At 67.4% G+C, this 55,589-nt stretch carries 54 protein-coding genes (1 of these 54 running past the window's edge); 29 read left to right on the top strand and 25 right to left on the bottom strand.

Features of this window, described 5'->3' with window-relative positions; translation table 11 throughout:
- Nucleotides 1-540: the 5' portion of an MBL fold metallo-hydrolase gene (locus DDE23_RS19785; protein ID WP_107754208.1), read on the bottom strand. 342 nt of this gene lie to the left of the window's left edge; 540 of the gene's 882 nt are visible here — the first part of the coding sequence; its start codon is at nt 538-540; its stop codon lies off the left edge, out of view.
- Between the two features lie 188 nt (nt 541-728).
- Here DDE23_RS19785 and DDE23_RS19780 point away from each other — a divergent pair, with 188 nt between their 5' ends.
- From DDE23_RS19780 to DDE23_RS19740, 9 genes are read left to right on the top strand one after another with little or no spacing between them, the layout of a single operon-like run.
- Complete coding sequence (locus tag DDE23_RS19780) at nt 729-1,928, top strand: acyl-CoA dehydrogenase family protein (RefSeq protein WP_238150064.1); 1,200 nt, start codon at nt 729-731, stop codon at nt 1,926-1,928.
- A complete protein-coding gene (locus DDE23_RS19775; RefSeq protein WP_107754207.1) occupies nt 1,928-2,701 on the top strand; it encodes an enoyl-CoA hydratase/isomerase family protein in 774 nt (257 codons plus the stop codon). Before DDE23_RS19780 ends, DDE23_RS19775 begins: the two co-directional genes overlap by 1 nt.
- Nucleotides 2,702-2,703: 2 nt before the next feature.
- Nucleotides 2,704-3,897, top strand: coding sequence for a CaiB/BaiF CoA transferase family protein (locus DDE23_RS19770; protein WP_107754205.1), 1,194 nt, complete (start codon nt 2,704-2,706; stop codon nt 3,895-3,897).
- Nucleotides 3,897-5,021 carry a thiolase family protein gene (locus DDE23_RS19765; RefSeq protein WP_107754203.1) on the top strand — a complete coding sequence of 375 codons (1,125 nt, stop codon included), beginning with the start codon at nt 3,897-3,899 and terminating at the stop codon, nt 5,019-5,021. The genes DDE23_RS19770 and DDE23_RS19765 overlap by 1 nt, the downstream gene beginning before the upstream one ends.
- Nucleotides 5,022-5,034: 13 nt before the next feature.
- Entirely contained in the window at nt 5,035-5,460 is a 426-nt protein-coding gene (locus DDE23_RS19760; protein WP_107754202.1) for a Zn-ribbon domain-containing OB-fold protein, read from the top strand.
- Nucleotides 5,457-6,410, top strand: a complete 954-nt coding sequence (gene kce, locus DDE23_RS19755; RefSeq protein ID WP_107754200.1) for a 3,5-dioxohexanoate:acetyl-CoA acetone transferase — start codon at nt 5,457-5,459, stop codon at nt 6,408-6,410. Before DDE23_RS19760 ends, kce begins: the two co-directional genes overlap by 4 nt.
- Nucleotides 6,407-7,189, top strand: a complete 783-nt coding sequence (locus DDE23_RS19750) for an SDR family NAD(P)-dependent oxidoreductase (RefSeq protein ID WP_107754198.1) — start codon at nt 6,407-6,409, stop codon at nt 7,187-7,189. Before kce ends, DDE23_RS19750 begins: the two co-directional genes overlap by 4 nt.
- Before the next feature lie 15 nt (nt 7,190-7,204).
- Entirely contained in the window at nt 7,205-8,077 is an 873-nt protein-coding gene (locus DDE23_RS19745; RefSeq protein WP_107754196.1) for an SMP-30/gluconolactonase/LRE family protein, read from the top strand.
- A 16-nt stretch (nt 8,078-8,093) separates the two neighbouring features.
- Nucleotides 8,094-9,524: an NAD-dependent succinate-semialdehyde dehydrogenase gene (locus tag DDE23_RS19740; RefSeq protein ID WP_157958090.1), complete on the top strand. Its 1,431-nt coding sequence runs from the start codon at nt 8,094-8,096 to the stop codon at nt 9,522-9,524.
- Between the two features lie 10 nt (nt 9,525-9,534).
- Here DDE23_RS19740 and DDE23_RS19735 read toward each other — a convergent pair whose 3' ends face one another.
- Nucleotides 9,535-10,401: a LysR family transcriptional regulator gene (locus DDE23_RS19735; RefSeq protein WP_170121892.1), complete on the bottom strand. Its 867-nt coding sequence runs from the start codon at nt 10,399-10,401 to the stop codon at nt 9,535-9,537.
- Between the two features lie 54 nt (nt 10,402-10,455).
- On the opposite strand from DDE23_RS19735, the gene DDE23_RS19730 reads away from it, so the two are divergent.
- From DDE23_RS19730 to DDE23_RS19690, 8 genes are all read left to right on the top strand, one after another.
- Nucleotides 10,456-11,460: an MBL fold metallo-hydrolase gene (locus tag DDE23_RS19730; RefSeq protein ID WP_192883743.1), complete on the top strand. Its 1,005-nt coding sequence runs from the start codon at nt 10,456-10,458 to the stop codon at nt 11,458-11,460.
- 693 nt (nt 11,461-12,153) lie between these two features.
- Nucleotides 12,154-12,657, top strand: a complete 504-nt coding sequence (locus DDE23_RS19720) for an RNA polymerase sigma factor (RefSeq protein WP_107754188.1) — start codon at nt 12,154-12,156, stop codon at nt 12,655-12,657.
- A gap of 2 nt (nt 12,658-12,659) precedes the next feature.
- Nucleotides 12,660-13,595, top strand: coding sequence for a FecR family protein (locus tag DDE23_RS19715; RefSeq protein WP_170121891.1), 936 nt, complete (start codon nt 12,660-12,662; stop codon nt 13,593-13,595).
- A gap of 132 nt (nt 13,596-13,727) precedes the next feature.
- Nucleotides 13,728-16,175: a TonB-dependent receptor gene (locus tag DDE23_RS19710; RefSeq protein WP_107754184.1), complete on the top strand. Its 2,448-nt coding sequence runs from the start codon at nt 13,728-13,730 to the stop codon at nt 16,173-16,175.
- A gap of 11 nt (nt 16,176-16,186) precedes the next feature.
- A complete protein-coding gene (locus DDE23_RS19705; protein ID WP_202863295.1) occupies nt 16,187-17,113 on the top strand; it encodes an ABC transporter substrate-binding protein in 927 nt (308 codons plus the stop codon).
- Nucleotides 17,110-18,102, top strand: a complete 993-nt coding sequence (locus DDE23_RS19700; RefSeq protein ID WP_107754180.1) for a FecCD family ABC transporter permease — start codon at nt 17,110-17,112, stop codon at nt 18,100-18,102. Before DDE23_RS19705 ends, DDE23_RS19700 begins: the two co-directional genes overlap by 4 nt.
- Nucleotides 18,099-19,079: a FecCD family ABC transporter permease gene (locus DDE23_RS19695; protein WP_107754179.1), complete on the top strand. Its 981-nt coding sequence runs from the start codon at nt 18,099-18,101 to the stop codon at nt 19,077-19,079. The genes DDE23_RS19700 and DDE23_RS19695 overlap by 4 nt, the downstream gene beginning before the upstream one ends.
- Nucleotides 19,069-19,860, top strand: a complete 792-nt coding sequence (locus DDE23_RS19690; protein ID WP_107754177.1) for an ABC transporter ATP-binding protein — start codon at nt 19,069-19,071, stop codon at nt 19,858-19,860. Before DDE23_RS19695 ends, DDE23_RS19690 begins: the two co-directional genes overlap by 11 nt.
- Before the next feature lie 13 nt (nt 19,861-19,873).
- On the opposite strand, the gene DDE23_RS19685 is transcribed toward DDE23_RS19690, so the two are convergent.
- On the bottom strand, nt 19,874-20,908 hold the full coding sequence (locus tag DDE23_RS19685) for a siderophore-interacting protein (protein WP_170121890.1): 1,035 nt from the start codon (nt 20,906-20,908) through the stop codon (nt 19,874-19,876).
- A gap of 184 nt (nt 20,909-21,092) precedes the next feature.
- On the opposite strand from DDE23_RS19685, the gene DDE23_RS19680 reads away from it, so the two are divergent.
- The 3 genes from DDE23_RS19680 (at nt 21,093) to DDE23_RS19670 (ending at nt 23,752) form a co-directional block, all read left to right on the top strand.
- Nucleotides 21,093-22,793, top strand: a complete 1,701-nt coding sequence (locus tag DDE23_RS19680) for an ABC transporter ATP-binding protein (RefSeq protein WP_107754173.1) — start codon at nt 21,093-21,095, stop codon at nt 22,791-22,793.
- Between the two features lie 103 nt (nt 22,794-22,896).
- Complete coding sequence (locus tag DDE23_RS19675) at nt 22,897-23,217, top strand: hypothetical protein (protein ID WP_107754171.1); 321 nt, start codon at nt 22,897-22,899, stop codon at nt 23,215-23,217.
- Nucleotides 23,218-23,296: 79 nt separating this feature from the next.
- Nucleotides 23,297-23,752, top strand: a complete 456-nt coding sequence (locus tag DDE23_RS19670; RefSeq protein WP_107754169.1) for a DoxX family protein — start codon at nt 23,297-23,299, stop codon at nt 23,750-23,752.
- 94 nt (nt 23,753-23,846) lie between these two features.
- Here DDE23_RS19670 and DDE23_RS19665 read toward each other — a convergent pair whose 3' ends face one another.
- The 14 genes from DDE23_RS19665 to DDE23_RS19600 form a co-directional block, all read right to left on the bottom strand.
- On the bottom strand, nt 23,847-24,665 hold the full coding sequence (locus tag DDE23_RS19665) for an MBL fold metallo-hydrolase (RefSeq protein WP_107754166.1): 819 nt from the start codon (nt 24,663-24,665) through the stop codon (nt 23,847-23,849).
- 62 nt (nt 24,666-24,727) lie between these two features.
- Nucleotides 24,728-25,837, bottom strand: coding sequence for a type 2 periplasmic-binding domain-containing protein (locus DDE23_RS19660; protein ID WP_107754164.1), 1,110 nt, complete (start codon nt 25,835-25,837; stop codon nt 24,728-24,730).
- Nucleotides 25,838-25,971: 134 nt separating this feature from the next.
- Complete coding sequence (locus tag DDE23_RS19655; RefSeq protein WP_107754162.1) at nt 25,972-27,279, bottom strand: TRAP transporter large permease; 1,308 nt, start codon at nt 27,277-27,279, stop codon at nt 25,972-25,974.
- A gap of 45 nt (nt 27,280-27,324) precedes the next feature.
- Complete coding sequence (locus tag DDE23_RS19650) at nt 27,325-27,846, bottom strand: TRAP transporter small permease (RefSeq protein ID WP_157958088.1); 522 nt, start codon at nt 27,844-27,846, stop codon at nt 27,325-27,327.
- A gap of 26 nt (nt 27,847-27,872) precedes the next feature.
- On the bottom strand, nt 27,873-28,628 hold the full coding sequence (locus DDE23_RS19645; protein ID WP_107754158.1) for an SDR family NAD(P)-dependent oxidoreductase: 756 nt from the start codon (nt 28,626-28,628) through the stop codon (nt 27,873-27,875).
- Between the two features lie 3 nt (nt 28,629-28,631).
- On the bottom strand, nt 28,632-30,092 hold the full coding sequence (locus DDE23_RS19640; protein ID WP_107754156.1) for an aldehyde dehydrogenase family protein: 1,461 nt from the start codon (nt 30,090-30,092) through the stop codon (nt 28,632-28,634).
- Nucleotides 30,093-30,099: 7 nt separating this feature from the next.
- A complete protein-coding gene (locus DDE23_RS19635; protein WP_107754154.1) occupies nt 30,100-31,548 on the bottom strand; it encodes an aldehyde dehydrogenase family protein in 1,449 nt (482 codons plus the stop codon).
- A 13-nt stretch (nt 31,549-31,561) separates the two neighbouring features.
- Nucleotides 31,562-32,530 (bottom strand): aldo/keto reductase, encoded by a 969-nt coding sequence (locus DDE23_RS19630; RefSeq protein ID WP_107754152.1) that lies wholly within the window; start codon nt 32,528-32,530, stop codon nt 31,562-31,564.
- An 80-nt stretch (nt 32,531-32,610) separates the two neighbouring features.
- On the bottom strand, nt 32,611-33,342 hold the full coding sequence (locus tag DDE23_RS19625; RefSeq protein ID WP_192883742.1) for a GntR family transcriptional regulator: 732 nt from the start codon (nt 33,340-33,342) through the stop codon (nt 32,611-32,613).
- 60 nt (nt 33,343-33,402) lie between these two features.
- Nucleotides 33,403-34,005: a carboxymuconolactone decarboxylase family protein gene (locus tag DDE23_RS19620; RefSeq protein ID WP_157958087.1), complete on the bottom strand. Its 603-nt coding sequence runs from the start codon at nt 34,003-34,005 to the stop codon at nt 33,403-33,405.
- 20 nt (nt 34,006-34,025) lie between these two features.
- Nucleotides 34,026-35,204 (bottom strand): CaiB/BaiF CoA transferase family protein, encoded by a 1,179-nt coding sequence (locus DDE23_RS19615; RefSeq protein WP_107754148.1) that lies wholly within the window; start codon nt 35,202-35,204, stop codon nt 34,026-34,028.
- A gap of 3 nt (nt 35,205-35,207) precedes the next feature.
- Nucleotides 35,208-35,864: a glutathione S-transferase family protein gene (locus DDE23_RS19610; protein ID WP_107754146.1), complete on the bottom strand. Its 657-nt coding sequence runs from the start codon at nt 35,862-35,864 to the stop codon at nt 35,208-35,210.
- Nucleotides 35,865-35,940: 76 nt separating this feature from the next.
- Nucleotides 35,941-36,702, bottom strand: coding sequence for an alpha/beta fold hydrolase (locus tag DDE23_RS19605; RefSeq protein ID WP_107754144.1), 762 nt, complete (start codon nt 36,700-36,702; stop codon nt 35,941-35,943).
- A 1-nt stretch (nt 36,703) separates the two neighbouring features.
- Complete coding sequence (locus DDE23_RS19600) at nt 36,704-37,465, bottom strand: enoyl-CoA hydratase/isomerase family protein (protein WP_107754142.1); 762 nt, start codon at nt 37,463-37,465, stop codon at nt 36,704-36,706.
- A gap of 104 nt (nt 37,466-37,569) precedes the next feature.
- On the opposite strand from DDE23_RS19600, the gene DDE23_RS19595 reads away from it, so the two are divergent.
- Nucleotides 37,570-38,367, top strand: coding sequence for an alpha/beta fold hydrolase (locus DDE23_RS19595; RefSeq protein WP_157958086.1), 798 nt, complete (start codon nt 37,570-37,572; stop codon nt 38,365-38,367).
- Here the strand turns inward: DDE23_RS19595 and DDE23_RS19590 are convergent.
- Together DDE23_RS19590 and DDE23_RS19585 are read right to left on the bottom strand one after the other, a co-directional pair.
- The gene (locus tag DDE23_RS19590) at nt 38,364-38,966 is read right to left on the bottom strand and encodes a glutathione S-transferase family protein (RefSeq protein ID WP_107754139.1); all 603 of its coding nucleotides are present in this window, start codon (nt 38,964-38,966) and stop codon (nt 38,364-38,366) included. The genes DDE23_RS19595 and DDE23_RS19590 overlap by 4 nt on opposite strands.
- Entirely contained in the window at nt 38,963-40,063 is a 1,101-nt protein-coding gene (locus tag DDE23_RS19585) for an NAD(P)-dependent alcohol dehydrogenase (protein ID WP_107754137.1), read from the bottom strand. The genes DDE23_RS19590 and DDE23_RS19585 overlap by 4 nt, the downstream gene beginning before the upstream one ends.
- A 516-nt stretch (nt 40,064-40,579) precedes the next feature.
- On the opposite strand from DDE23_RS19585, the gene DDE23_RS19580 reads away from it, so the two are divergent.
- The 4 genes from DDE23_RS19580 (at nt 40,580) to repC (ending at nt 45,429) form a co-directional block, all read left to right on the top strand.
- Nucleotides 40,580-41,464 carry a recombinase family protein gene (locus DDE23_RS19580; protein WP_107754135.1) on the top strand — a complete coding sequence of 295 codons (885 nt, stop codon included), beginning with the start codon at nt 40,580-40,582 and terminating at the stop codon, nt 41,462-41,464.
- Between the two features lie 510 nt (nt 41,465-41,974).
- Nucleotides 41,975-43,168: a plasmid partitioning protein RepA gene (repA, locus tag DDE23_RS19575; protein ID WP_107754133.1), complete on the top strand. Its 1,194-nt coding sequence runs from the start codon at nt 41,975-41,977 to the stop codon at nt 43,166-43,168.
- On the top strand, nt 43,168-44,163 hold the full coding sequence (repB, locus tag DDE23_RS19570) for a plasmid partitioning protein RepB (RefSeq protein WP_107754131.1): 996 nt from the start codon (nt 43,168-43,170) through the stop codon (nt 44,161-44,163). Before repA ends, repB begins: the two co-directional genes overlap by 1 nt.
- A 189-nt stretch (nt 44,164-44,352) precedes the next feature.
- Nucleotides 44,353-45,429: a plasmid replication protein RepC gene (repC, locus tag DDE23_RS19565; RefSeq protein WP_107754302.1), complete on the top strand. Its 1,077-nt coding sequence runs from the start codon at nt 44,353-44,355 to the stop codon at nt 45,427-45,429.
- A 298-nt stretch (nt 45,430-45,727) separates the two neighbouring features.
- Here repC and DDE23_RS19560 read toward each other — a convergent pair whose 3' ends face one another.
- Nucleotides 45,728-46,870, bottom strand: a complete 1,143-nt coding sequence (locus DDE23_RS19560) for a Fic family protein (protein WP_107754129.1) — start codon at nt 46,868-46,870, stop codon at nt 45,728-45,730.
- Nucleotides 46,871-47,018: 148 nt separating this feature from the next.
- On the bottom strand, nt 47,019-47,909 hold the full coding sequence (locus DDE23_RS19555; protein WP_107754127.1) for a LysR family transcriptional regulator: 891 nt from the start codon (nt 47,907-47,909) through the stop codon (nt 47,019-47,021).
- Nucleotides 47,910-47,990: 81 nt separating this feature from the next.
- Between DDE23_RS19555 and DDE23_RS19550 the strand changes: the two genes are divergently transcribed.
- The gene (locus DDE23_RS19550) at nt 47,991-48,785 is read left to right on the top strand and encodes a phytanoyl-CoA dioxygenase family protein (protein WP_107754125.1); all 795 of its coding nucleotides are present in this window, start codon (nt 47,991-47,993) and stop codon (nt 48,783-48,785) included.
- 2 nt (nt 48,786-48,787) lie between these two features.
- Here DDE23_RS19550 and DDE23_RS19545 read toward each other — a convergent pair whose 3' ends face one another.
- On the bottom strand, nt 48,788-49,537 hold the full coding sequence (locus tag DDE23_RS19545) for a sulfite exporter TauE/SafE family protein (protein WP_107754123.1): 750 nt from the start codon (nt 49,535-49,537) through the stop codon (nt 48,788-48,790).
- Nucleotides 49,538-49,621: 84 nt separating this feature from the next.
- Between DDE23_RS19545 and DDE23_RS19540 the strand changes: the two genes are divergently transcribed.
- Nucleotides 49,622-50,302: a FadR/GntR family transcriptional regulator gene (locus tag DDE23_RS19540; RefSeq protein ID WP_238150063.1), complete on the top strand. Its 681-nt coding sequence runs from the start codon at nt 49,622-49,624 to the stop codon at nt 50,300-50,302.
- A 119-nt stretch (nt 50,303-50,421) separates the two neighbouring features.
- Here DDE23_RS19540 and rnk read toward each other — a convergent pair whose 3' ends face one another.
- Entirely contained in the window at nt 50,422-51,237 is an 816-nt protein-coding gene (gene rnk, locus DDE23_RS25830; protein ID WP_337589838.1) for a nucleoside diphosphate kinase regulator, read from the bottom strand.
- Between the two features lie 516 nt (nt 51,238-51,753).
- On the opposite strand from rnk, the gene gdhA reads away from it, so the two are divergent.
- Together gdhA and DDE23_RS19525 are read left to right on the top strand one after the other, a co-directional pair.
- Nucleotides 51,754-53,109 carry an NADP-specific glutamate dehydrogenase gene (gdhA, locus tag DDE23_RS19530; protein WP_107754121.1) on the top strand — a complete coding sequence of 452 codons (1,356 nt, stop codon included), beginning with the start codon at nt 51,754-51,756 and terminating at the stop codon, nt 53,107-53,109.
- Nucleotides 53,110-53,112: 3 nt separating this feature from the next.
- Nucleotides 53,113-54,315, top strand: coding sequence for an HPP family protein (locus DDE23_RS19525; RefSeq protein WP_238150062.1), 1,203 nt, complete (start codon nt 53,113-53,115; stop codon nt 54,313-54,315).
- 67 nt (nt 54,316-54,382) lie between these two features.
- Here the strand turns inward: DDE23_RS19525 and DDE23_RS19520 are convergent, their stop codons facing one another.
- Complete coding sequence (locus tag DDE23_RS19520) at nt 54,383-54,979, bottom strand: pentapeptide repeat-containing protein (RefSeq protein ID WP_107754119.1); 597 nt, start codon at nt 54,977-54,979, stop codon at nt 54,383-54,385.
- Entirely contained in the window at nt 54,976-55,422 is a 447-nt protein-coding gene (locus DDE23_RS19515) for a flavodoxin domain-containing protein (RefSeq protein WP_107754117.1), read from the bottom strand. Before DDE23_RS19515 ends, DDE23_RS19520 begins: the two co-directional genes overlap by 4 nt.
- Nucleotides 55,423-55,589 lie beyond the last annotated feature (167 nt).

Here is a 55,589-nt window from a genome sequence, read left to right as displayed (position 1 = left end):
GTCGAAGCACCGCAGCCGGGGGTAATGCTGAGGCACGGTGCGCGCGCGCAGCAGCCAGGGGCGGTTGCGGTCGGTGCTGCGCTGCATCGCCAGATCGCCCATGAAATAGTCGAACTCGGCCTGATGCAGCACGATCTCGGCGTTCGGAAACACCGCTCCGCCCTCGTCGAGCAGACCGCCGATGTGGTCGGCATGCATGTGGGTGATGAGGATCGCGTCGATCGTCTCGGGCTCGATCCCCGCCTGCTTCAGGTTGAACAGCAAGTAGCCCGAGGTCGGCCCGAAGAGCGGTCCGCAGCCGGCATCGACCATCACCCGGCGTTTCCCGTCATCGACGACATAGACCACCGTCCCCATGCGGAAGGGCCCCCGGGGCAGGAAGGCTGCGTCGGTCAGTTCACCCAACAGCGCCGCCCCGCCGGAAAAGAACGCCGGATCGGCTTCGAGATGACCGTCCGAGAGGATCGTCACCATGAAACCGCCGATGCGTCGGCGATAGATCGCGGGCGTCTGTCGCAGCGTCAGTAAATGATCGACCATTTATTTCCCTCCCAACCCTGATGCTTTCCTCATGTTTATAGTGACATTACCGAGGGCCTGGCAAGGGTATTGAGGAAAATCTCGACCCATACAATAAAAGGTTTGATGTTTTGATGCTGCTGATGTCTACTGCTCCTGCACGCCGAGTCGCGAGCAGTGATCCGGCGACGGCAAGGGAGGGAAACGACGTGTCCTACGATGGCGAGGAAATCGGGCTGCTGGGTTGGCAGATGCCCGAAGAGCTGCGCGCGATGCGCGACATGCTGCGCAAGTTCATGACCGGCCAGGTGCGCCCGGCTGAAGAGGCGCTGCCCAGCGATTCCTACGAGTTCCCGAAGGATGTCCTCGAAGGGCTGCGCAGGCAGGCGCGGGAGCTGGGGATCTGGTGCGTGCAATCGCCCGTCGAACACGGCGGCGCGGGGCTCGGCCTGCTGGGTCAGGTCGTGGTCGCCGAAGAGGCCGCGAAATGCCGCATGGGCGCCTATGTTCCGGCTGGCGGCGCCTTCGGCTTCGATCCGCCGAACGTGATCTTCAAGGGGAGCGCGGACCAGATCGCGCGCTATGCGGTCCCCTGCATCGCTAGGGGCGACAAGACCTTCGTGGCGATCTCGGAACCCAGCGGCGGGTCGGATCCGGCCCGGGCGATCCGCACGCGCGCGGTCCGCGATGGCGACCATTACGTGCTCAACGGCACCAAGGTCTGGATCACCGGTGCGGGCCAGGCGACATGGGGCGTCGTGTTCGCCCGAACGGGCGATCCGCAGGCGCGCGGCGGGATCACGAGCTTCATCGTCGACATCGGCACGCCGGGCCTGACGCTGGAACCCATCGATGTGATCCGTTCCTATTCCCCCTACCAGCTGACCTTCGAAGACTGCCGCATTCCGGTGGCGAACCGGCTGGGCGAGGAAGGCCAGGGTTTCGCGCTGGCCGAGGATTGGCTGGTCCACCAGCGCGTGCCCTATGCCGCAACCTGCATCGGAACCGCGCAGGCGGCGCTGGACATCGCGCTCGACTGGGCGCGTGATCGCGAGACCTTCGGCAAGAAGCTGGCCGAGCATCAGGCGATCCAATGGATGCTGGCCGACAGCGAGGTCGATCTCAGGGCGGCGCGGCTGCTGGTCTACCAGGCTGCCTGGCGCGCTGAGCGGGGCGCGAACATCAAGCTGGAGGCATCGGTCGCCAAGCTCTTCGCCAGCGAGGCGGCGAACCGGGTCGTGGATCGCTGCGTGCAGATCCTGGGCGGGATGGGCGTGGCCAAGGAACTCCCGCTGGAACGCTGGTTCCGCGAGACGCGGATCAAGCGGATCGGCGAGGGCCCCTCCGAGGTGCACCGCATGGTGATCGCCCGCGACCTGATCCGCAACGGCAGCCGCGAGGTCGATTGATGTCGATCGACCTCGTCCGCGATGGCCCGGTGGCCCGGATCACCATCAACCGCCCCGAGAAAATGAACGCGCTCGATGCGGCGCATTACGCGGCGCTGACCGAGGCCTGGATAGCCGTTCGCGATGACGATGCGGTCCGGGCCGTGGTGATCTCCGGCGCCGGGGACCGGGCCTTCTGCGCAGGCGCGGACCTGAGGGATTTCGTCGCCGCCGGCCCGCCCTTGTCCGACCTCTGGAACCCGCAGAACGGCATGCTGCTGAACCGCGGGATCGAGCTTTACAAGCCGGTCGTGGCGGCGATCAACGGCTATTGCCTGGGTGGGGGCATGACCCTGATGATGGCGACGGACATCCGGCTGGCCTCGACCGAGGCAAGCTTTGCAGTGACCGAGGTCCGGCGGGGCGTGATCGCGGCCAACGGCGGAACCCAGCGGATCCTCAAGCAATTGCCCCATGCCATCGGCATGGAGCTGCTGCTCACCGGGCGCCGCATGGAGGCCGAGGAGGCTTTGCGCTGGGGGTTGATCAATCGGATCGTGCCCCGCGATCGGCTGGAAGCCGCCGCGCTCGCCCTGGCCCAGGAACTTGCAGACAACGCACCGTTGGCTGTCCGCGCCTCGAAGGAGCTGGCCTTGCGCAGCCACGACATGGATCTTCAAAGCGGCCTGCGCGCCGAGCAGATGGCAAACAGGCTCTTGCAGACGACCGGCGACGTCGAGGAGGGCGCCCGCGCCTTCGCCCAGAAGCGCGCCCCCAGATTTGAAGGAAGATAGGGATGAACACCGGACCCTTGTATGGCGTGACGATCATCGATGTCGGCCAGATCTATAACGGACCCTATTGCACCTTCCTGCTGGCGATGGCGGGGGCGCGGGTAATCAAGATCGAACCCCCGCGCGGCGATCCGCTGCGGCGGCGTACCGTGGTCGGCGGCGCCGCCCTGCCCTTCGCGATGCTCAATTCGAACAAGGACATGGTCTCGCTGAACCTGAAGACCGAACAGGGCCGGGATCTTTTCCGCGCGATGGTGAAGCGCGCCGATGCGGTGGTCGAAAACTACGCGCCCGGCACGATGGACAAGCTTGGCGTGGGCTATGAGGATCTGAAGGCGATCAAGCCCGACATCGTCTATGCCGCCGGGTCGGGCTATGGCCGTTCCGGCCCCAAGGCGAAATACCCCGCGATGGACCTGACGGTGCAGGCCATGACGGGGGTGATGAGCACGACGGGATTCCCCGACCGGCCACCGGTCAAGGCCGGACCCGCCATTGCCGATTTCTTCGGCGGCGTCCACCTCTACGCCGGTCTCGTGACCGCGCTCTACGACCGGGCGGTGACAGGCCGCGGTCGTCTGGTCGAGGTGGCGATGATGGAGGCGCTCTATCCCTCGCTCAGCTCGTCCCTGGGGCTCTATTACGGCAGCCATGGCGACATTCCGCCCCGGACCGGCAACCGCCATGCCGGCCTCGCCGAAGCTCCCTACAACGTCTATCCGACCAGCGACGGCCATATCGCGATCATCTGCGTTTCCGACCAGCACTGGATCCAGCTGACCGAGGCGATGCAGAGACCGGACCTGGCCGAGGATCCGGCGCTGGCGACCCTGAAGCAGCGGGTGGAGCGCATGGATGACGTCGATGCGCTGGTCGCGGACTTCACCCGCCAACATGCCAAGCAGCCGCTCTTCGACCTCCTGTCCGAGCACCGGGTCCCCTGCGCGCCGGTCCGGACGCTGGACGAAGTCATCAACGACGATCATCTGCACGCGCGCGGCGCCCTGGAGTGGATCGACCACCCGATGTATGGCCGCGTCGCCCTGCCCCGATCCGCCCTTCGGTTTCACGGGCAGGACACTGTGGACCTGCGCCCGTCCGGGGAATTGGGCCGCGACAACGCGGCGGTGTTCCAGGAGTGGCTGGGCCTCTCGCCCGAGGCCTATGCCCGGATGCGCGACGAAGGCGTGATCTGATGCGCGGCGAGGTCGTCATCGCGGGGATCGGACAGACCGCCTTCGGCAAGTTGCCGGGTCGCTCGACCTATTCGCTGAACGCCGAGGCGGTGCGCCATGCGCTGGCCGATGCGGGCATCGCCAAAGACCGGGTTGACGGCTTGTTCGTCAAGTTCCCGACCTCGCGGTTCGAATTCATGTACGGCCAGAAACTGGCCGAGCATCTGGGAATCGTGCCGCGGATCGGGGGGGTCTGGGATCAGGGAGGGGCCGCCAACGCCTCGCTGGTCGGCTACGCGGCGATGGCGATTGCCGCCGGACAATGCGAGGTCGCGGTGGTGACCTTTGCCGACAATCCGAAATCGGGAACGCGGCAGGCCTATGACAAGGCCTGGGGCAATGACGAGATCTTCGGCTGGTTCGGCATCCCCGCCGGTTATGCGATGATCGCACAGCGTCACATGGGCCAGTTTGGAACGACCCCGGAACAATTGGGGGCGATCTCGGTCGTCTGCCGGGCGAATGGCGCCACCAATCCGCGCGCGCAGCTGCGCAAGCCGCTGACTTTGGACGCCTATATGGACAGTCCGATGGTGGTTGAGCCCCTGCGCCGCGACGATTGCTGCCTGGTCTCGGACGGCGGTGCGGCGGTGGTGCTGACCAGCGCCGGCTTCGCCCGGCGCGAGGGGATTTCGGCGCCCGTCCCCATTCTCGGGTTCGGCCAGGGACAGACATCGTGGGAAGTCGCGCTGCGCCCCGATCTGACCACCACGGCGGCGAAGGCCTCGGCGCAGACGGCCTTTGCCATGGCTGGCCTGACCCCGCGCGAGATCGACGTGGCCCAGATCTATGATTGCTTCACGATCACGGCGCTGATGTCGCTGGAGGATTATGGCTTCTGCCCGCGCGGACAGGGGGGTGCCTTCTGTGCCTCCGGCGCGATCGCGCTGGACGGCGATCTGCCGATCAACACCGCAGGCGGGCTCTTGTCCGAGACGGGGATGCCGGGGCTGCAACTGATCCTCGAAGGGGTGCGCCAGATGCGCGGGACGGCCGCCAACCAGATCTCAGGCGCGCGGACCTGCGCCATCTCGAACCAGGGCGGGGTGATGCATACCCATTCGACCCTGATCCTCGGACAATGAAGGAGCCTGCAGGATGAGCCCGGCCGCGTTTCCCCGCCCCGACATCGATGATCTGAGCGCACCCTATTGGGAGGCGCTCGGCAAGGGCCATCTGCTCTATCAGCGCTGCTTGTCCTGCGGCACGGCCTGGCTGCCGGCCCGCAGCCAATGCCCCGGCTGCCTCGGCCCCGATATCGGCTGGGTTCCGGCCTCAGGGGGCGCCAAGCTGATCAGCTGGGTGGTCTATCACCGCGCCTTCAACCCGGCTTTCGAGGACCGGGTGCCCTACAACGTTGCCGTGGTCGAGCTGGACGAGGGGCCGCGGCTGATCTCGAACGTGGTGGGACTCGATCCCGAGCAGGAGATCTGTGCGCAATTGCACCTCGACCAGCCGCTGAGGCTGGCGATCCGCCATGAACAGGGTGTGGCGATCCCGGCTTTCCTGAGGGCCCCCGAATGAGCACCAGCGACAAGATCATCATCACCTGTGCGATAACGGGCTCGATTCACACGCCGTCCATGTCGCCCCATCTTCCTGTCACGCCCGAGGAAATCGTCGCCTCGGCCCTCGGCGCCGCCGAGGCGGGAGCGTCGGTGCTGCACCTGCATGCGCGCGATCCGCAGACAGGCCGCCCCGATCAGAGCGCCGAGGCCTTCGCCCCGATCCTTGCGGCCTTGTCGCAGCGAACCGATGCCGTGCTGAACCTGACGACCGGCGGCGCGCCGACGATGAGCGTGGCCGAGAGGATCAAGCCGGTGATCATGTTCGAGCCGGAGCTGGCCTCGATGAACATGGGCAGCATGAATTTCGGGCTTTACCCGATGCTCGACCGCTATTCCGAGTTCCGGCACGACTGGGAACGCGACTATCTCGAGGGAAGTCGTGCGAACATCTTCCGCAATTCCCTGGCCGATATCGAACAGGCGATGGCCGCTTGCGGCGCGGGGGGAACCCGGTTCGAGTTCGAATGCTATGACATCGGCCATCTCTACACCTTGGCCCATTTCGTCGGTCGCGGCCTCGTGACGCCGCCGTTCTTCGTGCAAAGCGTCTTCGGCCTGCTGGGGGGCATCGGCAATCATCCGGAAGACATCGCCCATATGCGCCGGACCGCCGACCGCCTGTTCGGCGCGGATTACCGCTGGTCCGTCCTGGGCGCGGGCCGACACCAGATGCGCGTGGCTGCAACGGGCCTGTCCCTGGGCGGAAACATCCGCGTCGGGCTTGAAGACAATCTCTGGGCAGGAAAGGGGCGCCTCTCGGTCTCGAACCGGGAGCAGGTCGAAACGGCGCGCGCCCTGGTCGAAGGGATGGGTCTGTCCGTCGCCACGCCCGACGAGACGCGCGAGATCCTCGGGCTCAAGGGCCGCGAGAACACCCGCTTTTCAGCCACGAGGAGGATGGCATGACCAACCTGTCGCAAAAGCCCGTCGCGATGATTACGGGCGGCAGCCAGGGGATCGGACGCGAGACCGCCAGAACCCTGGCCGCCCGCGGCTATGCCCTGGCCGTGGCCGCGCTGGATACGCCGCATCTGTCCGACGCCGTGGCCGAGCTGGCGACGCTGACCGATGTGCTGGCGATTCCTGCCGATCTGGCCGATGCCGCTGCCGCACCCGACCTGGTCGGGCAGGTCGTGGCGCGGTTCGGGCGCCTCGATGCGCTGATAAACTGCGCCGGGGCGACCCGCCGCGGCACCCTGCTGGACTTGGGCGATGCCGACTGGCAGCACGGCTTTGCCGTCAAGTTCTTCGGCACGGTCGCCCTGACCCGCGCCGCCTGGCCTCACCTCGCGGAAGCGAAAGGATCGGCGATCACCATTGCCGGCGCGCTGGCGCATTCCCCTTCGGAAAGCTCGCTGATCGGCGGGACGATCTGCGCCGCGCTGCTGAATTTCAACAAGGCGCTGGCCGAGACAGGCCGCCGCGACGGGGTGCGGGTCAACGCGATCAACCCGGGCTGGATCGACACCGGACGTCTGGACAGCCTGCTGCAACAGCGGGCCCGCGACGCCGGCCACGGTGACCTGGACCGAGCGGGACGCGAGATGATCGCCGATCTGAAGATCACCCGCTTTGGCCAGCCCGGCGATGTCGCCGGCCTGATCGCCTTTCTGCTCTCCGAGGCGGGCAGCTTCATCCATGGTGCCGCGATCGATATCGACGGCGGCATGACCAAGGGCCTGTGAGGGAAAGCAGCTGTCATGTTCGAACTGAGCGCGTCGGATTTCACCTTTACCGGCAACGGGTTGAGCCGCCCCGAATGCATCGTCGCCGAACGGGACGGCGCGCTCTGGGTGTCGGACAACCGGGGCGCCATCACCTCCATCGCCGCGGATGGCCGGCAGCGGCTGATCGGACGGATGGGTGGCAAACCCAACGGCATGACCATGTCCGAGGATGGCAGCTTCCTCATGGCGAATATCGCGCTGCGCCGCTTCTACAAGGTCGGTCGGGACGGCTCGGAACAGGTTTTCCTCGACAGGGTGGAGGGCGCTCCCGTGGGTGCGGCCAATTTCGTCGAGCGGGATCCGACGGGGCGGCTCTGGCTTTCGGTCTCGTCGAGGCTCTCCAATCATCTTCTGGCGTTGGAGAGCGACGTCCCCGACGGCTATGTCATCGTGATGGATCACAAGGGGCCACGGATCGTCACGGACGGGCTGCTCTTCACCAACGAGGTGCGTCTGGATGCCGCGATGGACTGGCTCTACATCGCGGAAACCCGGGGCGGCAGGGTGTCGCGCGCGCGGCTGCGCCCCGATGGCAGTCTGGGCCCGCGCGAGGTCTTCGGGCCGGACCCGATCTTCGACGGTGCCCTGATCGACGGGATCCGCTTCGATGCCGCCGGAAACCTCTGGGTGACCGAGATCACGCGCAATCGTCTCTATGCGATCGCCCCGGACGGAACCGCCCATCTGGTGTTCGAAGACCCGGACGGCGCCATTCTCGACCATCCCTCGAGCCTGACGTTCTGCGGGCCCGATCTGCGGACCGTTCATGTCGGCGGACTGGGTCAGACCCGGCTGGCGACTTTTCAGGCGCCCGTCGCGGGCCTGCCACCCGCCCATTGGCAATGAGCAAGGGTTCGGAACCATGGTGAACCGTCATGTCGGATTCGTGAACGGGGAATGGCAGGGCGGTCTTGCGGAATGGGTGGCTTCTGTCGATCCGGCCAGCGGCGAAGAGCTCGGCTCGATCGCCCTCACCCCGCCGGAAGCCGTTGCCGGTATCCTAGATTGCGCCGAAAGGGGTTTCGCCCATTGGCGGCATGTCTCGCCTGCCGAGCGTGGCGAGATCCTGCGCCGCGCCGCTGCGATCTTGCGGCGCGATGCCGAAGCCCATGCCCGCGCCATCGTCTGCGAGCAGGGCAAGCCGCTGGCCGAGGCCCGCCTGGAGGTGTCGGTCTCGGCCGAGATGATGGAATGGTCCGCCGCCGAGGGGCAACGGCAATACGGGCGGCTGATCCCGCCGCGCGATCCGAGGTTTCACCAGTATGTGCAGCGCGAGCCGGTCGGAATCTGCCTGCTGATCCCGTCCTGGAACGTGCCGCTGATGTTCGTCGCCCGCAAATTCAGCGAGGCCCTCGCAGCGGGCTGCTCGGCGGTGCTGATCGGCAGCAAGCAGGTTCCTTCGGCCGCGACGGCGGTGATCACGGCCTTGGCCGAAGCCGGTTTGCCGCCGGGAGTGGCCAACCTGGTGTTCGGCTCGAATGCCCTGCTCAGCACCGCTTTTCTGGAGTCCGGGCGCATCGCCAAGCTGTCGTTCACCGGCAGCACCGATGTGGGCAGACACTTGTCCCGGATCGCCGCGGACAAGGTGGTAAAGGCAACCTTGGAGCTTGGCGGGCACGCCCCGACGATCATCGACCGCGATGTCGATATCGAGGCCACCGCAGCCACGCTTACAGCCAGCAAGTTCCGCAATTGCGGTCAGGTCTGCAATTCGCCGACCCGCATTTTCGTGCATGCCGATATCTACGACCGCTTCGCTTCGGCCTTCAGCCAGCGGGCCGCCGCCCTGCGGCTCGGTCACGGATTGGCGGCCGGGACCCAGATGGGCCCCCTGGCCTCGGCCCGCCAGCTGCGGCGCATCGAGGCGATGAGCGAGGATGCACGCGCCCGGGGGGGACGCGTGCTGACCGGCGGTGTGGCCCGGAAGGGTCCCGGGAATTTCTTTGCGCCGACCGTGGTTGACCAATTGCCTGCGGATGCCGCAATCCTGAACGACGAACCCTTCGGGCCGATTGCCGCCCTGATCCGCTTCGACGATCTGGACACGGCGATCGCCCGGGCCAACGCCCTGCCCTACGGGCTTGCCGCCTATTGCTATACCCGGTCGATCCGCACCCAGCATCGCGTCGCCAACGGTCTGCGGGCGGGCATGATCGGCATCAACACGCCGCAGATTTCCTTGCCCGAAACGCCCTTCGGCGGCGTCGGGCAAAGCGGCAATGGCTCGGAAGGCGGAAGCGAGGGTGTCGCAGGCTACCTGACCACCAAATACGTGTCACAATTCGTGGCCTAGGAACGGGTCCTCACCCCAGGGTCGGGGCGGCTCGCACCATGTCCACGAAGGCGCGGACGCGGGCGGTGTTGCGCAGATCGCGGTGGTAGAGCACCCAGATGCCCTTGTCCGACGTCGCCGTGAAACCCGCGAGCCGCTCTAGCCCCGGTTCGGCATCGCCGATGAGCACGGGCAGTTCCACCACGCCCATGCCCTGCAGCGCGGCCCCGATCGCGGTGACCTTGTTGTCGCAATGACAAACCTGTCTTCCGGCCGGAAAGAACCGACCCTGCCAGGTTGCGCGCGCCACGTCGTCTTCCTGCGCGATCCATTCCAGATCCTGCGCCTCTAGGGCGCTGGCGGCATCAAGCCCGCGACGCTCCAGCAGCGCGGGCGCGGCGTAGAGCCCGGATACCGCATCGCAGATCCTGTAGCCGTGCAGGGTGTCCATCGGCGCAGCCGTCACCCTGATGGCGACATCGGCCTCGCGGTTGATGAGGTTGGCGATTTCGTCGGCACCCTGGAGGTGCAACGTGATCCCGGGATAGCGCGCGGCGACCTGCGCCGCGATGGGCATCAGGACGTAGCGCAGCAGGACCAACGGGGCGGTGACGCGCAGCGGACCCTCCAGACGCCGGTCCTGCGCCAGGGTCAACCGCGCGATCCGCTTGGCACCGGCTTCTACCTCTTCGGCAGCCGGAATCAGCGAGGCCGCCTCGGCGGTCGGGACGAAACCCGTCCGGCGCCGGTCGAAAAGCCTCGTATCCAGCGCAGCTTCGAGCGCCGAGATGCGGCGCGATACCGTCGTGTCATTCACGCGCAGCAGCTGAGCGGCGGCGGCAATGCTGCCTTCGCGCACGACGGCCAGAAAATACCGATAGTCATCCCAGTCTTCCATGCTGCAATTATGCAGCTTAAATCCGATATTTACAAACTTTATTGCAGGTTCTGAGTGGCGCATACGGGAAACGAACTCACGATAGGGGAGATTTTCTCGATGACCTTCAATCGACGCGCCTTTCTTCAGGGATCGGGTGCCGCCCTGTCCGGCACGGCGCTGGCCAGCGGCGTCCCGAGCATGGGGTTTGCCCAATCCCCGGGCCGGACAATGGTCATGAACGACAGCAAGACCTGGATGATCGGTGACATCCGGTGCACGGCGCTGTTTGACGGCATTGTCCAGGTCGATGCCGCGATCTTTGACACGGCAGAGCCCGAGGCGTTCGCCATGCTGATGGAGCAGACCCATCAGCCCCAAGGCAAGATCAACCTTGACGTCAATGCCTATCTGCTTGAAATCGGCACGCAAAAGCTGCTGATCGACACCGGCACCCGGGATCTTTACGGTCCGACACTGGGCAGGCTGCCCGACCAGCTGGCGGCAATCGGCGTCTCGGCCGACCACATCGACAAGGTCGTGCTCACCCATATGCACAACGACCACACCGGCGGCCTGACCAGCGCGACAGGTTCGGCCGTCTTCACCAATGCCGAATTGATCGTGCCCGCCGCCGAATGGGATTTCTGGACGAACGAGGCGATCTACGCCAACGCCTCCGACGGGTTCAGGTTCTCTTTCACCGGTGCCCGCGCGGCTGCGGCCGCCTATGCCGGGAAGGTACGGGTGTTCGGCGCAAGGGACGAGGTTCTGCCCGGATTGTCGCCGATCTCGTTGCCCGGCCATTCGATCGGGCATACCGGGTATCGCCTCTCTGCGGGGAGCGATCAGATGGTCATCTGGGGCGATTGCGTGGTTTCTCCGCAGGTGCAGTTCGACCATCCCGAATGGGCCAGCACCTTTGACGCCGACGCCGCATCGTCCATCGCCTCGCGCCGGCGGATCTTCGACGAAACCGCCACCGACATGATCCTCGTGGCCGGGATGCATTTGCCGTTTCCCGGGGTCGGATACCTGTCTCGACGCGGCGGCCGGTTCCGTTTCGACCCGGCCATCTAGACCGCGCACCCAAGCCGACGTATCCCGGGTCGCGCCAACTCGACCCGGGTTTCAGCCCCTGTGGATCGGCCCGAGGGCGCCCTTTCCCCATTCAGCCCAGGAGCCATCATAAAGCGCCGCCTCGAGGCCTATCCGCTCGAGCCCCAAGGCAAGAACACAGGCCGTCATGCCCGATCCGCAGGTGACGACGGGGCGGGCACTGACCGGACCGAAGTGATCACGCAGCGCATCGGGGCCGAGGAAGCGACCGTCCGCGCCGGTCAGAGCGCTGAAGGGATGGCAGATGCCCACCGACCGGACCGCGCGGCGGCCGCGATCCCGGCCTTGCCCGCTCAGGCGCCAGATGCGCGGCCGTCGTGCGCCGTTCTGCGTGGAACCCGTCCATTCTGCTGCTGCAAGGCGCGCACGGGCGGATTTCCGGATTGACCTCGGGCGGCTCCGGCCTATGACTCGGGTTAGCCAGTGGAAACCAGCGACACACACCCCGTTGCCGGATTTGCCCCGATGCTTCTTTCCTCGATGAACGTGTCCGCAGCGGACATCCCCACAGGTGGCGCCCCGCTTGCCGCGCCGATCCCGCTGGCCCGGGTCTGATCCGGTGCTCGCAGCCTTCGCCTTGCCCTCCGCGCCTGATCCCTGGCTGTCGCGTCATCGCCGCGGAATGGGGCGTCGCCGGGAAACGGGAGCCAGGACATGAACTGGGATCTCAACCGCCTCTTCCGGCTGCATGCGCGCGAGATCACCGGCGCGCTGCGCCTGCGCGGCGCCAGCCGCGACCTTGCCGAGGACCTGATGCAGGACGCGTTCCTGCGCGTTCTCAGCGCCCCGCCGCGCCGGGCCGAGGGGCGCGACAACCCGCGCGGCTATCTGTTCCGCATCGCCCGCAACCTGCTGATCGACCGGGTGCGGCGCGAAGGGCGTCTGCCGGTGATCGGGCTCGACCTGACCGACCTCGGGCAACTGCCGGACACGGCACCCGATCCCGAGGCCGCGCTCTATCAGCAGGAGCGACTGGACCGCATCGCCGCCGCGCTGGCCGAGATGCCCGAACGGACCCGGCACGCCTTTGCGCTGCACCGGCTGCAGGGGGCGACGATGGCCGAGGTGGCGGCAGAGATGGGGATATCGACCAGCCGGGCCTGGGGGTTGATCCACGAGGCCTACCGCCATCTGCGCGCCTGCCTGCACGAGGGATGACGATGCCTGCACCCACCGACCGCAGCGACCCTGCCGACCGCGCCTTCGACCAGGCCATCGGCTTTGTCATCCGCCTGCAGGCCGATCCGCTGGACCCTGATCTGCTGGCGGCGTTGTCGGCCTGGCGCCAGGCCGACCCGCTGCATGAGCTGGCATGGCGCGAGGCGGCAGAGATTCACGGCATGTCGGGCCGCGCCCTCAACGCCCGGCGCGGCGGAACCTCGCGCCGGGGGTTCCTGCTCGGGGGGCTGACGCTTGGCGGGGCGGCCGTCGCCGGGCTGGGGCCCGGTCTGGTGCGGATGGCGCGGGCCGATCACCGCACCGGCACCGGGCAGATCGCCGATTTCACCCTGCCGCAGGGGGCCGGCCTGACCCTCGGCCCGAAAAGCGCCGTGGCCATCGACGACCATCCGGGACTGCCGGGGATCCGGCTGCTGGACGGGATGGCCATCTGCACCGTGACCGGCCGCGACGAGGCGCCGTTCCGCCTCAGGGCCGGGACCCTCGACGTGACCGCCCGCGGCCCGGCTGTTCTGGGATGCAGCCTCTCGGGCGGTGTCGCGCGGCTGACGGTCGAGGCGGGCCGGGTCGAGACGCCGCAGGACCCTGGCCGCCGGATGCTGGGCGCCGGGGATCTGTTGCGCGACGGCGGGGACGGCATCGAGCTGCGCCGCGGTGCGCTGGGGGCAGGAGACGGCATCGCCTGGCGCGAGCGACGCCTGGTGGTGGATGACGAGGCGGTGGCGGCCGTCGTCTCGGAGATCGCGCGCTGGATCCCGGGGCAGGTGATCCTGGCCGACCCCTGGCTGGGATCGGCGCGGGTCGGCGGCGTCTTCGACCTTTCCCGCCCGCTATCGGCGGTCAGCGCGGCGGTCCTGCCGCACGGGGGCCAGGTGCGCGAAATCGCCCCCTTTCTGACGCTCGTCACCCGCTTCTGAAAAAAGATCGCCCGGCGGGTGAAAATCCGCGTCGCCCATTCGTATGCCTCTCAGGGACAGCCAAGCGTGCGCGCAGAAGACGGCCAGAAGGCCGCAGCCATCCTCCAGACCGGACATCGGAGACACGCGATCATGAGCCTTATCCCCTTCCCTGCGCCCTCGGCGAGGGCCGCCCTCGTGGCCCTCGGCCTTGGCAGCACGGCGCTGGTGCCCCTGTGGGCGCTGCCCGGCATCGCCCAGGCGCAGAGCCTGGCCCGCAGCATCCAGATCCCTGCGGGCCCCCTGGGCCCGGCGCTGACCTCGCTCGGGCGCCAGGCGGGTGTGCAGCTTTCCTTCGCCCCGACGGCGACGGCGGGCCGCATGACCGCGGGCTTCTCGGGCATGGCATCGGTCGAAGCCGCGCTGGCCGCGGTTCTGGCCGGAACCGGGCTCAGCTATCAGATCGGCCCCGACAACGTCATCGTGGTCACAGCGCCCCTCGGCGAGGAGATCGCGGCGGCGACCGGCGGCCTTTACCTGGGCTCGGTGGTGATCTACGGCGACCGCAGCGCGGCGACACTGGAAGACAGCCGCGCCAGCGTCGCGATCGTCTCGGGCCAGCCGGTCGACGCCCCGGCGGTGCAGACCCGGACCCAGAGCTTCGCCCGCATGGCCAATGTGCAGGCAGGGGACTGGACAACCTCGGGCTTCGTCATCCGCGGCGTCAATTCCGAGGGGTTCGTGCCGGGCGCTGCCGGGGCGCCACTGGCCTCGTTCTACCTCGACGGGGTGCAACAGACCACCGAAGGGACGCGGCTGGGCCAGCGCGGGATGTTCGATGTCGAGCAGGTGGAAGTCTACCGCGGACCGCAATCCACCATGTCGGGCCGCGCGGCGCTGGCCGGCGCGCTCTACATGCGCAGCGTGCGGCCCGATTTCACTCGCTCGGGCGCCGTGCAGGTGACGGTGGGCACGAACGGACGCCGCCAGATCGGCGTCGCCTTCGGCAACCGGCTGAGCGAGAGCCTCGCCTACCGCATCAGCGCCGAATATTCCGAGGTCCAGAGCGACCTCGACTTCAGCTCGTATCAGCACCTGGCGCGCTACGACGATTTCGTCACCGGCGATTACAGCACCGTTCGCGGCCAGATCCTGTGGCAACCCTTCGACAATGAGGGCACCGAGGTGCTGGTCACGCTGTCGCGCTCGACCGACAGCCCGACCTCGAACGACATTGCCGGGCCCGGCTGGTCCAGCACGGCACCCGGCTATGACGCGCGGCGCGGCGACATCTGGGGCGCGATTCTGCCCGATTATTACCGCGGCCTCGGCCTGACCGAATTGCCCGCCTTTCAGGAATTGCGCGAAGGCGAGGTGTTCAACTTCGGCGTCGAGATCACGCATGACATCACCGATGTGCTGCGCTTCACCTCGATGACCGGGCTGTCGCGGTCGGTGACCGACCGCGGCTCGATCAACCTTGGGACGCCGGGTGCCTTCCTCTACACGGACGGGCAATTCACCTATGTCACCGGCTCGCAGGAGTTCCGCTTCAATTACGACGATGGCGATCTGCGCTGGGTGGCGGGGCTCTATGCGTCGCGGCTGCACAACGAATCCTGGCGCGAGTCGATGCTGCTGAGCTTCGACCAGAGCGAAACCGCCATGGATCTGGAGAATTACGCCCTCTTCGGCGAGATCGGTTACCGCTTCGCCCCGGCCTGGACGATCATTGCCGGGGGACGCTTCGACTGGATCCGGCAATCGGAGACGTCGCATTACGCGGTCAACGGCGTGGCGACGACGACCTCCACCTCTTCCTATGCCGATGCGGTATTCCTGCCGTCGCTGGCGCTGCAATACGAGGTTTCGCCCAACCACACGATCTCGTTCGGCTATCAGCAGGGCTACCGGCCGGGTGGCTCCGGCGTGCGCTCGTCCGACGGGTTCCAGTTCACCTATGACCAGGAGACCGCCCATAACATCGAAGTCACCTGGCGCGGACGCCTGCTCGATGACCGGCTGCGGATCGGCGCCAGCCTGTTCCACCAGGATTGGCGCAACCAGCAGGTCGAAGTGGTGACCGATCCGACCCATCCGGTGCCGCGCTCGACCTCGATCATCGTCAACGCCGGGCGCTCGACCAGCTACGGCGCCGAGCTGGAAATGGCCTGGGCGGTCAACGACAGCCTGGATCTGGTCGGCTCGCTGGGTCTGCTGCACACGCGCTTCGACGATTTCGCCCTGGGCACCTGGGGCATCGATTACTCCGGCCTGCCCTTCCCCAACGCCCCCGAACGAACCCTGTCGCTGGGCTTCCGCTGGCAGGGCGGCTCCGGCTGGCATGCCGCGGGGGCGATCAACCACGCTTCCTCCTCGATGTCCCGGCTGGAGCAGGGCGTTCCGGTTCCGATGACCCTGGACGGCTACACCACCGTCGATGCCGAGATCGGCTACACCTTCCGCGACGGGCCGACGCTGACCGCCTATGCGACCAATCTCTTCGACACCGAGTATTTCACCTACGAGGCCGGTCCGGGCGTGCTGGCGACACTGGGCGCGCGCCGCGAGATGGGCCTGAGGCTGGACTACAGGTTCTGAGGATGCGCACCGTGACCCAACGCCGAGCCCTGCGCCTGCTGGCGCTCGTCCTCGCGCTGCTGACCCACCCCGCGCTGGCCTGCGACGGCCGCCTTTACGAGGCGGCGGATGTGCTGGCCGCCCCGCTGTGCTTGCCCGACCGGATCCAGCGCATTGCCGTCCTCGACCCCGCGGTCTCGCTGGGCATGGCGCTTGAACTGGGCCTGCCGGTGGTCGCGGCACCCCTGACCGGGATGAGCGACGCCGCCCTGCGCCAGGCGGCCGAGGAGGCCGGCGTCCAGAACCTCGGCTCGCTGCTGGACCCCAGTCTGGAGGCGCTGGTCGCCGCCCGGCCCGACCTCATCCTCGGCGCGGCCTTCCGGGCCGAGACCTATCTGCCTGTCCTGTCGCAAATCGCGCCGACCGCGCTGATCGTGCCGACCGACTGGCGGGCCTATTACCGTGCCGTCGCCAGGCTGACCGGGACAGAGGCGCGGCTCGATGCGCTGATGGCCCCGTTCGAAGCGCGTCTGGCCGCGGTCGCCGCAAGGGTGCCCGATACGCCGGTCTCGATCCTGCGCATCACGTCATGGGATTTCCAGGTCTATCTGGACCAGCCCGACGCCTATGCGCCCTTTGCGCTGCTCCATGAACTGGGCGTGCGCCGCCCGGCCTACGAGACGGGGCCGGACCCGATGGGCATGCGGCGCCCGGATTGGGAGGACCTCGGCCAGCTCGACGGCGAGATCCTGCTCTACATCATCGGCGGCACCAATGCCTCGGCCACCGACGGGCGCTGGGAAGAGGTCACGGGCAATCCGCTCTGGCACTTGCTGCCCGCGGTCGCCGCCGGACGGGTCTATCCGATCCAGTCGGCTGTCTGGATGGAGTTCAGCGGCATCGGCTCGGCGCATCGCGTCCTCGACGACGTCGAGCGGCTGATCATCGGCGCGCCGTGAGCCCGCGGCGACTGGCCCTCTGGCTTGCCGGACTGGCGGCGGCCTGCCTGCTGCTGACGCTCTGGTCACTGGGGGTTGGCAGCCTGTCGCTGTCGCCCGCCCGCGTCTTGGCCGCGCTGATTGCCGAGACGCCCAGCCGCGAGACGCTGGTCATCACCAGCGTGCGCGCGCCGCGGGTCATGGCCGCGCTGGCCGTCGGGGCGGCGCTGGCCAGCTCGGGCGCGATCATGCAGCGGATCCTGCGCAACCCGTTGGCCGAGCCCGGGCTTCTGGGCATCAACGCCGGCGCCGCCTTCGCCATGGTTCTTACCGCCGTGCTGACCGGCACCGCCCCCCGGGGAACGCTGATCCCCGCCGCAATGGCGGGCGCGGCTGCCGCCTCGGTCCTGGTCTGGGCGCTGGGATCGGCCGGACGGCGCGGGGCCACGCCGCTCAGGCTGGTGCTGGCGGGGGTGATCGTCGCCAGCTTCCTCGTCTCGTTGACCCAGGCGCTGTTGATCTTCAACCTGGCGGCGCTCGACGGCACCCGGCTCTGGACCGCCGGATCGCTGGCGGGCATCCAGCCGCAGGAACTGGCCAGCGTCCTGCCGTGGATCGCTGCGGGACTGCTGGCGGCGCTGGCGGCACTGCCGGGGCTCGAGATCATGGGGCTCGAGGATGACGCAGCCCGCGGCCTCGGCATCGACCCGGCCCGCTGGCGGCTGATCGCGGCGGCCATCGTCGTGCTGCTGACCGGCGGCGCGGTGGCGCTGGCCGGGCCGCTCGCCTTCCTCGGCCTGATCGTGCCCCATGCCCTGCGCCTGGCCAGCGGCGCCGGGTTCCGCGCCCTGCTGCCGCTCTGCGCCCTGGGCGGGGCCGCGCTGACGCTGGCCGCCGACACGCTGCCCCGCGCCCTGGCCGGGACCGATGTCCCCGTCGGCGTCACCCTTGCCCTGATCGGCGCTCCGGTTTTCCTGTGGCTCGCCCGGCGGCAGGGGGCGCCGGGATGAAGCACCTTCTGACCGGCCTTGCCTGCCTTGGCGCCGCGCTCTTCCTCGCCACCGCCCTGGGCGAGCAACCGATTCCGCCACGGGCGGTGATGGCGGCGCTTCTCCACCCCAGCGAGGCGCCGGGCCAGCATGTGTTCATCATCCACACCCTGCGCCTGCCGCGGGCCCTGCTGGCCGCGCTGGTAGGGGCGGCCCTGGGCGTCGGCGGGACCATCACCCAGGCGGTAATGCGCAACCCGCTGGCCGAACCGGGACTGCTGGGCATCAACGGCGGCGCCGCACTGGCCGCGTTGGCGATCATGCTCTGGCTGCCTGGCACCAGCGCAAGGCTGGTCCCGGCGGCGGCGCTTCTGGGCGCGCTGGCCGCTGCCACCGCGATCTATGCTCTGTCGTGGCGCGGCGGCATCGGCCCGCAGCGGGTGATCCTCATCGGCCTCGGTTGCGGCGCGCTCATGGGGGCGGTGACCAGCTTCCTGTCGGCCTTTGGCGAGGTGACGGCGGTGCAGCGGGCGATGCTCTGGCTCTCGGGTTCGTTCACCGGCAGCGGCTGGCGCGCGGTCCTGGGCATGGCTCTGACCCTGGTGCCGCTGCTGGCGCTGACCTGGATCCTTGCCCGGGTGCTGGACCTGCTGGCGATGGACGAGGCCGTGGCGCGGGGGCTGGGGCTGCGGGTGCAGGCGGCGCGGGCGGCGATGGTGGCGATCGGCGCGCTGCTTTGCGGCGCCAGCGTCGCGGCGGCCGGTCCAGTCGGCTTCATCGGCCTGATGGCGCCGCATCTCGCCCGCCGGATCACCGGCCCCACCCACGCGGCGCTGATCCCGGCGGCGGCGCTGGCCGGGGCACTGCTGCTGCTGCTGGCCGATGTGGCCGGTCAGAACGTGATCGCCCCGAACGCGATCCCCGCGGGGATCATGGCGGCGCTGATGGGCGCCCCCTTCTTTGCCTGGCTGATGTGGAAAGGTCGCCATGACGGATGACAGCGAGGGCTTGCAGACCCGCCATCTGGTGCTGAGCTACGGCAGGCGGCGGGTGATCGAGGATGTCTCGCTCTCCGTCGAGCCCGGGCGGCTGACCATCATCCTCGGCCCGAACGGCTGCGGGAAATCGACCCTGCTGCGCGCCTTGGCCGGGCAGATCCGCCCGGACGCGGGCGCCGTCCTTCTGGCCGGTCGGCCCTTGCGCCATATCGGCGCCCGGGCGCTTGCCCGGCGGGTCGGCTTCCTGCCGCAGGCCCCGCTGGCGCCCGAGGGCATCACGGTCTCGGCCCTGGTGCGGCTGGGGCGGCACCCGCACCGCGGCCCGCTTTCGGCCTGGAGCGCGGCCGACCGCGCTGCCTGCGACCGGGCGCTGGCGGCGACCGGCATGTCCGGCCTGTCCGCGGCACCGCTCGACGCGCTCTCGGGCGGGCAGCGACAGCGGGCATGGATCGCGATGAGCCTGGCGCAGGAGACACCGACCCTGCTGCTGGACGAGCCGACGACCTATCTGGACCTCGCCCATCAGATCGACGTGCTGGAGACGCTGCACGCGATGACCCGACAGGGGCGCACCGTGCTTGCCGTTCTGCACGACCTGCAGCTGGCCGCCCGTTATGCCGACCGGTTGATCCTGCTGCACGAGGGGCGGCTCAAGGCCGAGGGCACGCCTGCCGAGGTGCTGACCGCCGCGCGGGTCGAGGACGTCTTCGGCCTGCCGGTGCGCCTCCTCGACGACCCCGAGACCGGGCGCCCGCTGCCGATTCCCCGGCGGCGGGCGTGAAAAGAGCCGCCGCTCAGCCGGCCTGAAGGCGGGGCCGGGGCTTGCGCTGGCTCTCGGGAGGCACCCAGCCCTGCGTCCAGTAGCTGGCAGCGCGGAATTCGTCGGGCCCGAGGCCCATGCCGGCCGCGATCTCGCGCGCGGCCATCGCCTCGGCCCGTTCGCCGGCCAGGAAGACCGAGCGCGGCCCCTCGGGCAGCGACAGGCGACGCAGCAGCGCCAGCAGGTCCTGTCCCGCGCCGCGTTCGACCCAGGTCACGTCCACGCCTTCGGGGCAGGCGACGGGCTGCGCATCGGCACGGTCGGGAACCAGGATGAAGGCCTGCCCGCTGGTGCCGGGTGCGGCGGCCTGCAAGGTCCGCAGGATCACCGGCAGCGCCGTCTCGTCGCCCACCAGCCCCAGCCAGGGCGCCTGGCGCACCGCCTTTCCGCCGGGACCCGCGATCATCATCGCCTCGCCGGGCTGCGCGGTCTCGGTCCAGTCGGTGACGCGCCCGCCCTCGTGCAGGAAGACATCGGTCTCCAGCCAGCAGCCCCGCGGATCCAGCGCCGAGATCGTGTAAGGCGGGCGATGCCAGGCATCGACGCCCCCCGGCCATTCCACGCCATTCTCGCCCATGCGCGGCCAGTCGGCGCCCTCGGGGCCGATGACGAAGCGGAAATGAAGGCCCTTCCCGTCGAGGAAGGCCGAGAAATCCCCCTTCAGCCGCACCCGCCGGAAATTCGGTGAGAGCGGCGTGATCGAGACCAGCTCGGTCATGGTCATTTTCGGCGGCTCAAGACCCGTCCACTGCGGCGCGGCCTGGAAGCGGGCGGTGCAGAAGCCGTTCAGCAGGTCGATCAGCTCGCCCACCAACCCGGGTTCGGCGGCGGTAATGGTGAGCTGCACACCGCGCGGATGGGCGGTCGCGGTAACCTGGGCGGCGCTGGCCTGGATGGTCAGCGCGCCGCTGCGCTCTTCGACCCGGGCGTCGAGGCTGCGGGCCTGCGCGGCCAGAGGCGGCAGCACGTCGTCGGCCCCGTAGGGCAGCATTCCGGTAGCGGTGGGCATGGGCGAGCCTCCTGTCCGTGGTTGGAGTCGGTGCGGAACGGCGGGCTCGTGGCTGGCAGGTCGGGTGTAGCCACAAGCGGGGGCGCGGTCAAACGCCCTTGCCTTGCGAACGGGCGCAAATGGGGGCACAAACCGGACCGGAGCCAGCCCTCGGCCAGCTACACGCATTGTCGAAGAGGACCCGATGCTCGCCGAATTCTTCTCGTATTACCGTCCGCACATGCGCTTGTTCTGGCTGGACTTCGGCTGCGCTGTTCTGTCGGGGCTGCTGGAACTGGCCTTTCCGCTGGCCATCGCGGGCTTCATCGACCACCTGCTGCCGCGCGGAGAATTCGGCCTGACGATCTGGGCCGCCGTGGCGCTGGTCGTGGTCTATGTGGTGAATGCGGGACTGATGGCGGTGGTGATCTACTGGGGCCACAAGCTGGGGATCAACATCGAGACCGAGATGCGCGCCCGGGCTTTCGAGCATCTGACCCGGCTCAACTGGGGCTGGTTCGACAAGGCCGAGACCGGCAAGCTGGTCGCCCGGGTGACCCGCGACCTGGAGGAAATCGGCGAGGTCGCGCATCACGGCCCCGAGGATCTGTTCATCGCCATCATGACCTTCGCGGGCGCCTTTGCGCTGATGCTCTGGCTGCATATGCCGCTGGCGCTGATGACCGCGGTGATCGTGCCGGTGATGGTGTTGCTGCTGGCGGTCTATGGCGGGCGGATGACCCATGCCTGGCAGGCGATCTATGGCCGGGTCGGGCAGTTCAACGTCCGGCTGGAAGAGACGCTGGGCGGGATCCGCGTCGTTCAGGCCTTCACCAACGAAGCGCATGAGAACGCGCTCTTTGCCCGGGCGAACCAGGGCTACCGTGAGACCAAGCTCGACGCCTACCGCATCATGGCGGCGGCGACGACGCTGCATTACATGGGGCTCCGGCTGGTGCAGGTGGTGGTGATGGTGGCGGGGGCCGCCTTCGTCTTTGCCGGGTCGCTGTCGACGGGCAGCTTCGTGGCCTTCCTGCTGCTGGTGGGCGTTTTCTTCCGGCCGCTGGAAAAGATCGCGGCGGTGGTCGAGACCTATCCCCGCGGCATCGCCGGGTTCCAGCGTTTCCAGGCATTGCTGGCCGAAGAGCCCGGCATCGCCGACGCGCCGGATGCCCGTCCCGCCCCGGCGTTCCGCGGCAGGATCGAGTTCGACGCCGTGGAATTCGCCTATGACGGCGCGCGGGGCGTGCTGCACGGAGTCTCGCTGACGGTCGAGCCGGGCGAGACGGTGGCGCTGGTCGGACCTTCGGGCGCGGGCAAGAGCACGCTGATGGCCCTGCTGCCGCGTTTCTATGCCCCCACCGGCGGCGAGGTGCGGATCGACGGCATCCCGGTGGCGCGGATGACGCTGGACAGTCTGCGCCAGCAGGTGGGGCTGGTGTCGCAGGACGTGTTCCTGTTCGGTGGCACCCTGCGCGAGAACATCGCCTATGGCCGGCTCGACGCCACCGAGGCCGAGGTTCTGAACGCGGTCGAAAGGGCGCAGCTGGGCGAGATGGTCGCGCGCCTGCCCCAGGGGCTGGATACGATGGTCGGCGAGCGCGGCGTGATGCTCTCGGGCGGGCAAAAGCAGCGGGTGGCCATCGCCCGCGTCTTCCTGCGCAATCCGCCGATCCTGCTCTTGGACGAGGCGACCTCGGCCCTGGACCGGGGCACCGAACGCAAGGTGCAGGCCGCTCTCGACGCGCTGTCCGAAGGCCGCACCACGCTGGTGATCGCCCATCGCCTGCAGACCATCCGCCACGCCGACCGGATCGTCGTGCTGGACGAAGGGCGCATCGTCGAAAGCGGCCGCCATCAGGATCTGGTCGACCGCGGCGCCGCCTATTTCGCGATGATGGACTGAGGCAGGCTGTCGGGCGACGCTGACAAGTCTGTGAGGCGGCAACTTTCCGGTTGTACCCCGTCACCGGATCAGGATTTTGGCCCCGAAACAGAACCGGATTCCGATGCGTTTCCTGACCCTTGCCCTTGCCATGCTGGTGCTGGTTGCCAATCTGGCGACGCCGCTCGCACCGACGGCGGCCGATATCGGCTGCGGCGGAGCCATCGCGGCGCTGGATCATTGCCCGATCCCCGGAGTTGATCCCGCCCGTGCGAACCCGGCGGAGCGCTTCACCGCGCCCTGTGCCACCTGCGTCCTGCCCGGACTGACCGCGCTGCCGGATTTCGAACCCGGGCAGAGCCCGCTGACCTTTGCCGAAACCGCCCGGCTGGTGACCATGCGCGCCGAAGGGCCACCCCGCCGGCCACCGCGCCCGATCTCCTGACCCCGAGACTTACCGAAGGCTTCGGCCTCCACACCGCATTCGGCGCCGCATTCTGCCTGCGCGCCACAGGAGACATGACATGGACACCAAACATCTCACGACCGGCCGGCCGCTGGTCATCCCCGCTCTCGGATCCCTTTACACCTGGCTCACGCCGCTGGCCTTCACCTGGCTGCGCGTAATGTGCGGCCTTGCGCTGATGGTGCATGGCTGGCCCAAGATCACCAACCCGCTGGGGACCGCCGAGATGGTTGCCGGCATCGGCTTCCAGCCCGCCGCCTTCTGGTCGGTGGCCCTGGCGGTGACGGAATTCGGCGGGGGGCTGCTGCTGGTCCTGGGTCTTGTGACCCGGCTCGCGGCGGCGGGCTGCACGATCATCCTGCTGGTGACGGTCTATTTCCACTGGGTTCAGTTGGGTCAGGGATATCGCGGCGCCGAACTGTCGCTGATCTGGTCGGCGATCACGCTGTATTTCGTCGCGGTCGGTGGCGGGCGGATCTCGCTCGACCGGGCATTGCTGCCCCGCAATCTTTGAGCGCAGAGTAACCGGGGCGTTCCTCTGGGATGAGCCGCAGGGCGAGACGGTGATCCCCCTCGCCCTGCGGCCGATCGGCATCCGCGGGGAACTTTTACCCAGCGGTGGAAGGCGGATCTTGAAAGCCGCTTTCCATATGCATGCCCGCCAACGTGAGGCGGTCGCGCCGGGCCAGAGACAGCAGGCGTCGGCGCGAGGCGATCCCGGTCGGGCCGTCGACATCGAACCGGACCCATGCCTCGGGGCGGGCCAGTTGCAGCGCCGGGGCATGGAACAGGTCGCCGATAATCAGGACATCGCCAAGGCGGAACGCTGTGTGACCCGGCGTGTGCCCGGGCGCGGCGAGCGCCTGCAGGCCGGGAAAGACCTCGGCCCCCGGCTCGAACCGGTGCGCGGACGGCAGATAGGGGGCCACCTGCGCCCGCGACTCCTGGAAATAGAGCGCCTGCTCGCGCGGGGCGGCGCCTGCCATCGCCGCATCGTCGAACCAATAGGCCAGCTCGGACCGGGCGACATGCAGGGTGGCGGCGGGAAACAGCGGTCGGCCCGTGGTGCGGTCGGTCAGGCCGCTGGAATGGTCGGGATGCATATGCGTCAGCACCACGCCATCCACCGTTTCGGGCCGCACGCCGACCTGCGCCAGCGCGCGGGGCAGCAACCCTCCCGAGGCGCCCATGGCGGAACCGCAGCCGGTGTCAAACAACACGGTCCTTCCCCGGTCCCGCCAGAGGAAGACGTTGACCGGCAAGGTGATCTGCCACTCGGCCTCGTCCGAGGGCAGGGCCGCCTGCAACTCGGCCGACGTCAGCGCCGGGAACAGGTCCGCGCCGAAACTTACCGCGCCATCGCGCAGGCAGATCAGCTCGGCGGCGCCGATCTGGCGGCGCTCGGCCACGAGGTCTACGGGATTCATCTCTGGCTCCACGATGCAAGAGGGCCCCGCCTTGGCGGGGCCCGGTCAGGCAGTCAACGCGATCAGAAATCCGCCGGGATATGCGCGTAGACTTCGGTGCGGAGCAGTTCCTCGAAGGCTTCGGCGGTCTCGACACCGCGCGTCAGATCATACCAGCGCTGATAGAGCGGCAGGAAGTTGTCGACGATCTCCTGAGCATTGGCGACGCCTGCAGCCTGCGCCACGGCGACCGCGCTGGCGATGTCCTGCTCGGCCTGGGCACGGATCGCCTCGGCCAGATCGGCGTCCGGGGTCACGACGGTATAGCCTTCGGCCAGCACGCGCTCGTCGGCCTCAATATAGGCGAAAGCGTTGTTGGCCACGGCGGTCGGCACGGTGTCGAGAAAGACCTGGCGCGTGGCCTCGTCCATCTCTTGCCAGAGGTCGCGGCGGACGTTGAACATCGAGGTGGTCACCACGGCGCCGGCATCGACGCGGACAATGTTGCGCACCACGTCGCCCAGCGAGAGGCTGTCGAGCCAGACGATCGAGCCGAAGGTGCAATCGGCCTGGTTGCGCTGCAGGGCCTCGAAGGTCTCGGTGATGGTCAGGTTGATCGGCGTCGCGCCAATCGCCTGTGCCAGCGTCACCATATGCCCCGAGGCGCGGATGCGCAGGCCCTGGGCGTCAGCGAGGCTCTGGATCGGCTCACGACACAGCAGCGAATAGGACGGCATGGCCCAGGAGCCGAGCGTCTGGACGTTGTAGTTCTCCAGCTCGGTGCGGCATTCCGGGCAGCCCAGCATCAGCGCCTCGGTCAGCGCGCCGGTCGAGGCGAGCGTATCGGTCATTTGCGCGCCGATGTTGACCAGCAGCGCCGAGACCGGCAGTTCGGACGGCTGATAGATCGCCGCAACCAGCGCGCCGTCGACCAGACCGTCGGTCAGGCTTTGCAGCGTGTTGCGGGCCGTCACCACGGCGCCCGCGCCGATGTAGTCGGTCGTGATCGTCCCGTTCGAGGCGTCCTCGAGCGCTTGCAGCCACGGCTTCACCGAGCCTTCGGTGCGGGGCTCGGAGGGGCTGGCGAAGTCGCCATAGACATAGCTCGTCTGCGCCAGCGCGGGTACGGCGCCGACACCGAGCAGCGCCACGGCCGAGGCGCCCGCCATGCGCGTGATGAGTGCGGATTTCATTCACATTCCTCCCAAGAGTGATCGAAGCGATTCGTCGTTCGATCCCTATCATATATAAACATAGCTTTTAGTCTATTGTTGTTTCGCTCGGGCCGGTACGAAAACGGCGCGCCCTCGCGCGCCGTTTCGACAGGTCAATCCATCAGCGAGGGCAGGAAGAGGATGATCTGCGGGAAGGCCAGCATCAGGGCGACGACGACCGCTTCGACCGTCAGGAACCAGCTGGTGCCCCTGATGATCGTTCCCAACGAGACCTGCCCGCCCAGCGTGCTTTTCATGACAAAGCAGTTCAGCCCCACCGGCGGCGTCAGCAGCCCCACCTCCAGCATCTTGACCAGGATCACGCCCGCCCAGATCGGGTTGATCCCGGCGTTGTCGATGATCGGCAGGATGATCGGCAGGGTCAGCAGCATGACCCCCATCGGGTCGAGGAAGCAGCCGAGGATCAGGTAGAGCAGGCAGCAGATGAGCATGATGCCGACCGGATCCGCGGTGATCCCCATGATGGCGCCGGACAGGACCCTCGGCATCCCGGTAAAGGCCAGGAATTGCGTCATCATCGCCGCACCGATGGCGATCAGGAAGATCGAAGCGGTCGTCACGGTCGTCTCGTAGATCGAATCCCTGAGGCCCCGCCAGCTCAGCACCCGTTGCGCCATCACGATAATCAGCGTCAGCAGGACGCCGAAGCCCGCCGCCTCGGTCGAGGTGGCGATCCCGGCATAGATCGAACCCGTGATGCCCAGGGCCAGGATCAGCACCGGCAGGACGTCAAGGAAGCCGCGCAGATGCTCGCGCCGCTCGGCCTGCCGCCGGGCGATGACCGGCGCGAGGTCCGGGTTTATCAGGCAGCGGATCGCGACAAGGCTGGCATAGGCGATGGCGGTCAGGATGCCCGGGATGACCCCGGCGATCAGCATCTTCGAGGCGGACACTTCGGCGAAGGTGGCGTAGATCACCATGATGATCGAGGGCGGGATCAACGCGCCGATCGTGCCGACCGCGGTGGCGACCCCGGTCGCGAGGGCGGGCTGATAGCCTTCCTTCAGCATCTCCGGCACGGCGATGCGCCCCATCGCGGCGGTGGTCGCCAGACTCGAGCCCGACATGGCCGCGAAACCGGCCCCGGCGAAGCTGGTGGCGATGGCAAGCCCGCCGGGCAGCCAGCCGACCCAGAGCTTCAGCGCCCGGAAGATCCGTCCCACCATGCCCGAATGCGCGGCGATGGCGCCGATCAGCACGAACATGGGCACGGCCGAGAGCGTCCAATGGGCGACGAATTCGAAGGGCGTGGCCTTCAGCACACCGAAGGCGGGATTGAAGCCCCGCAGCAGGTAGAGGCCGACAAAGGCCACCGCGGTCAGCGCCAGACCGATTGGCACGCGCAGCACCAGCAGCACCATCAAGGCGCCCAGCGAATAGAAACCGAGTTCAGGATTCATAGGTAACGGCTCCCCTGCGGCCAGGCCGCGGATCAACGGGCATGGTCATCCGCGCTCCCCGGTTCCGGGCGGCGCGTCCTCGTCCGAGGCGATGCCGCGCGGCAGCTGGATCAGCTGCGCCAGAAGCAGCGCCCCCAGCCCGATGACCAGCATCCAGCGCGACGGCCAGACCAGAACCGGCGCGCCCAGACCGGAAATCGCTTCATTCACGCGGGTCTTGGACAGAGCCTGCGCCCAGGCGGCCCAGATCAGCATCCCGCAGGTTGCGAGTGACACCAGCCGGCCCAGGAAATCCGTGACTGGGCGCAGCCGCGCCGGAACGATCTTGGCGAAGACATCGGTGCTGATCATCTGCCCCTGCAACTGCGCGCTGGCGAGCGGCAGGAAGGACGCGGCGACCATGTAGTAGTACGAAATGATCTCGATGGTGCCGAACAGGCTCTGACCCCAGATCAGCCGTGACAGGACCTCGGCCGAGATGTGCAGCGCCATGGCGGAAATGGAGATGGCGCCCAGAGTCGTTGACAGCCGCGAGGGCAGGATCGCAACGGCAAGCAGGTGTTTCATCATAGCCCCTCCCCTCGCCCGCCCGGTCAGGCGGTGCGTCCCCCGTCGACGGTGATGATGACCCCCGTGACCAGCCGCCCCAGCGACGAGCCGAGATAGAGCGCCGCACCCGCCACATCATCGGGCTGGACGATCTCGCCCAGCGGGACCAGACGGGCAAAGGCGGCCTTGATCTCGGCCGGGTCGCCATCGGCAAAGCCGGTCAGCATCGGCGTTTCCACCGCGCCCGGACTGATGCCGTTGACCCGTATCCCCTGCCCCGCCAGTTCCAGAGCCAGGGCCTTGGTCGTGGCAATAGCCGCCGCTTTCGAGGCGCCATAGGCCGCGAGGCCCGGTTTTGCCTGGGCGCCGACCGTCGAGCAGATGTTGATGACATTGCCCTTGCGCCGGGCCAGCGCGGGCAGGAAATGCTTGGTCATCACGAAGACCGAGCGCGCGTTGACCGCGAACAGGCGGTCCCATTCCGCCACGCTTGCCTCGGCCAGCGCCACCGGCTTCTGCGGCATCCCCGCGCAATTGACGAGGATGTCGAGCCCCTCGTGCCGGGCGGCGAGGGTCTCGGCCAGCGCCATGACCGAGGCCTCGTCCGCGACGTCGCAGCGATGGGCATCACCGGTTTCGCAGCGGGCCACCGTCCCGGGTGTGACCGAGAGATCGGCCACGATCACGATCGCCCCCGCCTCGACGAAGCTGCGGGCAATGGCCCGGCCGATGCCCGAAAGCCCGCCCGTGACCAGTGCCACTTTCCCCGCGAGCAGCCCCTGTTGTTCCAGTTCCTGCATCGCTCAGGCCTTGTGAATGTTGATCGCGTGGATCTCGGTGAATTCATGCAGGCCGTATTCGGCATTCTCGCTGCCGATGCCGCTCTGCTTGATCCCGCCGAACGGCATGTGCCGTCGGCCAAGCCGTGATTGCGCGTTCTTGTTGATGAAGGTCATGCCGGCGTCCAGCCGACGTGCCAGAGCCTTGCCGCGTCCCTCGTCACTGGTCCAGATCGACGAGCCCAACCCGTATTCCGTCCCGTTCGCCTGCGCCACGACCGCATCGAGGTCATGGTAGCGCAGCACGGGCAGAACCGGCCCGAACTGCTCGCAGGTCACCGCCTCCAGCCCCGGCGCGGCGTCGCGCACCAGAACCGGCTTCATGTAATTGCCCGCGTCCCACCGCGCGGGATCGACCGGCGTCCCCAGTTCGATCAGCTCGGCCCCGGCGGCGCGGCTGCGGGCGATCAGCCCTTGCAGGAAATCGAACTGGCCCTTGTTGTTGATCGGCCCGAAGGTCGTTGCCGGATCCAGCGGATGGCCGATCTTCTGCGCATCCAGATAGGCCGCCATCGCGTCGAACACGCGGTCATAGATCGCATCCGGCACATAGAGGCGCTTGATCGCGAAGCAGAACTGCCCCGAACGGTGAAAGGCCCCGGCCATCAGCATCGGGATCTGTTTCTCGATGTCGAAATCGTCCAGCACGATGGCGGCATCATTGCCGCCCAGCTCGAACTGCACGTTCTTCATCGTGTCCGCTGCCGTCGCCATGATCGCCCGCGCCGCCACCCCGCCGCCGGTGAAGCTGACAAGCCGCACGAGGGGATGCGCGGACAATGCCGCCCCCGCCTCGCCGAAGCCGTGCACGACGTTGATGACACCGGCCGGGAACAACTCGGCCAGCCCGGCCAGCAGTCTGGTGATGCCGATGGGCGCGGTCGGCGGGGTCTTCACCACCAGCGCGCAACCAGCGACCAGCGCCGGGGCGAATTTGCGGATCATCAGCACGATCGGCGCGTTCCATGGCACGATGGCGGCGACGACGCCGATCGGACGGCGCTCGATGCGCACGATCGAGGTTTCGTCCTCCAGCACCTGCGGCTCCAGCGCCACTTGCGCGGCCTCGACATTGTCGCGCGCGGCAAAGGCGGCGCCGCGGAATTCCAGCGTGATCTCGGCGGGCAGCATGCCGGTTTCCAGCACCACATCGCGCACCAGACCGTCGAGCCCCTTGTCGGCCTCGGCCTCGATCCGGTCGGCAGCGGCCAGCACCGCGGCGGCGCGCTCGGCCACCGGCACGCGGGCCCAGAGCTTCTGCGCGCGGGCCGCAGCGCTCACCGCCTGATCGACGAGGGCCGCATCGGCGGGCACCACATGGGCGAGGATCGTGGCGCGCTGTCCGGGATCACGGACCTCGAACGGCGCGGCCTCGCCCAGCCATTGCCCGGCGACGTAATTGCGGAGGGTGGGAATGTCGCTCATGGCCGTCTCACTTGTGATAGTTCATCGCGTGCAGGGCGTAATGTTCGCCCAGCCCGACGGGCGAGCTTTCGCGCCCGATACCGCTGCGCTTGACGCCGCCGAACGGCATGTGGCGCTGCCCCAGCCGCGAGGTGCCCGCGTTGTTGATGAAGGTCATGCCAGCCTCGATCCGCCGCGCCACGTCGAGCGCCGCGTCCAGATCCTCGCCCCAGACCGAGGAGCCGAGGCCCAGCTCGCCCGCGTTGATGCTGTCGAGCACCGCGTCGAGGTCGTCATAGACGACGATGGGCAGGATCGGGCCGAATTGCTCGGTGGTGACCAGCTCGTGCTCGGGGTCGATATCGGTGACGAGGGCGGGCATCATGTAATGGCCCTTGTCCCAAAGCTGCGGGTCGGCCTTGCTGCCGCCTTCCAGATAGGTTGCGCCCGAAGCCCGGACGCGCTGGCGCAGGCCCAGCAGATAGTCGAACTGGCCCTTGTTGTTGATCGGGCCGACGGTCACCCCGGCGGTCAGCGGGTGGCCGACGACGAACTTGTCGAGATCGGCCTTCATCCGCGCGATCAGCTCGGGCGCCAGCGCCCGGGGGACATAGACGCGCTTCACCGCGAAGCAGAACTGCCCGGCGCGGCGGAAGGCGCCGCCCATGATGCGCGGCACCGCCTTGTCGAGATCGGCATCGGGCAACAGGATCGCCGGATCGTTGCCGCCCAGTTCGAAGCTGACGCGCTTCAGATCGGCGGCGGCCTGTTTCATGATGATCTGCGCGACCTTGAGGCCGCCGGTGAAGGACACCCGCGCGACCAGCGGATGCCCGACCAGCGCCGAGCCGGTCTCGCCGCCGCCCTGCACCACGTTGACGACGCCGGCGGGGAAATGCGCGGCAAAGGCGTGCAGCAGGCGGGTCAGCCCGATCGGCGCGGTGGGCGCGGTCTTGACGACGACGGTGTTGCCCACCGCCAGCGCCGGCGAGACCTTGCGCATGGCCAGGATCACCGGTGCGTTCCACGGCACGATGGCGGCGATCACGCCGACCGCGACCTTCTCGACCTCGACCGTGCTCTCGGCATCCTCGAAGCAGGCGGGGGCGAGGCTGCTCTCCGCATGGTCGGCATTGTCGCGCACGATGGCCGCGGCCATGCCGATCTCGGCCTTGTTGGTGCCGGGCAGCATGCCCGATTCCCGGGCCATGATCGCGGTGACCTCATCGGCGGCGGCGATCAGCGTATCCGCGGCGGCGCGCAGACGGGCGCTGCGCTCGGCCAGCGGCGTGTCCCGCCAACCGGCAAAGGCGGCATGGGCCGAGCGCACGGCCCGGTCCACCGTCGCGGAATCGGCTTGCGCAACCAGCGCCACCACCTCGTCGAGGTTGCCGGGATCGCGCAGCTCGGCGCGCGGCCCGCCCTCGGCGGCGGCATTGTCGATCAGATGATCGAGGAGGATCGGTTCCGATGCCATGATCTTGGTCCTGTCAGTCGATCTTGCGTTCGATCTCGTAATCCGGCCGCTCGGTGAGGGCGGAAATCCGCGCCCGCTGTTCGGGCGTGAGCGAGATCTCGGTGGCGGCGACGTAGCCGGCGATCTGGTCGACCGTCTCGGCGCCGATGATGGGGGTGGTGACGGCGGGATGGCTCGCGCACCAGGCGACGGCCAGCGCGGCGGGGTCCACGCCCATCTCGTCGGCGATGGCGCAGAAATCGCGCGCCACCTCGAAATTCTGCCGGTCCTCATAGCGCTTGAGGTAACGCGCCTCGGCCAGACGGCCCTGGCGCGGACCATCGGGATCGGCATTGGCGCGGGTCAGAAGGCCGCTCGCCAAGGGCGAGAAGACCATCACGCCCAGCTTCTTCGCTTCGGCCAGCGGGAAAAGCTCATCCTCGGCCTGACGCTTCACGAGGTTGTACATCGGCTGCAGCACGTCGAAGCCCACCAGCCCCTCGCGCGCCGAGATCCCCAAGGCATCCGCGACCCGCCACGCCGCCCAGTTCGACACGCCGGCATAGACGATCTTGCCCTGACGGCGCAGATCCTCGAAGGCGCGCAGCGTCTCCTCGGGGCGGGTGGCCGGGTCGTAGTGATGGGCGAAATAGACGTCGATGTAATCAGTGCGCAGGCGGCGCAGGCTGTTCTCGACCTCCTGCATGATATGGCGGCGCGACAGGCCCGAGCCGTTCATGTCCTGCGACATCGGACGGCAGACCTTGGTGGTGATGACCAGCTTCTGGCGGTCGAGCTCGGACAGGCATTCGCCGAGGATCGCCTCGGCCTTGCCCATGCCGGCATAGGAATTGGCGCAGTCGAAGAAGTTGATGCCCAGGTCCAGACAGGCGGCCATCATCGCCTTCGCCGTCGAGACGTCGCTGTAGGATCCGAAGGACATGGTGCCGAAACACAGTTCGGACACCTTCAGCCCGGTGCCGCCCAGCGATACAGATTTCATGCCATGCTCCTCGATCACGCGGGAGGAACCTGCCACCCGCGCGGCTAAATGTCAATATTATGCTTTAATAGTTTTTGTGACTACAGCTTGAAGTCGATACGAACCTGATCGCCGCGGTAGAAGCCGTCGGCGAACAGCACCAACTCGCCGGTTTCATCGACGGCCGAGCGCTCCACCCGGGCAATCGGGTCGGTCAGGCTGATGTTCAGCATCTCGGCCACGACCATGTCGGGCATGCCGATGGTCAGGGTCTGATGCGCCTGGGCGATGGTCAGCTGCGCCACATCCGCCACCAGCCGCAGCGCCGTCTTGCGCGAAAAATCGGCCTCGGGGATCAGGGGCAGGATCCGTTCCGAAATAAAGACATCGGCCAGAAGGAAGGCCTTGCCGTCGCGGGTATGGCGGCGGCGCAGGTGGCGATAGCTCTCGGCGCAACGGCCGATGTCGCTGTGGCGCATCGGCAGCGAGGCGCCGGGTTCGATCGACAGCACCTCGATCTCCGCCCCGTCGCGGCCGATCAGCAGGCCCGAGAAATCGGTCTGCACCTGACACCACAGATCCTGCTTCGGGCGCTCCTTGACGAAGGTGCCCTTGGCGCGGAAACGCTCGATCAGCCCCTCCTGTTCGAGGATGTTGAGCGCCTGCCGGATGGTCATCGTGGCGACGCCGCATTCCCTGGCCAGTTCCTCGACCGTCGGGATCTGCTGGCCGGTCTTCCACTCGCCGGTGTCGATACGGCGCCGGAACAGGCTGGAGAGCTGAAGGTAGCGGGAAACCGCACTTTTCTTCAGCGTGTTGGCGGCGTCATTCATGGCGGGCTCCAGGCTGGCATTCGCTTTGAAGCCTAAAGCTAGATTTTATGACCGAAGCAATCAAGCGGGGATCGGTCGCGCCGGAAGCTCGGCAAAGCGATGCAGGTCGCCGACCTCGAGCTCGGCGATGGAGCCTTCGGGCAGCGGGATGCGGTGCACGTTGAGCGTCGCCGCGACCAGCGCGTAATAGCCGATCAGCGCGGTCAGCTCGACCACACCCGCCTCGCCCCAGAGGGCGACGACGGCGGCATAGGCCGCATCGCCGACATTGCCGCCCGACAGAAGCTCGACGCTGTAATCGTAGATCGCGATCTCGTGCGGGCCGTCGAGCGGCGGCACCTGCCCGGTTCGGATCGCCTCGATCACCTCGGCGCGGATGCCGGCGCGTTCGGAATCGCGGCGGTGGATCGCCCATTCCAGCTGGCTGTTCCAGCGCCGGGCGGTCAGCAGGACCGCCAGTTCGGAATGCTTCGGATCGAGCCGCGTGTCGAAGCGCAGGGTCTCGCCCAGCTGGCTCCATCGCTCGGCCAGTTGCGGGTTGTGCAGGGCGGCGCGCAGCGGCCCCACCAGCACACCGCGACGCCCCCTGACGATCATGTCGAAGACACGGCGCTGTGCGTCGTCCATCCCGTCGCGGTCGGGGAGCGAAATGCGCGACGTCATCGGGGCATCAACTCCCATGGTCACAGCCCCAGCTCCGCAAGGATCGCATCGGTATCGGCCCCCAGCAGCGGCGGGGCACGGTCGAACACCAGAGGCGCGGCAGCAAAGCGCATCGGGCTCACCACCTGCGGCACGGTTCCGGCGAGGGGGTGCGGCAGCGCCTGCTTCATCGCCCGGGCCAGCACCTGTGGCTCGTCGAAGACCATCGGGACGGTGTTGATCGGGCCGCAGGGCACTTTGGCCGCCGTCAGCTGTTCCAGCCAGTGCGCGAGGGCTGCGGTCTGCAACCGTTCGCAGATCGCCGGATGCAGCGTCGAAAGGTTCTCGACCCGCGCGGCATTGGTGCGATAGCGCGGATCCTCGGCCCAGCCGGGCATGCCCAGCACAGCGGCAAACCGCGCGAATTGCTCGTCATTGCCGACCGCGACGACCATGTAGCCATCGGCCACAGGGAACACATCCTGCGGCTGGATGTTCGGATGCCGGTTGCCCTTGCGGGTCGGCGCCTTGCCCGACACGAGGTAGTTCATCGCCTGATTGGCCAGCATCGCCACCGAGACATCGAGCATGGCGATGTCGATCTGGTCGCCCTGCCCGGTCCTCTCGCGGTTCGCCAACGCGGCGAGGCAGGCGATGCAGGTATACATGCCGGTCATGATGTCGACGATCGGCACGCCGACCTTCTGCGGCCCGCCGCCCGGCTGGCCATCGGCCTCGCCGGTCACGCTCATCAGCCCGCCCATGGCCTGGATCATGAAATCATAGGCGGAATCATTGCGGCGGGGCCCGGTCGCGCCGAAGCCGGTGATCGAGGCGAAGATCAGGTCGGGCTTCACCGCCTTCAGATCGGCATAGCCGAGGCCGTAGCGTTCCAGCGTGCCGGGGCGGAAATTCTCGACCACGATATCGGCGGTGGCGGCGATGCGGCGCACCACCTCCTGCCCCTCGGCCGAGGCAAGGTCGACCGCGACCGAGCGCTTGCCGCGATTGACCGAAAGGTAATAGCCGCTCTCGCCGGTATCGGCACCGGCCTCGTCCTTGAGCCAGGGCGGACCCCAGCGGCGGGTATCGTCGCCTACGCCGTCGCGCTCGACCTTGATGACCTCGGCACCGAGATCGGCCAGCATCTGGGTACACCAGGGGCCGGCCATGATGCGGCTCAGGTCAAGGACGCGGATATGGGAAAGGGGTCCGGGCATGGGTCACTCGAAGGTAAGCTGAAGGTCGGGGCCGGAATCGCCCTGATCGTTGACGATGGCCGTCGCCGCGACCGAGGGTCTGCCGGCCGTCTCGGCGGCGAAGCGGGTGAGCGCGGGAAAGGCGGCGCGCCAGCCGCAGTCAGGATAGCGGAAATCAAGCTGACCCAGCGCGCAGGTCAGGGCGATCGGCCCGGGGCCGAAGGGCGCGGCGCGCAGGAGCGGTGCCTCCGCCTCGAACAGGGCCATGCCGGCGCGCGTCTTGGCCTCGAAGCTGGCGCGACGCGCGGCGTCGATGCCCAGCGGGCCGGTCGCGGCGATGCGCCAGTCGAGCAGCACCTCGGTCAGCTGGTCGGCCAGCGCCTGCCAGCGCAGCTGCATCACCCGCGCCTCGCCCGAGGCGGGCAGCAGGGCCCGCCCGCCCGGCGTGATCTCGCAGAGATAATCGAGGATCTGGGCCGAGCCGATCAGCGCCGGGCCCTCGTCGCGGATCAGGGCAGGGATCTTGCCCAGCGGATTGACCGCCAGGATCGCGGGATTGGGGACGCCGCGCGGCACCGCCACCTCGCGCTGCAGCGCCAGCGCCTCGGCGATGCCCAGCTCATGCGCGAGGATCATCACCTTGCGCACAAAGGGGGATTTGGGTGACCACATGAGGATCATCGCGGCGGGGCCTCTCTTGCAACAGGGTCAGCATAGCCTGCCGACCCTATATGAATCAATAGACTATCTTTTATGATTATAGAGTTTCGGCAAGCAAGGCGTTGAACCGCTCAGGAGCCTCGAAACAGGGCAGATGCCCGGCGCCGGGCACCAGCGCCAGCCGCGTGCCCGGCCTGCTGGAAGCGAGCGCCTGCATTCCCGGCACGATCCGCGCGTCAGCCTCGCCGGCGATCAGCAGGACCGGCCCGGCGAAATCCTCGAACGCCGCGCGGGCGTCATAGCCGCGCAGGGCATGGGCGCAGGCGGCGAAGCCCTCCAGCGGGACGGAGGCGATCATCGCCTCCAGTTCCGGCCTTTTGGCGACAGCCGAAGGCAACCAGCGCGCAGCGGTCTGTGCGGCCAGCGCCGCCATGCCGTTCGCACGCGCGAAACCGATGCGCTCGTCCCAGAAGGCCGCGCCGGACGAGGCGGCGAGGCCATCGACCAACACCAGCTGGCTGACACGGCCGACAAGCGCAGGCAGCGCGGTCAGGCCGGTCGGCACGCCCATCGACAGGCCGACATAGGTGGCCCCGGTCACATCGAGCGCCTCGCACAGCGCGACCAGATCCGCCGCGAGCGTCGCCATGTCCAGGGGACCGGCCGGGAGGGCCGAGGCCCCATGGCCGCGCTGATCCCAGGTCAGCACCCGGAACCGGTCCGAGAAGGCGGCGACCTGTTCGGCCCAAATCGCCTGCGTGGTCATCAGCGAATTGCCGAGCACCAGCCAGGGCGCGCCCTCGGGGCCGGTGACCGCATAGGCCAGCCCATGGCCGTCCGCCAGCGTCAGCACCGGCATGTCAGCGGCCCTTCCAGACCGGCGCGCGTTTCTCGACCACGGCGCGGGTCGCCTCGCGCGCGTCCTCGGTGGCCATCAGCGCGGTCGAATAGCTCTGCTCCAGCTGGTAGCCGTCCTCGGTCTGCATGAACTCGACCTTGTTCAGCGCCTCCTTGGCCATGCGCAGCCCGATCGGCGCCTTGGCCGCGATCTCGCGCGCCAGCGCCATCGCCTCGGCATCGAGGTCCTCATAGGGGACGATCTTCTGCACGAAGCCATAGGTCGCCGCCTCCTGCACCGACAGCGGGCGGGCGGTGAAATACATCTGGCGCAGCACGCCCTGCGGCAGGTGGCGCATCATGTGCGAGGCCCCGCCGCAGCGGCCGACGTTGATCTCGGGCGTCGAAAAGCGGACATGGTCGGCGGCGATGCGGATGTCGGCGCAGGAGGCCAGCACCGCCCCCGCCCCCAGAGCCGGGCCGTTGATCGCGCAGATCACCGGCACCGGGGCATGGCGCACGGCGGCGAAGCAATCACGGACGATGCGGGCGCGGCCCGGGTCTTGGTCGATGGTCGCGGCGAGGAATTCGTTCAGGTCGAGCCCGGCGCAGAAGGCCTTGCGCCCGGTCGCGGTGAACAGGATGACGTTGACATCGTGCCAATCCTGCGCGGCGCGGAAGGCATCGCGGATGTCGGCGTAATCCTGCAGGGTGATGGCATTGACCGGCGGGACGTCGATCTCGATTCGGGCGATGCCCTCGGCGCGGCTGATGGTGATGGTCATGAATCCCCCGGATTGCCGCCTCGGCGCGGCCAATTGCATAAAAGATAGTTTTATGTATGATAGGCGCTCGAGCGAAGTCAACCACCTGCGAAGTTCTTCAACCCATGCCAGAATTCCCGCCCGTCACCGATGAACCCACTGTGTTGGATCTGGGTCCGCGCCAGCTTGGCTACCGGGCCGATGGCACGGGGCCGCTGGTGGTGCTGATCGCCTCGACCGGCCGCTGCGGGGCCGAGATGGCGCCGCTTGCGGCTGGTTTGGTGCAGCAGGGTTTCCGCGTGTTGCGCCCCGAGCCGCGGGGCATCGCCCCCTCGGTCGGGCCGATGGAGGGGGTGACCTTCCACGACCTCGCCGGGGATCTGGCGGATATCATCCGGGCCGAGGGCGGCCGGGCCATCGTCGCCGGTCATGCCTATGGCGCCTGGATCGCGCGCTGCGTGGCGCAGGATCATCCGGACTTCGTGTCCGGCGTGGTGTTTCTGGCCGCCGGGGCCAAGGCCTGGCCGCCAGAACTCAGCCGCGCGATCACCGAGATCAACGATCCGGCCACATCGGAGGCTGACCGGCTGGCCGCCTTGAAACTGGCCTTCTTCGCCGAGGGCAACGATCCGGCCGAGTGGCTGACCGGCTGGCATCCCGCGGTGGTCGAGATGCAGCGCAAAGCCCGCGCCGCGACCCGGCCCGAGGATTGGCGCCCGGCCGGGATCGCGCCGATCCTCGATCTGCGCGGGGCGCAGGACCCGTTCCGCCCGGCAGGCACCGAGGCCGAGATCGCAGAGGAACTCGGCCCGCGTGTCACCGCGAGGGCGATCGAGGGGGCGAGCCACGCGATGCCGGTCGAGCGTCCGGCCGAGGCGGCGGCGGCGATGGGCGACTGGGCGCGGCGCATCGGCCTCCTTTAACCCGCCAGCGGACGGTAGCCCGGCAGCGCCTCGATCCGGCCGATCCAGCGGCGGATCGCGGGCGTCGCATCCAGCGACAGGCCCGCCTCGCCCGCCCCCGCCTCGCCCGCCAGCGAGACATAGGGGTAGACTGCAACATCGGCGAGGGTCGGGACGTCGCCGACCAGCCAGTCACGGGTTGCAAGCCAACCCTCGAGCACGGCCAGCGACGCCTCGGCCGTAGCCGTCGCCGCCGGCACATCCAGCGGTCGGCCCATCAGCCGGTGCAGCCGCAGTGCCTGCAGGCCGGTCGCCACCTCTTTCGCGGCGAAGGACAGCCATTGCGCCACCGCGGCGCGCTGGAAGCCGTCGTGCCCCGCCCAATCCGGCGCATAGCGATCGGCGAGGTAGACGAGAATCGCCTGACTGTCCCACAGCACCCCCTCGGGCAGCACCAGCACCGGCACCTGCCCGCGCGGATTGAGGGCGAGGAAGCCGGGGCTGCGGTTCTCGCCGCCCGACATGTCGACGGCGCGGATCTCGCAGGCCTGCCCGATCAGCGACAGGAACAGGCGGACTTTCCAGCCGTTGCCGGAAAAGGGATGGCTGTAGAGGATCATGCCATGCGCGCCACGGCCTTCACCGCGCGCCCTTCCCTGGCGGCGGCCAGCGCGGCGCCGATGTCGTCGAAATCAAAGCCCGTCACCAGCCGCTCGAAGGGGAACAATCCCGCCGCTTGCAGCCGCAACAGATGCGGGATGAAGACCGAAGGCTCGCTGTCCCCCTGCACCACACCGCGCAAACTGCGGCCGTAGAGCAGTTTTTGCGGATCGAGCATCAAAGGCCCCTGCCCCGCAGCCGCGCCGCAGATCGCGGCCTTGCCCAGCATCGCCAGCGCATCCAGCGCCAGAGCCGCCGTCACCGGGCTGCCCGCGCATTCCACCGCATAGGCCGCGCCGCCGCCGGTGATCTGGTGGATCTGGCCCGCGACATCCGCGCCCGCCGCCAGCAGCGCGTGGGTCGCCCCGAAATCGCGGGCCAGCTCCAGCCGCTCGGGCGAGCGGTCGACGGCGATGATCGGATCGGCGCCCGAGGCCTTGGCCGCCATCAGCGCCGCCATGCCCACCGCGCCCAGACCGAGGATGACGACCGAGGCGCCGACCTCGGGCTTGAGCACGTTCAACACCGCGCCGGCGCCGGTCTGCAACCCGCATCCCAAGGCGCCGAGCATCCAGAGGTCGTCCCGCGGCGGCACCTCGACAAGGTTGCGAAGTGGGACATTGGCATGCCGGGCGAGGCTCGACTGGCCGAAGAAGCAGGCACCGAGAGGCTGGCCCTCGCGGTCGCGGAACGGGCTCGTGCCATCCGGGCGGCGGCCCGAGAAGTTCAGCGCGCGCTTGTCGTCGCAATAGGGCGATTGCGCGGCCCGGCATCGAGGGCAGGTGCCGCAGCTGCGAAAGGACAGGACCACCGAGCGGCCGATCAGCGCGGAATCGCCGCCGGGACCGACGGCCTCGACCACACCCGCCCCCTCATGGCCCAGCACCGCCGGCAGGGGAAAGGGCAGCGCGCCGCTGGCGGCCAGGAAATCCGTATGGCACAGGCCACAGCCCGAAAGGCGGACCCTGACCTCGCCCGCGGCCGGATCATCCAGCGTGACAGGCTCGATTGCGGCCGGGACGGTCGGATCACGGAACACCGCGGCAAAGGTCTGCATCGGGATCTCCTTAATAAGTCATTCTGCTATCTTATCGGTTATTTCGCCCTGGACCAGAGGTCGCCGTGACCCTTCCACGGCAGCGGCACTGTCGCCGATCGGCACGGATCGCCGGTTCCGGTGGAATGGAAGCCGCGATCAAGAAGAGGCTGTGCCGCTGGCGAGGTGCGGGGTTCATATCCCTCGGACTGGACGGGAACCACAGATATCCCTCCGGCCCCTGTGGCTGTCTTCGCACTCGCCACAGGGGCATAAAACTTTTCATTTAGCCAATAGGCTTGATACGCCATATCTGCAAAATATGGCCCTTTTGCACCTTACCCGGGAGCCCGCCACGGATGCTCTGGCCCTGTCTATAGAGAGTGCTCCTGACGTTTTCCGGCTGGGCTCTGTGATCTCGGTCAGCGCATGGAAACCAAGGGATTTTCGCTGAACCGCACCACAGAGAGGCCCCTTGCACCCATTTTCAATCGGTCGTTTATTAGCAAGAGATAAAATTGCAAACGGCCTGTTTTGATGTCCCTGATCGGCTATGCGCGCGTCTCGACCGAGGATCAGACCCCCCTGCCCCAGTCGCAGGCCCTGAACTCCGCAGGCTGCGCCGAGATCCATGAGGAACAAGCCTCGGGCGGCAACCGCGCCCGGCCGGTGCTGGCCCGTGTGCTGGAGCGGATCGGCAAGGGCGACACGCTGGTCGTCGTGCGCATCGACCGTCTGGCGCGGTCTCTGTCGCATCTGCTGGAGGTGATCGAACGGCTGGAGGCCAAGGGCGCCTTCTTCCGCTCGCTGACCGATCCCATCGACACGTCCTCGCCGCAGGGCAAGTTCACTCTGCAAGTGCTGGGCGCCGCAGCCGAGTTCGAGCGCGCCCTGATCCGCGAACGCACCAAGGCGGGGCTGGCAAGTGCCCGCACGAAGGGCCGGATCGGCGGCAATCCGGGCCTGCGCGCCCGTGATCCGGCAGCCCTGCGCAAGGTGCGGCTGGCGCGGCAGGACGGCTATATGGAGCGCCTGAACCAGACGGCGCAGGACTGGGTTCCCCATGTCCGCCGCCTGCGCCCCGCTATGGCCTGGGAGGACGTGCTGCGCATCGTCAACGGCCCCCTGCCCCGCGAGCGACAATGGACGCAAAGCCGGCTCCTGCGCGCCGTGAATGCCTATGTCCGCCACGGCTTCCTGCCCGAAACCGTGCTGGGCCGTGCCGGGCGCCGCGAAACCGATGACCGACTGCCCGCCATCGTCGCCGCCATCAGGGGCGCAGACCCCGACATCACGCTGCAAGCGATCTGCGCCCGGCTGGAAGCGATGCGCGAGCGCACGCCGCGCGGACGGACAAGCTGGCAGCCGTCATCCGTAAGGATGCTGCTGGAACGGGCCGAGCGGCTGGGTCTGCTTAGGTAGCAGCGCCACCCCGCAAACATTCGACACGAGGGAAGGTTCACACGGTTCTTGTCGGCCGTAGGCTGTGCAGCCTGTGTCAGCGTCTCTTTACAACTGTGCCCCCTTTGCGGCGACAGTTCATCAGCGCCCAGACGCCACGCCGAGCGCACAGCCCCGGATGCTCAGCAGGCGCGGCCAGCGAATCTGGCTCCTCCACCATGCCCCGTCGCGGGCGATTCCCGGACAGCACCAGAGGTCGATCATCTGGTAGGTGGTTATCCCGAAGGAAACACTACATCTTGCTCGCCGACACGCAGGGCGTGTGATACGTTGTCTTTTCATACCCTTACCCCATGACGCCGAGAGCCGACGCGACCGTCGACTTGCCGCCGGGTAACAAGACTGCCAAAAAAGTGTTGCTTGGGGACAAGTTGCGTGGCATCACCGCTCTTGTCGCTAGATTGCGCACTTTTTGCATTTTGGCGTCGAAACAAGAACGGCCCAGCAAGAGGCCATGGGCAGTGACACGCGATGAACCAGATAGTGAACTCTCAGTCTATCGCTGCGGTGATCTCGGCAAATGCCTCGAGACTGTCGAGTGCACTCAATGACCATATGCGGAACAGCTTTCGCCCGGAAAGCCGCAAGACGCTCAGAAAGTTTCATCCTGCCGAGGTCTCCGAACTGACCGGGATCAGCTTGTCGAACATGCGGACACGGCATCAGGAGGGCGATTTCCCCGAGGTCGAGACCGACGCTCGCGGACGTCGCATGTACTCCGCCGAGGAGATCTATCAGATCCGTCATGTCATGGCCCGTACCGGCCGCAATGGCGACGCGTATCTGCCGGGCCGACGCGACGGTGATGCCTTGCAGGTCATCTCCATCGTCAACTTCAAAGGTGGTTCCAGCAAGACGACGACCGCTGTGCATCTGGCACAACGCTATGCGCTGCGCGGCTACCGGGTGCTTGCAATCGACATGGACCCGCAGGCGAGCCTGACCACAATGTTCGGATACCGCCCCGAGATCGAGTTCGTCGAAGGCGGTACGATCTATGACGCGCTGCGGTATGAAGACCCGCTGCCCCTGAGCCAGGTGATCCGGAAGACCTATTTCCACAATCTGGATCTCGCGCCGGCCGGCCTCATGCTTTCCGAGTACGAGACCGAAACCGCCTACGCGCTTCAGCACCGTATCGAACCGTCGTTTACCCAGCGTCTGGTCATCGCGCTTGACGAGATCGAGGCGAATTACGACCTGGTCATCATCGATTGCCCGCCCCAGCTGGGCTTCACGACCATGACCGCCTTGCTGGCCTCGACCGGCCTGCTGATTACCGTCATTCCCAGCATGCTGGACGTCGCGTCGATGGCGCAATTTCTGGAAATGGCCGGGGAGACCGTGCGAACACTGGAAGAGGCAACCGGCCCAATCGATTGGGCATTCCTGAAATTCCTGATCTCACGCTACGAGCCGACGGACGTGCCCCAGTCGCAGATGGCCGGCTTCCTTCGCTCTATCCTGCTGGACCAGGTGCTGAACACGGCGATGCTGAAGTCCACCGCGATCTCGGACGCCGGCATGACGCAGCAGACCATCTATGAATTGGACCCCTCGCAAGTGGTGAAAAAGACCCTCGACCGGATTCTGGAGAGTATTAACGGCGTCGCGGACGAGTTCGAGAAGACGATCCAGCAAGCTTGGGGTCGGGAGTCCGGCTGATGGTCCGTCGCAACATTTTCCAGCCCCCTCCCCCTCCGCAAGAGCCTGCTGGGCCCGCAAGCGAGACCCCGCAGCGGTTTCCGAACACCGGCGCGATGAGCGGCATCAGGTCTACCCTGAAGGATCTGTCGACGAACGCAGTGCGTGAGATCGTTCCTGAGATGATCGACGACGACGGTCCCAAGGACCGTTTGCGGATCACCGACGAGGACGTTGCCCAACTGGCCGAGAGCATTCGGGCTCACGGCCAGCAAGTGCCCATTATGGTCCGCCCGATTGCCGATCGGCCCGGCTATTACCGCATCGTCTATGGCCGCCGCAGACTTCATGCGCTCAGAATGCTCGGCCGCCCCGCCAAGGCCCTTGTCAGGTCGCTCTCCGACCAGGAGGCCATTCTCGCGCAGGGTCAGGAGAACGCCGAACGGCTGGATCCCAGCTTCATCGAGAAGGCGCTGTTCGCGGCTGAGCTCGCGGATGTCGGCTATGAGAATGGGGTGATCCAGGACGCGTTGGCCATCGACAAGGCGATGCTGTCCCGGATGAACAAGGTCGCCCGCACGATCCCTCCGGCGATCATTCAGCTGGTCGGCTCGGCCCACGGTATCGGGCGGCGGCGGTGGGAGGAGCTGGCTGACGTCAGCCGCCTCAATGACCTCGATCTGATCGCCCTTGCGGAACAGGCGGGCCTCTCTGCGATCGAGAAATCCGACGACCGATTTGCACGGCTCAGCGCGGCGGCCAGCGCGGCGACGAGGCCAGAACGCGAGTCGGTAGTGTCAGCAACGGCACGGCCCTTGACGCTCGAAGACGGGACAGCCTTCGGCGAACTGATCGATAGCGCGCGGGGGCTCACTCTGAAACTGCCAAAGGCGGCTGCACCAGAATTCGCCGAATGGCTGCGCGCCAATGCCGATGAAGCGCTTCGCAAACTCTATGCCGAGTGGCAGGCGGCTCAGGCTTCGCAAGGAACCTCAACCAACAAGGGAGCACGATAAGCAGCTAGAAAACGAAAGAGCCCCCCAAGGTTTCCCCCGGAGAGCCCGATCTGTTCTTTGCACTTTCAGATCTACCAGCTTCTCCCGCTCAGTCAACAGCAACCGATTCGGTTGATCGGTAATTCGTGACTTTTTTGATGAGTCACGGGCCGGATGGGGCATTTTCAGTCCAGCTGCCGTGAAGACATCATGGCCTTCCAACACAGCTCTGCAGCTCTCAGGCTGCGGGACGATTCCATGTTGTCCGCGGACAACACCAAACACCTCGAGCGCCACATCGTGGTAGACCTGTTGCGCAAGGCAGCCCCCCTGCTCGGCCTGAAAGCGCCCGTCATCACGACCCTCGACGCAATGCTGTCCTGCCTGCCCCCGCAAAGGACCCATCACACGGTGTTCGCCTCCAACGCGACGCTCTCGTTCCGCCGGAACGGGATTTCTGATCGCACGATCCGCAGACATGTTGCGTTGCTGACAGACGTCGGGCTGCTCCGGCGCAATGACAGTCCCAATCGCAAACGGTTCATGCGGTCGAACTCGGCGGAGGGAACGGCGCTCCGCTTCGGCTTCGATCTTGCCCCCCTCTTCGAACGGCTGGCGGAGATTGCGCAGCTGGCTGCGGAAACGGTGCGTAACGCCGAGCAGATCGCTTATCTCAAGTGCCGGATCCGGGCGCTCGCCTCGCATCACCTTGCACAAGACCCCGACGACCCAACACCACACGAAATTCTGAGGGCGCTGCGCCGGAAGCTCTCGATCGAGGAGCTCCAAGGCATGCTTCAGACCGTTGCCGAGGCGCCTATCGAAACGCAGATTGACGATGTCGAGCATCGGCCGCGTCTTGCCGAAACGACTGAATTGACCGCCAGCGACGGCCAGAATGTCCGCCACCATCATAAGTCAAAGGAAGACCATATTGATAAGAAATACCCGGCAGACGCAATTTCTGTAAGCGAGATCGTCGGTGCCTGCCCCGAGGTGGCGGAGTTTTCGCTTAGAGAAATCAGAACCGAAGGCGACGTCATCGCCCATGCCAGATCTCTGGCGCCGATGGTTGGCATAGACGCGCCAACCTATGACAGCGCCGTGGCCGCCCTGGATCCGATGCGAGCCGCCTTGGCCGTCTGGATCGTGGTCAAGTTCCACGAGCGCGTTCGAAGCGCGGGCGCCTATTTCCGAGCCATCACAAGCGGAAAGCGCTCCGAGGGATTTGACCCCTATTCGTTGATCCGACGGCTTGGCGGGTCCGCGACTCCGGCCCGGGTCTAACCTCGTTGTCCGCGGACAACCCGTGGCAACGCCAATCGCCGTCGCGGGGAGGCCCCTTCGGCAAGCTCGTACTCAGTCAGTCCAACATGGGGCACCTCAAGGCTGGCGTCTCGGCGAAGAAGGGCCAAAGAACAACGCGCGCCGCGGCCTTCGGCGGGGGCTGGTTATCCGAGGTTCTGCGTCGTGCCGTCCTGGTGCGGTCCGATGGCGCGGACACCGCAGAAGGGCAGGGGGGTCAACCGCCCGCCGTGGTCTGCTGCGACACCATCGAAACCGATCAGCAGGCGCAGGCAGTCGCTCAACCCAGCCGGAAGTCTGTCCGAGGATCGGGGAGACGCGCATTCAGGTTCAACCAGTACCTCGTATGGCGTCGCTCACCGGTTCTGGAGAGCGCATCTTTCTCGACCAGATCCTGCAGATCGCGGGTTGCGGTTGCGCGCGAGGTTCCGGTGATCTGGAGATAATTGTCGGCACTGAGGCCGCCTTTGAAACCGCCGGGGCCTTCCCGAAACATACGGGCGATGGCCTTCGCCTGGCGTTCGTTCAAGTGGTCTCTGTGACGATCGTAGAAATGGGCCTTGCTGATGAAGAAGCCGACGCGGTCGAGTGTTGCCTGTTGGGCCTTCAAGATAACTGCCGCGAACCAGACGAGCCAATCGGTCACGTCGAGCGTTTTTTGATGCTGCTCGAGCTGGTCGTAATATGTCTTGCGCTCCTTCTCGATGGTGAAGGCCAGCGAGATGAGGGTCGGCTGGCCAATGCTCTGCGCCAACGACTTTTCCGCGAGGGCGCGGCCCAAGCGGCCGTTGCCATCTTCGAATGGATGGATGCTCTCGAAGTACAGGTGGCTTAGCCCGGCGCGCGTCAGGGCAGGAAGCGGCTCTACGCCCCCCGGCCCGGTCTCGTTGAACCATTCCGCGTAGCGCTCCATCTCAGGCATGACCCGCTCTGAAGGGGGCGCTTCGAAATGGATCGTCGGTCGGTCGAGGCGGCCGGAAACGATTTGCATCGCCTCGGCGTGGCGTCGGTAGGCCCCGATGGTTTCCAACCGGCGGTCGTGGGACAGGAGCATGCGATGCCAGCGGTACAGCGTCTCGTGGCTCAGCCTGTCCGCGAAGCTGGAATAGACGTCGACCATCATTTCCGCGACGCCCTGTTCGCGCGGTTTGGCTGGGTAGCTGTCCGGATCGAGGCCCAGATGGCGGCGCAGCGAAGACTGGACACTGAGCCGGTCGAGGATTTCACCCTCGATGGCGCTCGTCTGCATCGCTTCTTCACTGAGCAGCTCGATGCGGAGTTGATCGCGCTCCGGCTGGCTGACATGATGGACTGCGCCAAGGATTTCCCCGGACGACAGCAGAAACTTCCGTTCAAACGGCTCCAGGGCGGAGGTGTCGTACCGGAATTCTGGCCAATCGGGCAGCGTCCAGTTCCAAGCCATGAGTTATAGCCTCTTTTCTATAACTCATTATTTGATCCTACTTGAGGTATAGAAGTCAACTCTATCGCTCAACGGGCCTGCAGGGCGGGATGACCGACACCCCGGGCGCGACGCAGAGGGTCGGCACCATGGCCCCGAGGGCAGGGACTCAGACCACGCTTCGGAAAAAGTCCGCAACCGCCTGAACGACAGGCTGCAGATCCGGGCTTTCCGCACGCAAGCCGGACCAGAACAGAAACAGATCCGCGGCGGCGCTGGGAGAGGAAATCGGCAGCGTGACCAAGGCGCCCCCGTCATAGCTGATCCGTCCCGGCGGATTGGAATAGCTGATGCCGACGCCCATGCCATGCGCGACGAAGGAGCGCATCAATTCCAGCGACGAGGCCCGATGCGCGATCCTGGGCGCCAGGCTCAGGGCGTCGAACAGCGCCTGGAAATACCCGACAGACAGTCCCTCGCTCGACAGGATGAGCGGATGCTCGGCGATCTGCTCCAATGTCAGCGAGGGCTGGTCCGCCAGCGGGTGCCTCTGGGGCAGGAACGCCACAGGCACCACCGTCCGCAGCTTCACACGCTCGAAGCCACCGTCGAAACCGATGTCGTAGGAGAGGGCGAGATCGACCTTTCCTTCGGCCAGGTCGCGGGCGAGGCTGGCAAAGCGCCCCTCCTGCCCGCGAAACGCCTGTGCCGGGACCTGCCGCTGCAAAAGGTCGAGGATCGGGGCCAGATACCACGGCGCGATATCCTCGAAGCATCCGACGACGACGGGGCGGCTGGCCTCGGACGAGTGCTCGATTTGCTGCGCCAGCGCGAGCAGGTCGCGCGCCCGTTCCACCAGCCGATGCCCGAAGGGGGTGACGACGATCACCGACCCCTTGCGGCGCAGGAAGATCCTTTCGCCCAGGATCTCCTCGACCCGGCTGATCGCCACCGACAGCGAGGGTTGCGACACATGCAGGCGCGCCGCCGCGGCGGTGACACTGCGCGCCTCGGCGACGGCGACGATGTATTCGTAGTGGCGCAGGGTGATAGATAGCATGAAGCTATTTATTCTATGAAGATATATGATTGGAAACTAAATTCTCGCCCGTCTACCGTCGGCATGCAAAGGAGACACGCGATGCATGACCTGGTGACACAAGCGGATATCGACGCCTTCCAGCGCGACGGGGTTGTCCTGATAAAGGGGTTGTTCAGGGACCATGTCGATGGTCTGCGCCGAGGCATCGAGCGCAACATGGCCGAGCCCGGCCCCTATGCCGCCGAGAACCTCAAGGCAGGGGAGGGCGGGCGGTTCTTTGACGATTACTGCAACTGGACCCGCATCCCCGAATTCGAACAGGCCATTCGCCATTCACCGGCCGCCGAGGTCGCCGCGGACCTCATGCAATCGCGGCAGGTCCAGATGTTCCACGACCATGTGCTGGTCAAGGAGCCCGGCACCTCGAAACCGACGCCCTGGCATCAGGACGGTCCCTATTACTTCGTCGAGGGCAAGCAGACCGTCAGCTTCTGGTCGCCGCTGGACCCCGTGCGCGAGGCCAGCCTGCGCTGCGTGGCGGGCAGCCATGCCTGGCCGAAGCCGGTGCTGCCGACGCGCTGGCTGGCGGAGACCAGCTTCTACCCCGAGGATGACGCCTATATGCCGGTGCCGGATCCCGATGCCGAGGGCATGGACATCCGGGAATGGGAGATGGAGCCGGGCGATGCGGTCGCCTTCAACTACGGCATCCTTCACGGCGCGCGGGGCAACACCACCCAAAGCCGCCGCCGGGCCTTCTCGCTGCGGCTGGTGGGCGATGACGCGCGGTATGTCGAGCGGCCGGGCCGGACCTCGCCCCCCTATCCCGGGCATGACATGAGCCCGGGACAGGTGCTGCGCGAGGATTGGTTTCCGATCCTCTATCGCCGATAGGGTCAGAGGACGAAGAAGGCGACGGTCATCGCCGCGCCCACCAGCGTGATGAACCAGCGCAACAGATCCGTGCGCACGATGCGGCGGCTCAGCCGGGCCCCGGCATAGCCGCCCGCCGTCGCACTCACCGCCAGGATCAGCGCCTGCTCCCAGGCGATCAGTCCGGCCCAGACGAAGGCCGCAGCCGAGATCAGCGACAGAACCGCTGACAGCAGGTTCTTCAGGCCGTTCATGCCGTGCAGGTCGGTGTGGCCCAGCAGGCTGAAGGCCGCAAGCAGCATGATCCCGAGACCGCCGTTGAAATACCCGCCATAGATCGACACGGCGAGGATCGCCGCGCCCGAGACGACCGGCCCCGCCGCACCGCCCCCTCGCTGGCGCAGGACTTTCAGCAGAAGCGGACCGGTGGCAAAGAGCAGGGTTGCCAGCAGCAGCAGCCAGGGCACGATCCACAGGAAGGTCTCGCCCGGCGTCACGATCAGCAACAGCGCGCCGAGGATGCTGCCGAGGGCCGCGAGGCCGAGGATCGCGCGCAGCCCCAGCGCGCCCTCCGTCCTCATGTCGCCCCGGAACGCCCAGGCGCTGCTCAGATACCCCGGCAGCGCGCTCAGCGTCGCGGTGGCGTTCGCCGCGACCGGAGGCACACCCACGTAGATGAGCGCCGGAAGGCTCAGGAAAGTGCCGCCGCCTGCCACGGCATTGAGAAGGCCCGCGGCCCCGCCGGCAAGGCAGAGCAAGAGCAGCTCGGTCATCGCGTCTTGTATCCCTACTTGGTTCGCGCCGGTCCTTGCGCCCTTTGCCATTGGTCTGCAAATTGGTTCGCAAAGGAGGCGCCCGTGCCAAGACATTCCGCAACGGATATCCAGCCCCATCTGCTGGCACTGGTGGAAGAGCTGACGCCGGGCGAACGCCTGCCGCCCGAGCGCGAGCTGGCAGCGCGCCTCGGCTGTTCCCGGCAGACACTCAGGGCGTGCCTGTCCGGACTGGAACATGACGGCAGGATCTGGCGCCATGTCGGCCAGGGCACATTCCGCGGCGCGCGCCCGCGCCACCTGCCGGTTCGCGACACGCTGCTGATCGAGGGCGCGACACCGCCTGATGTCCTCGCGGCGCGCCTGTTGCTGGAACCGATGGTCGCAGCCGCCGCGGCGCGGCTGGCGGAACCTGCCGATGTGGCCCACCTGCGGGCGAAGGTCGCCGCCGGGCGCAAGGCCCGTGATCGCGCCGCCTGTGAACAGGCAGATGACGCGTTTCACCGGGCGCTGGCGCAGATCTCCGGCAATCCGATCCTGGTGGGGTTCCTGAACTACCTCTCCGGCGTGCGTCGCCGGGTCGCCTGGCAGCGGGAGTGGGAGGCGACCTACCGGCGCATCGGCACCGAGGCATTTCAGACCCTGCACAGCGATCAGCACGGACGGATTGTCGACGCGGTCGAAGCGCGCGATCCGGGCGCGGCCGCCTCTTTCATGACCGAGCACCTGGAAACCATCCGGACCGACATGACCGGAGGCCGCTGACCGGCCGCCTCAGGGCCGGGTCAGCGGCAGGGGGGGCCGGGGCAGAGGCTGCACGCGCCCCGCCCGACGGCCAGGGCGGCAGGGCGCCGAGGACAGGACCGCACGGCGGCCCCCTCAGATCAACCCTCCGGGTCGGGTTGCGTGACGCTGAGAATCGTCAGCATGCGGCGCTCGTTGTCCCGCGTGTCCCAGTAGAAACTCGCCCCCTCGGCAAGGCCCAGCAGGGCGACCCCGATCGGCGTCGTCACGGAAACCCGCATCCGGGCGATATCCGCCTCTTCGGGATAGACCAGCGTCACGGTCTTTTCCTGCCCGGTGTTCTCGTCGCGGAAGACCACGGTGCTGCCCATGCCGACCACGTCTTTCGGCATCTTGTCGGCGGCGACGATGCGCGCGCGGCCGATCTCTTCGTACAGACGGTCGGCGAGGGCGGGATGGCGGCGCAGCATGCCATCGGCCAGCCCCTCCAGATGCGCGAGGCTTTCCTCGCTGATGACGATCCGCGGGTTCTTCTTGGCCGAGCTTTTCACGGCTTGGGCGGTGGTGGACATGGTAACTTTCCTTGTGTTCACGGGTAATTCCGGGGGATGGCGCGGCGCCTCGGCCACGCCGGTCACGCAAAGGCGGCCGATGCGGCCGTCCTCGAAAAGCAGCGGTGCCCGGCGACCGACGCGCATGCCGATCAACGTGGCCCCCAGAAGCGAGGCAACGGGGATCGTGCCCCCGGGCAGGCCGGATCCGAGGCGATGCACCAGCAGGCCGGTCCGGGGCGGGCCGCCGTCGATGGTGAAGCTGACACGCGCTCCGCCGACCACCAGTTCGGGATCGTGCACATCATCCGCCGGACGGGTGTTCATCAGCTTGCTCGCCAGCACATAGGCCAGCAGTTTCGAGCCGGTGCCCTGTCCGCCTTCGCAGGCCTCAAGATGGTCCAACAGGGCCTGATAATCCGCCGAAGGCAGATTGACCGGGATGTGCCGAAGCTCTCTGCGCAGGGATCGGGGCGCAAGCGTCGACAGAGGTGAGGGATTGACGCCGACCATAAGTCCTCCTCGGGTGCAGGGCACCGCGTTCACGTTTCATGACGGAGAGGAGACCCCGGGAGGTATGGCAGGCGCGAACGCGCCTAGACCGCCCGGGGAAGCGGGCGGTTCAGCAGACGGAATCGGAAATGATCTGCGTGCTTGGCCATGCGGGACAGGTAGGGATTGCCACCCCGCGCGTCAATGCCGACAGGCCCTGATCGGCTGGTTTGAGCCTGCCTTTACACGATTTCCCGGGGCCAGGGCGGAAAAGCCGGCGCCGTCCGTCATTGCCGCGCCCCTCACCATCCGGAAGAAAGTTTTCATGTGACGGCTGTTTCGACCCCCTTCCCCCGTTCCCCTTGCTGAATTTGTCGGCTAAGCGGGCAAAATGCAGGCATCCTGAAAACCGATCCAGAAGGCAGCACCGTGAATACCATCGACGAGAAACTCCGCCCGATCCTGGCCGACGTCATCCGACGCAACGCGGGAGAGCCGGAATTTCACCAAGCCGTCCACGAGGTTCTGGAAAGCCTCGGTCGGGTGGTCGCCAAGCATCCCGATTACCTCGACCAGGCGCTGATCGAACGCATCTGCGAGCCCGAACGCCAGATCATCTTCCGCGTTCCGTGGGTCGATGACCGGGGGCAGGTGCAGATCAACCGCGGCTTCCGCGTGCAGTTCAACTCGGCGCTCGGCCCCTACAAGGGCGGCATGCGGTTTCACCCGTCGGTGAATGTCGGGATCATCAAGTTCCTCGGCTTCGAGCAGACGTTCAAGAACGCGCTGACCGGCATGCCGATCGGTGGCGGCAAGGGCGGATCGGACTTCGACCCCAAGGGCCGCTCGGATGCCGAGATCATGCGCTTCTGCCAGTCTCTCATGACCGAACTGCACCGCCATCTGGGCGAGCAGACCGATGTCCCTGCGGGTGATATCGGCGTCGGCGGGCGCGAGATCGGCTACATGTTCGGCCAGTACAAGCGCCTGAACAACCGGTTCGAGGCCGGTGTCTTCACCGGAAAGGCGCTTGCCTACGGCGGGTCCCGCGCCCGGACCGAGGCGACGGGCTACGGCAATACCTATTTCGTTCAGGCGATGCTGCAGACGAAGGGGACCGATTTCGAGGGCAAGAAGGTCGTGGTCTCGGGTTCGGGCAACGTGGCGATCTATACGATCGAGAAAGTGCAATCCTTCGGTGGCACGGTCATCGCCTGTTCCGACAGCTCAGGCTATGTGGTGGACGAGGCCGGGATCGATCTGGAACTGCTGAAGGACATCAAGAATGTCCGGCGCGAGCGCATCTCGGAATACGCCCGTCGCAGGGGCCCGGGCGCGCATTTCATCGCCGCAGGCGATGGCTCGATCTGGGATACGCCCTGCGATGTGGCGATGCCCTCGGCGACGCAGAACGAACTCTCGGGCAAGGATGCGGCCAGTCTCATCGGGAACGGTGTGATCGCCGTGGGCGAAGGCGCGAACATGCCGTCGACCCCGGAAGCGATCAAGGCGTTCCAGGACGCGGGCGTGATGTTCGCGCCCGGCAAGGCCGCCAATGCGGGCGGGGTCGCCACCTCGGCGCTGGAAATGCAGCAGAACGCCAGCCGCGACAGCTGGAGCTTCGAGCAGACCGAGGCGCGGCTGGCCTCGATCATGCGCGGCATCCACGACACCTGCCACCAGACGGCCGAGGAATACGGCGCGCCGGGTGACTACGTGCTGGGCGCCAATATCGCGGGTTTCGTGCGGGTGGCGGAATCCATGCGCATGCTGGGCGTGATCTGAGCCATGGACCGGGGACGCCGCCAGGGTGGGGGAACGGCGCTGCTGGCCCGCTGCCTCGGCCGGCTGCGTCCCTTCGGCCCGGTCATCGGACCGACCGGCCTGCCGGAGATGGCTGCCGGGGCAGCCGGGGCGGGGTTGGCGCTGCTGGTCTGTGCGGCGCTCGTCTGGGGCGCAGAGGTCGATTTCGCCACGGGCGCGTTCCTGATCGCGCCCATGGGGGCCAGCGCGGTGATCCTGTTCGCGCTGCCGAACAGCCCGCTTGCCCAACCCTGGTCTGCGATTGTCGGCAACAGCCTCTCGGCGCTGGCGGCGCTTGGCGTGCATCAGCTGGCTCTGGACCCGGCGCTGGCGATCGGGGCCTCGGCCTGTCTTGCCCTTCTGGTGATGTTCCTCAGCCGCTCCCTGCATCCGCCGGGTGGCGCGGTGGCGCTGACCGCGGCGATGAATCCCGCGATGCTGGAGGCGATGGGCCTGCGCTTCGTGCTGGTGCCGGTCCTTCTGGGAACCGTCTCGCTGGTGCTCATGGCGATGGCCTGGCACCGGCTGACCGGACGAAACTATCCGTTTCGCCAGCCGCACGAGGCAGGGCCGCATGCCACCGCCGACAAGGCGGCGGAGCAACGGCTTGGTCTCGCCCCGGAAGAGCTGGCGCGGATCCTCGCCGACTATCGCCAGTCGGCCAACCTGGGGGTCGAGGATCTGTCCCGTCTGATCGCCGCGGCCGAGCAGGTTGCCGCGGGCCATGCCCTGGGGGCGATGACCTGCGAGGACATCATGTCCCGCGATCTGGTCACCGTGCGCCCCGATGCGCGCAGCGCCACCATCGCTGATCTGTTCCGCAAGCACGGATTCACCTCGATCCCGGTGGTGGACGGGCAGGGCGTGTTGCTGGGCGTGATCTTTCAACTGGACCTGATCCGTCGGGCCAGACGCGATGCCTTGCGCAAACGGCGCCGTTTCGGCGGGGCGATGGCGGCCCTCGGACGCGATCCATCGCCCGGCACCCTGCGGGCCGCCGAGATCATGACCACCGCGCTGCCGACGGCGACACGCGGCACGCTTGTCGCCACGGTCCTGCCCCTGCTGTCCGACGGCGGCACCGAAGCCGTCCCGGTGATCGACGCAGATCGGATCGTCGGCATCGTCACCAGAACCGACATGCTGTCGGCCTTGGCCCGGTCGACGGCGCGGAACGGGCGGCGATAGCGAGGGTCGTGCCCGCTCTGACCCCGTCACAACCCGGCGATGGGGCAGAGACGCGGGGCACGCCACGTCAGCGGTAGGTATATCCGAAGGACAGTCCGAACGCCCGATCATCGACGGGCATGTTTCCCTGCCGCGCCGCGCGCAGCCAGAGCCGGCCGTGGACCTGCGTGTCCGAGAAGTCCGCCTCGGCCGGGAAATCCGCCGCCTGCGCCCAGAGCCCGCCGAGGAATTCCGATCCCGCCAGGCTCAGCCCCGCGGCGAAGCGTGTCTCGGCGAGGTCGAGGTTGCCATAGCAGGTGAGGCGGCGCAGGTCGGCCGGGCCGGTGAAGCGACAGGCGCGGAAGGTGGCGGTGCCGCGGAGTTCGGCGCCCGACAGGTCCGCCGCCTCGAAGCGGGCGGCGTCAAAGCGCGCGTCATTGGCGAAGAGCGCGCCGGACAGGTCCACCGGCCCCTCGAAGCGCGCATCGTGGAACCAGCTGAGCCCGTCAAAGCGCGCGCCCGGCGCGATCAGCCCGCCCTGAAAGGTCGCGCCCCGGAAATCCACCCCGCAAAGCGCGAGGCCTGTCAGGTCAAGCGCCCCCTCGATGGTGACGCCGGCCAGATCCTCGGCCTCGCCATGGCGCCAGGGCCGGGACAGGCGCGCGCGGATTTCGGCCGGGATCATGCGTCGACCATGGACAGGATCGCGTCGATCCAGGGCAGCGCCAGATCATCGGCCATGTCCGCGCCCGAAGCGTCATGCGTGACCCGCTCTCCCACCCGCTCGGCGCCGGCGCCGGTCAGGATCTCCTCCAGCCGCTTGCCGCCGAAGTTGAACGTCTCGGGGTACTCGCTGTCGCCCATGCCGAAGATGGCAAAGCGCAGGCCGGTCAGGTCCGGGCGGACCTTCTCCATCGCCGCGGCGAAGGGCTGGGCCGAGGCCGGCAGCTCGCCATCGCCATAGGTCGAGGTGACGACGATGTAGAAGGTCTCGGGGTCAAACCCGGCCGGGTCGAAATCCGACAGGTTGGTGACGCTGGCATCATGGTCCGACAGGTGGCTGGCGATGTCTTCGGCCAGCATCTCGGCATTGCCGGTTTCGGTGCCATAAAGGACGGCGATCTGCATCAGCTCTCTCCGGTCTGGTGCGCGATGGCCAGCATCCGCGCTGTCGTTGGGATCTTCCGGCGGACGCGCCCCTCCGGGCAATCCGCACGCTCGGCGGCGTCGATGCGCTGCCAATGGTCGTAGTGCACGGCCCCGGGGACAAGGGCCAGCACGCCGTCGCGTCCCGC

The organism is Pararhodobacter aggregans (genome assembly GCF_003075525.1).
GTDB classification, from domain to species: Bacteria; Pseudomonadota; Alphaproteobacteria; order Rhodobacterales; family Rhodobacteraceae; genus Pararhodobacter; species Pararhodobacter aggregans.
Note: the sequence above shows the minus strand (reverse complement) of the source record. Positions and strands in the feature narration are given on the sequence as shown.

What these genes read in the sequence shown, in the direction of transcription:
- DDE23_RS19775 (WP_107754207.1), top strand. Translation starts at nt 1,928, where the DNA reads ATGTCGATCGACCTCGTCCGCGATGGCCCGGTGGCCCGGATCACCATC.
- DDE23_RS19770 (WP_107754205.1), top strand. Translation starts at nt 2,704, where the DNA reads ATGAACACCGGACCCTTGTATGGCGTGACGATCATCGATGTCGGCCAG.
- DDE23_RS19765 (WP_107754203.1), top strand. Translation starts at nt 3,897, where the DNA reads ATGCGCGGCGAGGTCGTCATCGCGGGGATCGGACAGACCGCCTTCGGC.
- DDE23_RS19760 (WP_107754202.1), top strand. Translation starts at nt 5,035, where the DNA reads ATGAGCCCGGCCGCGTTTCCCCGCCCCGACATCGATGATCTGAGCGCA.
- kce (WP_107754200.1), top strand. Translation starts at nt 5,457, where the DNA reads ATGAGCACCAGCGACAAGATCATCATCACCTGTGCGATAACGGGCTCG.
- DDE23_RS19750 (WP_107754198.1), top strand. Translation starts at nt 6,407, where the DNA reads ATGACCAACCTGTCGCAAAAGCCCGTCGCGATGATTACGGGCGGCAGC.
- DDE23_RS19745 (WP_107754196.1), top strand. Translation starts at nt 7,205, where the DNA reads ATGTTCGAACTGAGCGCGTCGGATTTCACCTTTACCGGCAACGGGTTG.
- DDE23_RS19740 (WP_157958090.1), top strand. Translation starts at nt 8,094, where the DNA reads ATGGTGAACCGTCATGTCGGATTCGTGAACGGGGAATGGCAGGGCGGT.
- DDE23_RS19735 (WP_170121892.1), bottom strand. Translation starts at nt 10,401, where the DNA reads ATGGAAGACTGGGATGACTATCGGTATTTTCTGGCCGTCGTGCGCGAA.
- DDE23_RS19720 (WP_107754188.1), top strand. Translation starts at nt 12,154, where the DNA reads ATGAACTGGGATCTCAACCGCCTCTTCCGGCTGCATGCGCGCGAGATC.
- DDE23_RS19715 (WP_170121891.1), top strand. Translation starts at nt 12,660, where the DNA reads ATGCCTGCACCCACCGACCGCAGCGACCCTGCCGACCGCGCCTTCGAC.
- DDE23_RS19710 (WP_107754184.1), top strand. Translation starts at nt 13,728, where the DNA reads ATGAGCCTTATCCCCTTCCCTGCGCCCTCGGCGAGGGCCGCCCTCGTG.
- DDE23_RS19695 (WP_107754179.1), top strand. Translation starts at nt 18,099, where the DNA reads ATGAAGCACCTTCTGACCGGCCTTGCCTGCCTTGGCGCCGCGCTCTTC.
- DDE23_RS19690 (WP_107754177.1), top strand. Translation starts at nt 19,069, where the DNA reads ATGACGGATGACAGCGAGGGCTTGCAGACCCGCCATCTGGTGCTGAGC.
- DDE23_RS19685 (WP_170121890.1), bottom strand. Translation starts at nt 20,908, where the DNA reads ATGCCCACCGCTACCGGAATGCTGCCCTACGGGGCCGACGACGTGCTG.
- DDE23_RS19680 (WP_107754173.1), top strand. Translation starts at nt 21,093, where the DNA reads ATGCTCGCCGAATTCTTCTCGTATTACCGTCCGCACATGCGCTTGTTC.
- DDE23_RS19675 (WP_107754171.1), top strand. Translation starts at nt 22,897, where the DNA reads ATGCGTTTCCTGACCCTTGCCCTTGCCATGCTGGTGCTGGTTGCCAAT.
- DDE23_RS19670 (WP_107754169.1), top strand. Translation starts at nt 23,297, where the DNA reads ATGGACACCAAACATCTCACGACCGGCCGGCCGCTGGTCATCCCCGCT.
- DDE23_RS19665 (WP_107754166.1), bottom strand. Translation starts at nt 24,665, where the DNA reads ATGAATCCCGTAGACCTCGTGGCCGAGCGCCGCCAGATCGGCGCCGCC.
- DDE23_RS19660 (WP_107754164.1), bottom strand. Translation starts at nt 25,837, where the DNA reads ATGAAATCCGCACTCATCACGCGCATGGCGGGCGCCTCGGCCGTGGCG.
- DDE23_RS19655 (WP_107754162.1), bottom strand. Translation starts at nt 27,279, where the DNA reads ATGAATCCTGAACTCGGTTTCTATTCGCTGGGCGCCTTGATGGTGCTG.
- DDE23_RS19650 (WP_157958088.1), bottom strand. Translation starts at nt 27,846, where the DNA reads ATGAAACACCTGCTTGCCGTTGCGATCCTGCCCTCGCGGCTGTCAACG.
- DDE23_RS19645 (WP_107754158.1), bottom strand. Translation starts at nt 28,628, where the DNA reads ATGCAGGAACTGGAACAACAGGGGCTGCTCGCGGGGAAAGTGGCACTG.
- DDE23_RS19640 (WP_107754156.1), bottom strand. Translation starts at nt 30,092, where the DNA reads ATGAGCGACATTCCCACCCTCCGCAATTACGTCGCCGGGCAATGGCTG.
- DDE23_RS19635 (WP_107754154.1), bottom strand. Translation starts at nt 31,548, where the DNA reads ATGGCATCGGAACCGATCCTCCTCGATCATCTGATCGACAATGCCGCC.
- DDE23_RS19630 (WP_107754152.1), bottom strand. Translation starts at nt 32,530, where the DNA reads ATGAAATCTGTATCGCTGGGCGGCACCGGGCTGAAGGTGTCCGAACTG.
- DDE23_RS19625 (WP_192883742.1), bottom strand. Translation starts at nt 33,342, where the DNA reads ATGAATGACGCCGCCAACACGCTGAAGAAAAGTGCGGTTTCCCGCTAC.
- DDE23_RS19620 (WP_157958087.1), bottom strand. Translation starts at nt 34,005, where the DNA reads ATGACGTCGCGCATTTCGCTCCCCGACCGCGACGGGATGGACGACGCA.
- DDE23_RS19615 (WP_107754148.1), bottom strand. Translation starts at nt 35,204, where the DNA reads ATGCCCGGACCCCTTTCCCATATCCGCGTCCTTGACCTGAGCCGCATC.
- DDE23_RS19610 (WP_107754146.1), bottom strand. Translation starts at nt 35,864, where the DNA reads ATGATCCTCATGTGGTCACCCAAATCCCCCTTTGTGCGCAAGGTGATG.
- DDE23_RS19605 (WP_107754144.1), bottom strand. Translation starts at nt 36,702, where the DNA reads ATGCCGGTGCTGACGCTGGCGGACGGCCATGGGCTGGCCTATGCGGTC.
- DDE23_RS19600 (WP_107754142.1), bottom strand. Translation starts at nt 37,465, where the DNA reads ATGACCATCACCATCAGCCGCGCCGAGGGCATCGCCCGAATCGAGATC.
- DDE23_RS19595 (WP_157958086.1), top strand. Translation starts at nt 37,570, where the DNA reads ATGCCAGAATTCCCGCCCGTCACCGATGAACCCACTGTGTTGGATCTG.
- DDE23_RS19590 (WP_107754139.1), bottom strand. Translation starts at nt 38,966, where the DNA reads ATGATCCTCTACAGCCATCCCTTTTCCGGCAACGGCTGGAAAGTCCGC.
- DDE23_RS19585 (WP_107754137.1), bottom strand. Translation starts at nt 40,063, where the DNA reads ATGCAGACCTTTGCCGCGGTGTTCCGTGATCCGACCGTCCCGGCCGCA.
- DDE23_RS19580 (WP_107754135.1), top strand. Translation starts at nt 40,580, where the DNA reads ATGTCCCTGATCGGCTATGCGCGCGTCTCGACCGAGGATCAGACCCCC.
- repA (WP_107754133.1), top strand. Translation starts at nt 41,975, where the DNA reads ATGAACCAGATAGTGAACTCTCAGTCTATCGCTGCGGTGATCTCGGCA.
- repB (WP_107754131.1), top strand. Translation starts at nt 43,168, where the DNA reads ATGGTCCGTCGCAACATTTTCCAGCCCCCTCCCCCTCCGCAAGAGCCT.
- repC (WP_107754302.1), top strand. Translation starts at nt 44,353, where the DNA reads ATGGCCTTCCAACACAGCTCTGCAGCTCTCAGGCTGCGGGACGATTCC.
- DDE23_RS19560 (WP_107754129.1), bottom strand. Translation starts at nt 46,870, where the DNA reads ATGGCTTGGAACTGGACGCTGCCCGATTGGCCAGAATTCCGGTACGAC.
- DDE23_RS19555 (WP_107754127.1), bottom strand. Translation starts at nt 47,909, where the DNA reads ATGCTATCTATCACCCTGCGCCACTACGAATACATCGTCGCCGTCGCC.
- DDE23_RS19550 (WP_107754125.1), top strand. Translation starts at nt 47,991, where the DNA reads ATGCATGACCTGGTGACACAAGCGGATATCGACGCCTTCCAGCGCGAC.
- DDE23_RS19545 (WP_107754123.1), bottom strand. Translation starts at nt 49,537, where the DNA reads ATGACCGAGCTGCTCTTGCTCTGCCTTGCCGGCGGGGCCGCGGGCCTT.
- DDE23_RS19525 (WP_238150062.1), top strand. Translation starts at nt 53,113, where the DNA reads ATGGACCGGGGACGCCGCCAGGGTGGGGGAACGGCGCTGCTGGCCCGC.
- DDE23_RS19520 (WP_107754119.1), bottom strand. Translation starts at nt 54,979, where the DNA reads ATGATCCCGGCCGAAATCCGCGCGCGCCTGTCCCGGCCCTGGCGCCAT.
- DDE23_RS19515 (WP_107754117.1), bottom strand. Translation starts at nt 55,422, where the DNA reads ATGCAGATCGCCGTCCTTTATGGCACCGAAACCGGCAATGCCGAGATG.